This window comes from Pseudarthrobacter woesei (genome assembly GCF_055412745.1).
Map to the genome: position 1 here is coordinate 1 of NZ_JBVAYU010000018.1, position 46,088 is coordinate 46,088.

Consider the following 46,088-nt stretch of genomic DNA (forward strand, 5'->3'; position numbering starts at 1 on the left):
CCGCGGTCTGGATCCGCACCGACTTGTACCCCAGCTCCAGGTGCTCCCGGACCGAATCAAACAGCGAGGGGAGGTCCGCGCCGGAGGCGTGCCCGTAGGCGCGCAGCCCGTTCCGGGACGCCCCGCCCAGGAGCTGGTACACCGGCATGCCCGCCATCTTGCCCTTGATGTCCCACAACGCCATGTCCACCGCGGCGATCGCGGCCATCGTCACCGGGCCCCGGCGCCAGTACGAGGACCGGTACAGGAACTGCCAGGTGTCCTCGATCCGGTGCGGGTCCTTGCCGATCAGCAGCTGCGCCACATGCTCCTTCAGGTACGCGGCAACCGCGAGCTCACGCCCGTTCAGCGTCGCGTCCCCGATCCCGGTCACCCCGTCCTCCGTGGTAATCCGCAGGGTGACGAAGTTACGGNTAATTTTCACAACAGGTCCTTTCGGAGGGACTGAGTCAGGGGTCAGTTGGTGGGCGCCGCGAGCGGCTTGGGGGAAGGGGCCGTTCCGGTGCCGTCGGAGGATTCCCCGACGGCGGCACCGGACGTTTTGGAGCCATCGCCGCTTTCGCGGCGGCCCTGGATCTCGGTGAGAATGCGGGCGTGCACAACGTCAGTGAGTGTGTATCTGGACATCACGAGCACGGCCAGGATGGTCATGATGGCCGGCAGCGCACCGGCGGCAAACTGGATTCCGAAAACGGCATCAGCGGTCTGGGCCGCTCCGGACTTGTAGCCGCCCAGGGCCAGGGCGTAGGCGGCGAGTGCGCCGCCGACGGCCTGTCCCGTCTTGCGGGTGAAGGAGAACAGTGCATAGGTGATGCCCTCGGTGCGGACGCCGGTACGCCATTCGCCGTACTCGACTGTGTCGGCTTCCAGCGCCCAGACCACGATGTTCACGGCGAGGACGCCAAGCAGGCTCAGGAGGAGGCCGGAGAAACCGATCCACACCTGGCTTGCCGGGGCGAAGAAGATAATGGCGCCGCCGGCAACGGTGAGCAGCGACGAGAGGATGTAGACGCGCTTCTTGCCAAGCGAACGCACCAGCCTGGGCATAAACGCGGCCAGCACGAAGGTCAGGATGAGCTGCGTAATGGACAGCACCGGATAGAGGTCCAGTCGGTGCAGGACGTCGCGCAGGTAGTAGAGCTGTACCGAGGTGAGGGCCAAATACCCGGTGAGGAAGAAGAAGGAACTCAGGCACAGCATCAGCAGCGGCTTGTTGCCCTTGAGGGTGTCCATGCTCTGTTTGAACGTGACGTTGGGGACGGCGCGGTGGACCCGTTCCTTGGCCGTGAGGACGGTGAAGAAGTACAGCGCGGCACCGATGACGACGAAGACCAGGGTGATCGTCGTAAACGTTGCTTGCAGATCAGCTCCCGGCTTGATGAGGGGTGCGACGAAAATACCAAGTGCGGAGCCCACGAGCATGGCGCCAACCATGCGGGCGGAGCCCAACTTGGCCCGATCCCCCGGATCCTGCGTCATGGCGCCGGCCAGCGATCCATAGGGAATGTTCACCAGGCTGTAGGCGAGGCCCAGTGCCGCGTAAGTGACGTAGGCGTAGAGCAGGGTGCCGGATTCGCCGAGCTGGGGCACGGAGAACGTCGCCACGCTGAGCAGGAGCAGCGGGATGGAACCGAACATAATGAACGGGCGGAACTTGCCGAAGCGCTTGCTGAAGGCACGGTCCACCACCCGGCCGGCAAAGACGTCGGCGAAGGCGTCGAAGATCCTGACCGTCAGCAGCAGGGTTCCGGCCGCGGCCGCAGAGATGCCGGCCACGTCGGTGTAGTACACCAGCAGGAACATGGTGGCGGTGGTGAAGGCAAGATTATTGGCGGCGTCGCCGGCGCCGTAGCCGATGATGCTGAGCTTGTTCAGCTTTTTCATGAGTGGGCTCCTTTACCCTGTGCCTGCCCGCAGGCAGGCGACTGGTGAAAACGCTAGTGGTTGGTGAAGTTCTTGTCGCTGCCGCACTTGACTCCGGCCAGGGCTGTCCAGCGCTGGCGGAGGGCGAAGGCGGCGGGCTTGGGGCGCCGGTCCCGGGTGAAGACGCCCTTCTTGTTGCCGTCCACACGCATGATGCCATTGGAGGTCTGGAAGTCGGCGAAATTCCAGACCTGCTCGCCCACCATGGCATCGACGCGGTCAAAGACGCGGTGGTACATGGCCAGGAAGGCGGCCTGGTATTCCTCGCTCCAGGGCTGTTCATAGATGGAGTGGAACCCGGGCATGGTGTCCGGCCCGTACTCGGTCATGATCATGGGCTTGCCGTATTTGGCTTCCCATTCGCGCAGTTCCTTCTCAAGGACCTGCTCGGCCGTCTCGAGGTCGCCATTGTTCAGGTACCAGCCGTAATAGCGGTTGAGCATAATGACGTCGAAGAGGTCGCCCAGCAGTTCCTTGTCCGGGGTGTCGAACATAACGTTGACGTAGCCAACCGGGCGGGTCGGGTCGAGCTGACGGGTGAGCTCGGCCAGCGGTTGGAAGTATTCGCGGGCGCCTTCCTCCGACCCGTTGGGTTCGTTGGCGATGGACCAGATCACCACTGACGGGTGGTTCTTGTCCCGCGCCACGAGTTCGGCAATGGCCTGCCGGTGGTTCCCGGCCGTCTTTGCGTCCACTCCGCCCTCGACGTAGGTCTTCTTGGAGATGCCCCCGAAGACGGCGCCAAAGCCCAGATGCAGCCCGACGGCGGCGGTTTCGTCGATCACCACAATGCCGTGGCGGTCGGCGAACTCCATGACCTCTTCGGCGTAGGGGTAGTGCGAGGTCCGGAACGAGTTGGCGCCCACCCAGTCCAGGAGCTGGAAGTCGTTGACCATCTGGGCGTTGCTGTGGCCCTTGCCGATCGCCACGTGGTCCTCGTGCATGCCGAAGCCGGTGAAGTAGAACGGCTCCCCGTTGATGAGGAATTCCTTGCCGCTGACCTCAACGGTCCGCACGCCCACCGCCAGCGTGTACGTATCCACCAGCCTGCCGCCGTCGTGAATTTCCGCCGTCAGGCTGTACAGGTACGCGGCGCCGGGCTTCCAGAGCACGACGCCGTTGATGACCAGGGCGCCCTCGGCGCCGTCTGCGCGGGCAACCTCGACGCCGTCTGCATCCTTGAGCGAGACGGTCACTGTTTCGCTTCCGGTGCCGCCGGCGGTGGCGGTGGTGTAGTTGACGGTGCCGGTGGTGCCTTCGAAGCCTGTCACCACCGTGATGTCATCGACGGTGACGGCGGGCGTGCTGTACAGCCAGACGCTGCGGTGCAGGCCGGCATAGTTGTAGAAATCGTGGAGGTAGCTTTGCTGGCGGCGGCCGTCGCCCGTGACGGTGATGCTGCCCGGCGGGATGGTGGCCTCCGTGAGTTCATTGTTCACTGAGATCGTGAGACGGAATACGTGGCCCGCCGTGACGTGATCCGTGATGTCAGCGCTGAATGGCATGTAGCCGCCGGTGTGCTGGGCGACGAGGACGTCGTCCACCCAGACCATGCCCTCATGGGTGGCGGAGTCGAGGCGGAGGTGGATCCGCTCGCCTGCCCAGCCGCGGGGAACGCGCACGTCGCGCTGGTACCAGACGTAACCCACGTGGTCGCGGATGGCCTTGTCCGGGAAGACATCGTTGTAGCTGGCCGGAACACCCATTTCCAGGCCGGTCTCCAGCGGCGCCTTGAACCATTCCTGCCCGTGGCCGGCGCGGTCGAAGTCAACCTTGAACCGGTAGATTCCGTCCAGATTGACCATTTCACGGGTTTCGCTGGCCTGGGGCTTAAGCATTTCGGGGTCCTAACGCGTCATTGCGGGCTGAGCCGGAGGTGAAGGGTAAGCGGCTGAGCCGCAGGGGGTTTGCTTCTGAATGTAATGCTAGTCACTTGGCAATCATTTGGCAAGCGGTTGCCATATGATTCATGGCTGCCCGGCTTCCGGCAGGAACGGAATCCGGGCAGCGCGTCCTGAATGCGGGAAGCTAAGCGGAGACAGCCGGCTCCGTGAGAGTTCCGCAGAGGTTTTCAATGAGCGCCACCACGGCGGTGTCCTTCCCGAGTCCGGGGCCAAGAAGTCCCAGGAGGGTGGCGATCCGCTGGGTGCCCGCCAGGCTGTTTGCGGCCCGCACCTCTGCGGCGAGGGGGTCGGCGAGTTCCGTTGCCGCGCCGGGAAAGTCCAGCCGGGTGTAGTCCGTCCAGGCGGCGATGATCCGGGCGGCCGCCTCTCCGGTGCGGCCGTTGGCACGTTCGGCCTGCAGCACGGGTACGGCCCGCATGCGCAGCTTGGTGCTGCCGTCCATGGCGATCTGGGCGAGGTGGTGGGCGATCCTGGCGTTCCGGAAGCGGGCCAGGAGTTCGGCTCGGTACTCGGGAATCCGCAGCTCTGCGCGCTTCTCTTCGGCAGTTGCCAGATTGGCGGCGGCTTCGTCCCAGAACTCCTCGACGGCCTGCAGGCACGCCGGGTCCGCCAAGGCCTTGGCCACCGTGGTGTGGCCGCGGAGCTGTCCGGCGTAGGCCAGGAGCGAGTGGGCGCCGTTGAGGAGCCACAGCTTGCGGTTCTCGTACGGTTCGATCTCGTCCACGAACACGGCGCCGGCGTCTTCCCAGCGCGGCCGGCCGGCCGGGAAATCGCCGCTAAGCACCCAGTTGCGGAAGGGCTCGGCGACTACCGGGGAGTTGTCGCGGAAACCGCAGGCGGCCTGGACGGCTGCGAGGTCGGCATCCGTGGTGCGAGGCGTGATGCGGTCCACGGAGGTGCTGACGAAGCTGACGTTGTCGGAGACCCAGGCAGCCAGGTCGGCGTCCCAGGCCGCGGCGAGGCCAAGCACGGCGCTGCGGGCCACGCTTCCGTTGTTCGAGAGGTTGTCGCAGCAGACGACGGCTAGCGGGCCCGCGCCGGCGGCCTTACGGGCAGCGAGGGCAAAGACCAGCCGGCCCAGCGGTGTGGTTGGCATTCCGGCGCCGGCGGCACCGGCTGCCAGCAGCGCCAGGTCGGCGACGACGTCGGGGTCAGTGCGGTCAAGCTGGCCATGGGCGTCCAGGCGGTAGGCGGCTTCGGTGATGGTCAGGGTGATGACCGCCGTCGCCGGGGCGGCGACCAGTTCGGCGAGGCGGGCCACGTTGGCGCCGTCTACCGCCGCAACGATGCTGCCGACAACCTCGAAGGAATCACCGGCATCGCCGCGTTCCACCACGGTGTACAGGCCGTCCTGCTCGGAGAGGGCCAGCGCGGCGTCGGCCCGGCGGCCCGTGAAGGAGGCGATGCCCCATGCGGCGGCGTCGCTAGCCGCGTGGGTGTACCAGGCCTGGTGCGAGCGGTGGAAGGCGCCCAGCCCCAGGTGCACAATCCGGACCGGGGCCTTGGCGGATGGTCGGATTGTCCGGTTCAGTTGGGGCAGCGACGCCGTCGCAGGCTCTGCCTGGCCGCCCGTTTGCCGTTCGATGGTCACAGCTTGAAGACCCTTCTCGGGGAGGAATCGACGACGTCGACAATGATCTCGTGGGCGCGATCTTCGCTGACCCGGTGCTCGGCCACCAGGCGGGCGAGGAAGGCTGCCTCGATCCGGCGGGACGCGTCGTGCCGGGCCGGAATGGAGCAGAAGGCGCGGGTATCGTCGATGAAGCCCGACGATCTGGAGAAGCCGGCGGTTTCAGTCACCGCCGCACGGAAACGGAGCATGGCGTCCGGTGCGTCCAGGAACCACCACGGGGCGCCGAGGTACACGGACGGGTAGAAGCCGGCCAGGGGCGCCAGTTCGCGGGAGAAGACAGTCTCGTCCAGGGTGAAGAGCACAAGGTGGAAGTCCTTGGCCGTACCGAAGTCCTGCAGCACGGGACGGATGGCCTCCGTGTAGTTGACCGCGAAGGGGATGTCATGGCCGGTGTCCGCGCCGTACGCGTTGAACGTGGGCTCGTGATGGTTGCGGTACGAGCCGGGGTGGATGGTCATCACCAGTCCGTCGTCGACCGACATCCGAGCCATCTGGTACATCATGTGGGCTTCGAAGTCTTCGCAGTCCCGGGCCGTGGCCTGGCCGGCGCGGGCGCGGTTAAACAGCCTGGCCGCCTCGGCGTCGTCGAGCTTCAGCGTTGCCGGTGTGCGGACGCCGTGGTCAGCCGAGACTGCGCCGTGTTCCACAAAATAGCTGCGCCGGTTCTCCAACGCGGTGATGTACGCGGTATAGCCGGTGCCGCCGTCGCCCGCTGCCCCGATGAGCCGCTCGACGTTCGCCTGCCACTGCGGGTGGGCGATGTTCAGGTACTGGTCCGGGCGGAACGTGGGCAGGACGCGGCCGTGGAAGGTGGGGTCCTGGGCGATGGCCTTGTGGCTGGCCAGGTCATCCAGCGGATCATTAGTGGTGGCGAGGACCTCGATGTTGAAGTCCTTGAACAGCTGGCGGGGCCGGAAACCGGGCTCCTGAAGTTTGGCGCTGATGGCGTCATACGAGGCGTCTGCTGTCTCGACGCTGGGCTCCTGGCGGAGGCCGAACACGCCTTCGAACTGGTGGCGGAGCCAGTACCCGGACGCCGTTCCTTCGAACAGCGGCCACGAGGTGCAGAACTCGCGCCAGACGCTGCGGGAGTCCGGCGCCGCCTCCTTCGAGGCACCCAGCCGGTCCAGCGGCACCCCGCTGGCGTGGATCAGGCGGGTGACGTAATGGTCCGGACTGACCAGCAGCGCGGCGGGATCCGGAAACGGCGTGTTGTGTTCGATCACTGCGGCGTCAACGTGGCCGTGCGGCGAAATGATGGGCAGATCCTGCACGCGCTCCAGCAGTGCACGGGCAATACTTCGCGCTCCGGGATCCGCAGGGAGGAGCCGGTCGGGGTGGGCGGCAATCGACTGTGACATAGATCAATAATCAGACCCTTGTTGCCGCTTTGTCAACTGGTTGCCAAATATTGCCACTTACGTTGCGGGGAGCAGCCGGCCGCTGGATCCCCGGAGTACCAGTTCGGTGTCCACACGCAGGATGGCGGCAACCTGGTCCGCACCGTGCAGCACGTTCAACACGAGCGTGGCGGCTTCCGTGCCGCAGGCGGCCATCGGTGAGCGCACGGTGGTGAGCGGCGGGGTGGTGAAGTCGGCACCGAAGATGTCATCGAAGCCCACGATGCTGATCTGGTCCGGGACCACCACTGAGGCGGCCTGGAGTTCCTGCATCAGTCCAATGGCCAAGAGGTCGTTGTAGGTGATCACTGCCGTGGCGCCGCTCGCGACGACGTCGCGCGCAGCCTGCCGGCCGCCGTCGACCGTGGGTTTCACGGACTCAAGCCGAACAGCCTCCAACCCGGACCATTCGCAGGCCGCCTGGACGCCCTGCCACCTGCGGCCGGACATCCACGACTGCTGCGGGCCGGCCACGTAGGCGACCTTGTGGTGGCCGTTGGCCGCCAGGCTGCGGACCGCTTCGCCGATGCCCTTGTTGACCTCGGGAACCACGCAGGGGACGCCCTCAACTTCACGGTTGATGACCACCACCGGTTTTTCCCTGGCGAGCTCGCGGATCCGGTCGTCATCCATGCGCGGACTGGCCAGGATCAGGCCGTCCACGGTGGCCATCATCCGCCGGGCGGCCGTGAGTTCCGTTTCCGGCGATTCGGCGGATTCCGCGAGCATCAGGGTGTAGTCACGGGCAGTGGCCGTTGATTCCGCGCCGCGGATGATGCCGAAGAATGTGGGGTTGGTGATGTCCGCGACGATCAGCCCCAGGGTGCTGGTCCGGCCGGTGGGCAGGGCGCGCGCGAACGGGTTGACGTGGTAGTTCAGTTCGGCGGCCGCGTCCTCGATCAGCTTCTGTGTCCTGGCGCTGACCCTGCCGGGCTTGCTGAGCGCCCGTGACACCGTGGACGCGTTCACGCCGGCGAGCTTGGCGATGTCGTAGATGGTGGCGTTGGGCTTTCCGCCCCGGCCGGTCTTATTGGCAGCAGCGGTTGTTGCGGCAACTTCGGGCTTCGCGGGTTCGGTCACTGCCCCATCGTACATAGGTACCGCGGGAAAGAGGGGCAGGCCAGCCGGTTGCCATCAGGCCTCCCGCCGCCCTACCCCGCTGTCCTGCCGTCCGCTGTCCTGCCTCCCCCGGCGCTCCTCCCCGCAGCGGACTGCTACGCGCGTTGCGGGAACTTGCCTTCCCCGGCGATCCGCTTGTTGAGCTCGGTGAGGAACTGGTCCTCATCGAAGTCGAGCCCCACTTCCTTTCCGGTCCAGCTGGAGAGGTGGATGGCGTTGGCCAGGCGGACGCCGTTGATGCCGTCCGAGCCCGGCGCGAGCAGCGGGGTGCCGTCCAGGATGTTCGCGGCAAAGTTCGCCAGGACGCCGGAGTGCTGGGCGCCCCAGGCGGACTCGAACTCGATGACCTCGGTGGTGTAGTACTGCCCCGGATTCAGCTCGCCCATAAAGAGCTTCCGGACGTCGTCCATGCCCATGCCGTCACTGAGCTCGCGCTCCGGCTTGAGCAGCCGGGTGATACTGGCGGTCTTGGAGTTTTCGACCACGATCTTGCCCTGGTCACCCAGGATCTCGAAGCGGTCAGTCCCCACGAGGTCGTGCGTCGCAGTCACGAACACACCGGTGACGCCGTCGCCGTAGTCAACCACCGCGGTGACCTCATCCTCAACGGCGATGTCGCGGCGGAAGCCGTACGCCACCTTGGCGTAGACGGACTTGGGCGCACCGCAGATCCATTGCCACAGGTCCAGCTGGTGCGGTGCCTGATTGACCAGGACGCCGCCGCCCTCGCCGCCCCACGTTGCCCGCCATTCGCTGGAGTTGTAGTAGCCCTGCGGCCGCCACCAGTTGGTGATGATCCAGTTGCTGCGGCGGATCTTGCCGATCTCGCCGTTGTCCACGATCTCCTTGAGGCGCTGGTACAGCGGGTTGTTGCGCTGGTTGAACATGATGGCGAAGGAAAGTTCGGGCTTGCTGGCGGCGAACTCGTTGAGTTCCTTGACCTGCTTGGTATACACACCGGCCGGCTTTTCCACCAGGGCATGGATGTTCCGCTTCAGCGTCTCGATGCCCATTGCGGGGTGAAGGAAGTGCGGCACGCACGTGACAACGGCATCCACGTCTCCGCTGTCCAGCATGGTGATGTAGTCGTCGAAGAACGGCACGTCCGGGTACCCGGCTGCGGCCACTTCGTTCTTGGCCGGATCGACGTCACAAATGGCGCCGATTTCCATGTTGGGGACCAGGCCGTCCGTGATGAACTTGGCGTAGGCGCCGCCCTGCTGCCCCAGGCCGATGATGCCCAGGCGTACTTTCGTGCTCATGTGATGATGCTTCCTGTCGGGTTAAAAGGGCTGCTTAGAAAAGGTCCGCGTGGCCCATGGCCACCAGATTGTCGTATGACGTCTGGAGCGCGTCCCACACAGTGCGGCCATAGAGCTCGTCCTGCTCCACCAGCAGGTACTGCGCACCGGCCGCCCGGGCGGCGTCAATGATCGAGGGGAAATCGAGGTTGCCCTCCCCCACCTCGGCGAACTGCACCACGTTCCGGAATTCCTGCATAAAGCCCGGGACGTCTCCCGTCTCCAGCATCCCGAACGCAGCCTCCGGCAGCGCCCCGATCCGGTAGTCCTTGAGGTGGACCATGGCCGTGCGCCCTGCGTATTTCTCGAGGGTCCGGACCGGATCCAGCCCGCCGCGCTGCACCCAGTGGACGTCGATTTCCATCCCCATGGCCGGGGAGTTCTCCGCGATGATGTCCAGCATGTATTTACCGTCGAACTTCGCAAATTCGATGTGGTGGTTGTGGTAATACAGGCCGATTCCGTGCTCCTGCAGCCGCTCCGCGTAACCGTTGGCTTCCCTCGCGAAATCGATGACAGCTCCGATGGACGTCATCGCGGGGAACGGCAGCATGCCGATGCGCAGGAGTTTGGAGTCCAGCCGCTTGGCGTCATCCACAATCTTGTCGAAGTCGTCCCCGAGGGAGTCCCCCGGCCGGCCCTTCGGCGTTTCCATCGCCACGGACAGCGCGGCGATGTCCATGCCGAGCTCGCTGCGGGATCTTTCCAGTTCAGTCACGTTGTCCGCAGTCATGGGTACCTGGGAAATCTCGACGGCGTTGTACCCGATCGCGCTCACCTTGCGGAGCGTTTCGAACGCCCCCAGGTCCGCGAAACTGTCCTTCAGCATCATCGCCTGTACGCCTATTGTGGCCACTGTTACCTCCGTTGTTGAGTGTTCATGGGTGCAGCGGCGGTCCGCCGCCGGGGTGTCTCCTGGGAGGAACCTCAGGCGAGGGCTCCGGCCTGTTCGTTCTGCATCCGCTGGATCTCCACCAGCCGATGCCGGTCCGCGCGCCGCTGCTCCTGGCGGTCCGGGTCAGGCACGGGGGACGCCAGCAGCAGCCGCTGGGTGTACGGGTGGTCGGGGTCCCGCGTGACGACGCCGGCGGGCCCCTGTTCGACGATCTCGCCGTGGTACATCACGGCCACCCGGTGGCTGATATGGCGGACCACGTCGAGGTCGTGGGAGACGAAAAGGTAGGAGACGCCTGTGTCCCGTTGGATCTGCAGGAACAGGTCCAGCACGCGGGCCTGGGTGGACAGGTCCAGAGCACTGACCGGCTCATCGCACACAATCAGCTTCGGGGACAGCGCCAGCGCGCGGGCAATGGCCACGCGCTGGCGCTGGCCGCCGCTGAATTCACGCGGAAGCCGGTGGATGGCATCCGACGGCAGGCCCACCTGGTCCAGCAGTTCCCGGACCCGGCGCTTGGCTTCGGCCGGCGTCTTGCCCTGGATGCCGAGGGGCTCGGCGAGGATGTCGCCGATTTCCAGCGCCGGGTTCAGCGAGGTGTACGGATCCTGGAACACCACCTGCAGATCCCGGCTCAAGATCTGCCGCTGCTTGCGCGTGGCATGGCTGATGTCCTTGCCGTCGAAGAAGATTTTGCCGCCCGTCACCGGGGCCAGGCCCAGGACGGCCCGGCCCAGGGTGGTCTTCCCGGACCCGGACTCCCCCACCAGTCCGAGGGTCTCGCCCTGGCCGATGGAGATATTGATGTCCGTCAGGGCCCGGAACGGCTTGGCCCGGAACCTCTTGCTGGGGTATTCGACAACCAGGTTCTCCACCGTCAGGAGAGGTGTGGTTTCCGTGGTGCTCATGTGACTGGCTCCTTCTGGCTGCCGGAAACAAGCATGGTCATGGGCGTTTTGCCTTCAAGCATGGACGCCAGGAGGGTCTGGGTGTACTGCTCTTTCGGATTGCGGAGGATCGTGCGGACGGACCCCTCCTCCACGAGCCGTCCGTTCTGCATGACCACCACTCGGTCGCAGAGGTCCGCCACCACACCGAAGTTGTGGGTCACCAGGATGACACCCACGCCGAGGCTCCGCTGGAGGTCGCGGATGAGGTCCAGGACATCGGCCTGGACTGTGACGTCCAGGGCGGTGGTGGGTTCATCGGCAATGATGAGGTCCGGTTCGCAGCTGATGGCGCCTGCGATGAGGACGCGCTGGGCCATGCCGCCGGAAACCTCATGGGGGTAGGCCTTGAAAGTCCGGTCCGGGAAGGTGATTCCAACGTCGGACAGCAGTTTCATGGCGCGTTTGGTGGCCTCTGCCTTGGAGATGCCGAGCACACGCACCATGGGCGTGACCAGCTGGTAGCCAATGGTGAAGGCGGGATCCAGGTTGCTCATGGGTTCCTGCGGGATGTACGAGATCCGCTTGCCGCGCAACTTGGAGAGCCGGTCCTGGTTGACCTTTTCATCGCCCGGAGCCACGGTGTAGCTGCCGTCGAACTGGATGGAACCGGCCACAATTCGCGCGTTGTCCGGAAGCAGACCCAGGATGGAAAACGCGGTCTGGGACTTGCCCGAACCGGATTCACCCACGATGCCCAGGATCTCGCCACGGTCCACGTGGAAAGAGACGTCGTCCACCACCCTCTTGACGGAGCCGTCTGCCTGCGGGTAGCCGACGCCGAGGTTGGTCACCTTCACGAGGTGGTGCTCGGTGCCGGCGTCGACGGCGGCAACAGACTTGCTTGACGGGCGGGCGGGGGCGGGCGCCGCCGTCGTGCGTTTGACCGCAGGCTTCCTGCGGTGCTTGATCTTCTCGCCGTCCTCCAGGGCATCGCGGATGGCATTGCCGAGAAGGACCAGGGCGCCGATGGTCAGCGCCATGGCAAACGCGGGCCAGAAGAGCAGCGTCGGCGTGAGGTAGACGTTTTTGAATCCTTCGCTGAGCATCACACCCCAGCTTGCCTTGGCCGGATCCCCCAGTCCCAGGAATTCGAGCCCGGACTGGATAGCGATGGCAACACCGGCAATCGCCGCGGTCTGGATGATGATGGGGGCCCGCACCACGGAAAAGATGTGGCGGCTGATGATCCTCAGGTCTGAGAGCCCGGACACACGGGCTGCATCCACGTAGAGCTCGTTGCGGACTGACTGCACCGCCGAGCGCGTCAGGCGGAAGTAGGACGGGCTGATCAGGACGCCGAACGCGATCATGGCAATCCACACCGAGGGGCCGAAGGCCGCACGGATGGTCAGCAGCACGATCAGGCCAGGGAGGCTCATGAGGATGCTGACAATCCAGTTGGAGACCGCTTCGAACTTGCCGGCGTAGTAGCCCGCGATCAGTCCGGCTGGGAGGCCGATACCGATGGCGACGGCGGCGCAGAGCAGCGCGGAGAGGAGCGTCAATTGCGCCCCGAACAGCAGCCGGCTCCACACGTCGCGCCCGGAGCTGTCCGTGCCCAGGAGGTTGACCGCGTCCGGCGCTGCGAGCGTCTTGGAGATGTTGGCGAAGTTCTCGTCGAACGGGGCCAGGACATCGGCGAACAGGGCCAGCAATGCCATTCCCAGCAGGATGGCGATGGCGATGATGCCGAGAGGATTCTTGAGGAGCCGCTTGAGAACTGTTGAACGGACTACGGTGCCGGTCTGGCCGGTCGTACCGGGCAGTGGCGTTAGGGCTGAGGTTTCGACGGACTCGGTCACGAGGCACGCACCTTCGGGTTGAGCCAGCCGTTGAGGAGGTCAACGATGAGGTTGACCAAAATAACAACGGCGACGGTGTACATAACGACGCCCATCACCACTGGCTGATCGCTCTGGCCGGTGGCAGCAACGGCGAGCGGGCCCATGCCTGGAAGGGCAAAGATCTGCTCGATGATGACCACCCCGCCCAGCATGCCGATCAGTTGCAGGCTGAGCACAGTGAGCCCTGCCGGAGCAGCGCTGCGCAGGACATGCCGGAACAGGACCTCGCGCTCCCCTATCCCGCGGCTGCGCAGGGTGCGGACGTAGTCGCGTTCGAGCTGCTTGATGACGGCGCTGCGGATCTGCTGCGCGCCGCCGGTGACTCCGTTGATCAGCAGGGCGATCACCGGAAGCGTCAGGGACAGCACCCAGGCGGACGCAGGTTCGCCCGGGGAAATGGTGCTGGTGGCGGGGAAGAGGCCCAGCTGGATGGCCAGCACGGTCACCAGGATGATGCCGAGGACGAACCCGGGGATGGAGTCGCCGATGATGGCGCCGATCTGGACCACCCGGTCCACCCAGCCCCGCTTTACGGCCGCGGCAACGCCGATGAGGGTCGCGATGATGGCGATGAGGATCATGGCCGCGAACACCATGGTCATGGTGACGGGGATGCGGGTAGCGAGAGAGTCGGCCACTGGTTCAGAAGTGAACCAGGATGTGCCCAGGTCCCCGCTCAGGGCGCCTGTGAGCCAGCCGAAGTAGCGCGCTGCGATGGGCTGATCGAGCCCCAGCTCCGCTTCCTTCACGCCCAGCTGCTCCGGTGTTGCCTGGTCTCCCAGGATGTTCCGGGCGATGCTGCCGCTCGATATGTAGAGAAGGGAAAAAACGAGGATCGAGACGGCGAACAGGACTACGAGTCCGCTGCCGAGGCGTTTGAGGATGAATGTCATCATTGCTGGCTCCATTGAACTGGCATGGTGTTGGCTGCCGGGTCCGGCAGCCCGCCGCGTATCGTGGCCGGGCTGCCGGACCTGCGCCGGATATGAGTGGCTACCTGGTCCGGTATTACTTGGCGGGCGAGTAGTTGTAGATCGAGGGAACGGCCATCTGGATCTGCGGCGTGACGTCGATTTTGGAGTTGTAGTAGTACATCTGGTTCACGCGGAACAGCGGTGCGAACCATGCCTGGTCCACCACGTACTTGTTGACTTCCTGGGCCACTTTGCCGGCATCCTTGCCGCCGTTCTGGACGGCATCGATCTTGGCCTGGAGTTCGGGCGCGGTGTTCTTGAAGGGGTTGTACAGCGCCTTCGTGGAGATGATCTGGTTGATGGCCACCCACGGCTCACCCTGGAAGAGTGAGAAGTACATGCTGGTGAACTTTTGGGCTGCGACATCGGTGGTGTAGGTGTTCGTGATTGCGGAGCCCACTTCGAGGGTGACCCCGACGTCAGCCAACTGCTGCTTGATCACTGCCAGCTGCGTTTCAAACCCGGGTACACTCGGGACCTGGATTACCAGTCCGGTCTCATAGCCTGCTTCTTTCAACAGTGCTTTGGCCTTGGCCGGATCATACGGGTACTTGTTCTCGAGCTCCTCAACCCAGGCGCCGCTGGCCTTGCCGAAGGGCTGGGAGGTGGGGGTTCCCTGACCCAGCATGACCTGGTCCAGGATGGTCTTGCGGTCAAACGCGTAGTTGATGGCCTGGCGGACGCGGACGTCCTTGAGCCCGGGGTTCTTGGCGCCGTCGCGGTCGAACAGGGTCAGGCCCTGCCAGTCCACCTCGGTCGCGGCCAGCTTCATCTTGGCACCCTCGGCCTGTTTGCCGGTCTTGGGATCCAGCAGCGTGGCGTCGACCTGTCCTGAAACGAGGGCATTCGTCCGGGCGGTCAGGTCCACAAGGATCTTGAAGGTGATCTTCTGGAACTTCTGAATGTCCTTGCTCCAGTAGTCCTTGCGGGCTGTGAATACCGACTGCGAGTCTTTGACGGTGGCGGCTTTGTCCATGACATACGGGCCGCTGCCCACGGGCTCGGTCTTGATGCCTTCAGTGCCCAGCGCCTTGGGGCTGCCCATAAGGCCTGCGGCCTGGCTGAGGTAGAACTCCAGCGAGGGATCAGGCGCCGTCAGGCCGAGCTCGATTGTGTCAGCATCCATCACTTTGACCTCTGAGACGGCGGTGAGCTGGGCCATCTGCGGGCCGTTGGCCTTCCTGAAGTGATCCAGGTTCGCTTTGGCCGCGTCGGCGTCGAACTTGGCGCCATCGCTGAAGGTCACGTCCGTGCGGAGATCAATCGTGAGCGCCGTGTTCGTCGCGTTGTACTTCCACGCGGTGGCCAGCATGGGGCTGAGCTTGCCGTCCGGTTCCCGCAGGAGCAGGGAGTCGTAGGCCGCCTGGTAGGGCTGCAGGAAGTGGCCCACGTGAGCCTGGGCCGGGTCCCAGGAGCGAATTTCCTGAACGGCGCCCAGCGTCAGCGTGGTTGTTTTGGGGGCGCCAGGGCTGTTGGCGCCTGCAGCGCCGCCGCCGCAGGCGGTCAGCGCCAAAGATGCGCTGAGGATGAGGGCAGCTGCCGCTGCCTGGGGACCTAACTTCATTGTTGGCTCCTATGAGTCTGGGAAAACGGTGGGACTTCCTCGCTGAGCGGGTGTGGCGTGCGCCACATCCGCTCCGTGAGATTCACAGTACGCATTGTTGCCCAAATTGGCAACCGATTGTCATAACTTTTCAAATACGTCTCGCGTTGTGCCATGAGCCACCGTGATTCAGGGACATTTGATGGGAATTGCAGAGACAACCGCTTGCTCCTACTGCGGAGCGGGCCTCAGCAGACGGCGTCGAGGGACTCCGGATAGCTTTGGCGGTAGATTTCCTTGACGATCTTCAGCGACTTCTCAGCCTCGGAAGGGTTGATCCAGAACGCGGCGCCATCCCCCAGCCGGGCGTAAAAGTCGGCGATGAGCAGCTCGTGGGAGACCCCCCAGTAAGCACGGCCGCCGGATTCGCCCGCCCGTTCGGGTACGACGTCGACATGCCCGTCCGCGTAGCTGATGGTGAGGTCGCCTCGCAGGCTCAAAACCGCATGCTCGGTGACGATGTCCAGGGTCACCGGGGCATTTACCGCGTTGGCGAGCGTTGCGTAGAAGGCGCTGCGGGCCCCGTTGGCATGCACGGCCACAAATTCCGCCGTGTCTTCCACCTCGATGGAGGCGCCCAGGAATCGTGTGGAAGCGTTGCCGCTGACTATTGCCACCTCCCCCACCAGCCACTGAAGGAGGTCCACGGTGTGGATGGCCTGGTTCATCATCAGGCCGCCCCCGCCGCCTGCCCAGCTGCCGCGCCAGGGCCGGTTCCGGTAGTAGTAGGCGTCACGCTGCCACATCACGGTGGCGGAAGCGCCGAGAACCGCTCCGATTTCGCCCGAAGACAGCAGAGTGTGCATTGCCTGCGCCGTCGCGTTGTACCGGTTCTGGAAGCACACCGCGATCTTGGCCGTGCTGTTTGCTGCGGCCTCAACGAGCCGTCGCCCCTCGTCCAGGGTGTTCGCCAACGGTTTCTCGACGATGACGTTGATGCCGCGCTCCAGGCAGTCGGTCGCCAGCGAGGCGTGCCGGTCGTGCGGGGTGGCGATGTGGACCACTTCCGGGCGCACTTGCGCAAGCATGGTGGAGTGATCCGAGAAGCCGGGAACGCCGTAGGCTGCCACGGCCGCAGCCAGCCGGCCCGGATCCGAATCGCACACGGCGACCAGTTCCACGCCGTCGAGCCTGGCAACAGCCCCGAAGTGGACTGACGAGACATCGCCGCAACCGATAACTGCCGTCCTGACAGTCACGAGAGCGTGACGCCGTTCTTGGCGGCGAGTCCGGCGAAGGCACGGGCCGCCGCGCCGAAGGCCGCCGGGCCGGAAAAGCCGCCCAGCTCGTGGGCGCTGGCCAGGTGCGGCTCCAGGGAGGCGAATCCCGAAAAGCCGTCCGCTCTCAGCGCGGCGATGGTGGCGTCCAGCTCGCCGTCACCCTCCCCGGCCGGCACCACTTCACCGGACTCGAGGATGGCGTCCTTAACTTGAAAGTACTCGAGGTAGGGGCGCAGCAGGGCATAGCCGTCGGTGTACGGCCTGACGCCCACCTGGACGAAGTTTGCGTTGTCCCATGCGATCCTCAGGGCCGGGGAGTCCACTGATTCCATAAGGTCCAGCACCCGCTCCGGCGTATCGCCGTAGATGCCCTTCTCGTTCTCATGCAGGAGTACGACGCCGGCTTCCGCGGCTTCCGCGGCCAGTGCCGTCATGCGGATCAGGACGTCGTCGCGGATACCCTCCGGGCTTTGCCCGGCTCCGCGGTAGAACGAAAAGATGCGAATGTACGTGGTGTCCAGCGCCTTGGCGACCGCAATGATCCGCCGGAGGCGTTCCACCTCGTGCTCCACGGGCAGGCTCACGTCCACTTTCCCGATGGGGCTTGCAACGGCCGAAACCTTGAGGCCCTTGGAGTCCAGGATGCCCTTGAGCGTAGCCACCTGGCCGGGCTGCAGCTCAGAAACGTTGGTTCCCCAGGCGCTGCGGACCTCGATATGGCTGGCCCCCAGGGCCAGGAGCACGGCCGCTTGCACCGCCGGGTCCGGGTCCACTTCATCGCCGAATCCGGAGAGCGGCCAGACGGCGTTCAATGTTTGGGTCACGGGAAACTCCTTGGGTTTGTCATCATTGGCGGGCAGCTGCCGGGTCCGCCTCCGGCGCGCGGTGACTCAGTTCGCAGTCAGCTGATGTTGCGTCAGTCTAGTTCTGCAGGCGGTGAAGTGACAACCGGTTGCCATTTGTTGGTATCGTATGGCAGCCTTTACACAATGGCATCGTGGCGCGGGTCACATAGGCGACTTCCGCTGCCAGGTCACTACGTTCGGAGAGGAGCGACATGGCCGCAGCGGCAGGAATCACCCGCCCCGCCACCATCCACGACATCGCTGCAAGGTGCGGAGTGGCCGCGTCAACTGTTTCCCGGGCGCTTTCCACCCCGGATCGGGTGAACTTCCGGACCCGTGAGCGCATCGAAGCCGCAGCAGCAGAGCTCAACTACATCCCCAACAGCCAGGCCAGGGCCCTGAGCTCGGGACGGACCGGTGCTGTGGGAGTGCTGGTTCCGGACATCACCAACCCCTTCTACTTTGACCTCATCCGGGGAAGCCAGCTCCAGCTCAAGGCTGCCGGCTACACCCAGTTGCTGGTAGATACGGAGGAGTCGGACGAAGTGGAAGCCAGCGCAATGGAGCAGCTGCGGAAAGGGGCCGACGGAGTCATTGTTGCCGCCTCCAGGCTGAGTGACGATGTCCTGCAGGCCGCCGCGGCGAAGATGCCCATGGTCACTGTCAACCGTGACGTTCCGGGCGTGCCGGCGGTCATCATCGACACGCCTACGGCCACCAGTCAGGCACTGGATCACTTGATCTCCCTCGGCCACACCCGTGTCGCCTACATGGGGGGTCCAGTCACTTCCCAGTCGAGCACACGGCGCTGGGCTGCCCTGGTTGAGGCCGCGGAGGAACGCGGGGTCGAGGTCCTCAAGCTGGGGCCGTTCGCGCCCAACACGCAGTCCGGGGCGGCCGCCGCGGACGCCGCCGTCCACAGCGGCGTGACTGCCTGCATCGCCTTCAACGACCTGATCGCCATCGGGATGCTTCAGCGCCTCCGCGAACGCGGCATCCGGGTCCCGGAAGACATGAGCATCGTGGGCTGCGACGACATCTTCGGGGCCGACTTCTGCAACCCACCGCTCACCACCATGACGTCCCCGATCGAGCAGGTCGGACGCGTGGCCGTGTCGATGCTGCTCGCCCAGCTCAACCCCCTCTCGGGGGGTGCCAATCGCAGCCGGTCCGTAATGCCCACGCACATGACTGTCCGCGGCTCGACGGGTCCCGTGACGGACACGCCGTCTGGCACTTACCCGTAGTCCCGTACGAATCGTGTTCCGCAGCTCAGTGCGGGACGATTGCGCACCCCCGGTCCGGCACGGCCACGAAGGCGTCGGATCGTCCCGGTGGACGTCCGGTGCTGCGCTGATCACGTCGCCGGCTGGGCAGTGCTGTCGGGCGGCCAGCGGCTGCTGCTGCTCAGGCATCTCGGACGACGTCTCATCGCCGGGGTGATCACCATAACCGTCTCCGAGCGGCGCTCACAGCTGCATCCGCCGAGTAGCACCGTTAGTAAGGAAATTTCAGCCACGGGGCCGCGGGTGCGTGCAGATAGCGACCAGTCCGCAACAACCGTCACAGGGTCCCGAGCAGGGTCAATGTCCAGACGCCTAAGAAAGCAAGAAACGGCTCTGACGAGCGGAAACGCTGTGCCACGTTGATTCCGCCAATCCAGGGGACCCCAGGTCCCAGCTGGCAGTCGTGATGCTCGCGCCCTTCGGGCAAATGGAACGAACCTGCGCGATCGAACGCGCAGCCCACGCGCGCACCGTTGCTGCTGCCAAGAGCATAAGGATCGGCCGGCACATCGTGGTCGCTCCAGCGAAAACCTGCCTACGCCGCACACCTTCGCGACCGGGAGGACCAGTCCATCTCCGAAATCGTCAAATCCACGGGCATCACCCGCTCCAGCCTCTACCCTCATCTGCCGCCCCGGCCCCCAGAGACACTGACCGCCGAGCACCAGCAAAACGCCTAAAAGAATGGTCCATGCCTCCGAGGTGGTTGGTGCACGCGACTTCGAACAAAGTGACGGCTGGTGCAGGCAATTCCTGTCGAAACAACTGTTTGTGCAGACGACTGCGAGCGATCCCGTGTCAGGAGCCGCCTGGCATGGGCGGACACGGCGTTGCGGGAGTCGCCGCCGTCGAAGACGACGGCGGAGCGCTGGGAACGCGCGATGGCCACGGCTAACGACAGCCCAGCCGTGCCGGCTCCGACCACGTCACAAAGGAGGTCGGCCGTGTTGTGCCGGTTCTGCCTCGGGACGTGCTGGCTTGGGGCTGGTCCTGGTTCTAGTCGGCGGTGGCCACCCAGACGGTCCGCGTGGCGCGGGGTTCCAGCTCGATGTCGTCGAAGAACCGCTCCAGCAGGTCTTCGACGGCGTCGCGGTCGTCCGCTGTCAGGGCCGCCAGGTGCGAGAAGCGCGCGAACCACTGCTGGGCGTACTCCCGTGCAGCCGGGGTCACGGGTGCACTGGTCGTCACTTCGGACTGGGTGACGCCGAACCCGGCGGCTTCGATGACCGGCGTCCAGTTCGGGTGGTGGTTCCACCCCTCGGCCGCCGCAGCGGCGTGGCAGCGCTGCTCCAGCAGCACTGCCCGCGGGTGGCTTAGGAAGCGGGGCAGAGCGGCGAGCTCGACGACGATCAGGACCCCACCAGGCGCCAGTGCCCGGCGGACCCCCGACAGGAGCCGGGCGGGGTGGGCGACGTGGTGCAGCGAGGACGATGCCCACACCAGGTCAACCGGCGCCTCGGCCACTGCATCCGCCGCAATCAAGGAGCCGGCAAGCGCCGGGAAGCCGTCGTCGAGGTCGGCCTCGACCGCGGCAAAGCCCTGCGCCCGCAGCAGCTCCAGCATCTGCGGGTCGTTGTCGACGCACGTCACCGCGGCGTCGGGGTACCGCTCGCGCAGCAGCCGGCTACCTGCGCCGGTGCCGGCGCCGAGGTCAACGACGCTGCGCGCAGCTGGCAGCTGGGTCAAGTCCAGGACGGCTGCAAGGTGATCGCCGAACACCTCGGCATCGAGGTCGAGGACGCGGTGCTGGTCATGACTGCCAGATCGCTGGTGGGGTTGATGGCCGTTGTCCCGCGTCCGGTGGTCCATGCTAGTTATCCTTCTACTGTGGCCGCAAGGCCCATGTCGGTGGCCTTCTGGCCATCATCCAGGCCATGGCGTCGGTGACCAAGCACCATCTTGGAGACGGCTGCTTCCGAGGCGGCCGAGAAGGGGCCGAAGTGCCCTTCAACGGCCCACCGGGTTTCCTCTTCGATGAGGTCGACGTTGATCCTTGCGCCGGCCATGACACCCTCGGCCGCCGCGGTGATCACCTGGGCCATTAAGTTGGAGACGTTGCCCCCCGCATACACGCCGCGGACAGCCGTCGCACCCATGGCGTCGGCCTCGATAAACCGTCCGGACCCCGACGGGTGCACCTGAGGACTTAGCCCGAGTGATTCCAGAAGCGCGGATCTAGCCTCCATCCGTGTTCCGACAGCCAGGGCCTGTACGTCGAATGAGGAGCCCCGGCGGAGCGTGAGCCCCGTGAGGACACCATCGACAGCGTCAACAGAAGCCACTGCGCCGTCGACGACCCTTACGGACCGGGCGGCGAGCTTGTCCCACTCCTCGTCGGTGGGCTCCACGGTGTCGTTGAGGAAAAGGGTGATATCCCCGGTCCACTGCCTGAACAACAGCGCCTGGTGGACCGACAGCGGGCCAGTGCCCAGCACCCCAATCCGTTGCCCGCGGATTTCCCAGCCATGGCAGTAGGGGCAGTGCACAACGCCCTTTCCCCATTGCTCCCGCAGCCCGTCGATGGGAGGCAGCTCGTCTGTCAAGCCGGTGGTGACAAGGAGGCGTCTGCCGGCGAACCGGCGGGCATCTCCGAGAATCACCTCGAATCCATCGGGGGTTCGCCGTGCCGAAACGGCGTCGCCGTCAACCACCGTTCCTCCGTAGGAGAGCACTTCGCTGCGTCCGATGGTCAGGAGTTCCCGGGGGTTCATACCGTCCCTCGAAAGATAACCGTGTATACCCGCCGCGGGTCCGTTGCGTGGAGTTCCGGAATCGATGACCAGCACCGAGCGCAGTGCCCGGCCCAGCGTCGTGGCCGCGCTGAGTCCCGCCGCGCCGCCGCCAACAACAACAACGTCATACCGTGTGGTGTCCATGCTGATTTGTCCTTCGTCGCGTCCTGATCGTTCGCCGCCAGCGTCCTTGGGCGGTTACACCAGCTTTCATCGCATAAGCGAGAATTGACAAACTTGATTGCCATTATGGCAAACTGTGGGGTATGACAACTGAGCTTGACGATGTTCTCGGGGCGGTCGGCCCCCGGCTTCGGGCACTCCGTACGGAACGGAACCTCACCCTCGGAGATGTGTCCTCCGCCTCCGGAGTATCGGTTAGCACCCTGTCGCGCCTTGAATCCGGCCAACGCAGGCCAAACCTCGAAATTCTGCTGCCCCTCGCGAGGTTGTACGGTGTTCCCCTCGATGACCTGGTCGGCGCGCCGCCCACCGGGGACCCGAGAATTCACCTGCAGCCCATCACCCATGGCGGCATGACGGCTGTTCCTCTCACGCGCCGCCCAGGCGGACTGCAGGCCTTCAAGATGGTACTCACCGGTGATTCCCGCGGGGCGGAACCCGAGCCGCGCGTTCACGAAGGCTACGAATGGCTTTACATCCTCAACGGACGGCTGCGTCTGGTGCTGGGCGACAAGGACTTTGACCTTCGCCCTGGCGAAGCCGCGGAATTCGACACCCACACACCGCACTGGTTCGCCAGTGCCGACGGCAGACCCGTCGAGTTCCTCAGTCTGTTTGGACAGCAGGGCGAGCGGATGCACGTGCGCGCGCGGCCCAAAACCTCATAACCGAAGAGGTCCGACGGGTTCCGTCCCTGATACCTGCCCGGTAAACGTCGGCGGATCGATCCATGACCCTGCCGACCCGGTGGGCCTGCTCCTGATTGTGGCAGTTTGAGTGGGACCGGTCTTGAAGTCTGAGAATGATGGTTCACACGCGTCGAGGGGTTGTGCCTCTCGTCTGGCCTGCTCGCGGGAAGAGGCACTTCTTCCGAGTCGAAGCGACAGCGGACGGCCATGTTCCCCGGGTCGTCGATGTCGACTCCTGCGTGTACCTTGAATGGCTGGCGACCGGGAGCCCGTACTCCATGACGATTCTCAACCCGCTTCATCCCGGGGGAATGCTCTACGTCCCGGGAGCACGGCGTCGAGGCTGCCACGGGTCTGCCGTTCTTGGTGTTTAGATTCAATACTTTGGCAGCGCCCCGAGTGCGCATGGGGACACCAAGCACAGAGCTTCGGCCCAGCACAAAAGGGTCCCACGCGGGAAACTTCCGACCTCGCCTGACGCCGCCACACGCTGCCTGCCGGCACATGGAAGTATTGACCTATGACTACTGACAATGATGCAGCCAACCTCCCGGCGCCAATGGACCCACAGGGCATAGACGCCTCGACCGAAGCCGGCCGTAGTTGGGACCACATCGGGGCCATCATTGTCGATGCCACGTTGCAGCGCCGGCAGAACTACCACGCGACCGTCCAGCCGCGCATTCTCGCTCTGATTGCGGCATGGCCGGATGCAGCCACGACCAGCGGATTCCGCCGGCACCTCGATACGGGGAAGCTCTCAGAAGTTATCAGCTGGCCCTCGCCTGGCCGTCTAGCCCAGGTAGAAGATATGGCGTGCGTGTTCGAGCGTCAGGGCATCGAAACAGTCATGGAACTCCGAGGCATGCTCGGTGACCACGACAAGAGGGCCGTTCTCCGGGATGCCCTGGCGGCCGTGCGGCATGTCAGTCCCAAAACACTGGATTACATCGACACCCTGAGTGGAATCTCCACGGGTGCTGCCGTGGACGTCGGGAGACACGGAGAGTAATCCGGGGTGGCTGCCGAGTCAGCTGGCGGCGGTCCAACTGGACGTGCGGGCACGCGCAGGAATTGATGGTGGACACTCACGTCGCGGCCGCCCTACTGACCGCGCTCCCCGCTGCCAGTACGGGGATGTCGCTTTCCATGGCGCTCGCCCGGCTCGCCCACTCCCGACCATGACGGAGCAGGAAACCCACCTCCCCATCCAAGAGAAGAAGCCACCCGGCCACAGCGGCTACATCCCGCTGAGTGGTATCGATTCCGGTCCGCCTTGAATCACGCGTTCCGGCAAGAACGGCTGGACGCCGACCGACGGCACCAGTCGAGCGCCGAGGTGCGGGACAACGCGCATACTGGAGTCGATGAACGTCATGGCGATGGGTTCGCGATTCTCCGATTTCAACGTTACGGCGTGCGGTAGGTGCGGCTACTCCCGCTTGTGTACGAACTCCTCGCGGTCGACGGCATCGGCGTGAACCTCGTGCGTGGTTCCCCCGCTCCGACAGCCTCTCGCACCGTTGGTTTTCTGCGTATCGGGATGTATCGTTAACTATCGTTGACTATCGTTCGCGACTCACGGAGGAGAGCATCATGCGTAATTCATACCCGACGGGCGGATTTGGCGCCAACAACATCGACGGCATGTGGCAGGCCGTCGAGGAGTTGCGCTCAAGGTTTGAGAAGCGCTCGGGCACCCGCGCGGGCCGAGGCGAAGTGCGGTCAGCGATACTGGCCCTGCTCGCGGAGCGGCCGATGCACGGCTACCAGATCATCCGTGAAATCGAGGAGCGCAGCGGTGGCAGCTGGAAGCCGAGTGCCGGCTCCGTCTACCCAACGCTGCAACTGCTGGCCGATGAGGGGTTCATCAGTGCCGAGGAATCCAACGGCCGCAAGATCTACTCGCTGACCGAAGCAGGCCGGGAAGATGTAGCGGGTGCCGATGCGTCAGCGCCATGGGAGTCAACGGGTCAAACATCCGGCACAGGGTTCACGGCGCTGCCCAAGGCCGGCGTCGAGCTCGCGCAGGCCGCCTCCCAGGTGGGTCGCACAGGCTCGCCGAAGCAGGTCCAGGAGGCCGTGACGGTGCTCGACGAGGCACGTCGTCGGCTGTACTCGATCCTCGCCCAGGACTGACGAGGGTGGCGTCGGTTCGCCGGGACCGGGCAGATCCGGTACCCGGCGCCGGGAACACCCGAGCCCGTTACCGTCGCATCCTGCGCTTCGCCGCGTGGCATCTCGCGGTGACGTGGTGGTTTGAGCTGTTCCTCCCTCGCATCGGGCTGGCCAGGATTGCTGAACGCACCCGGACCAAGAGGATGCGGCGCTTCGCGCAGCGCTTCCGTGTGCTCGCGGTGGACCTTGGCGGTCTGATGATCAAGGTTGGTCAGTTCCTGTCGTCCAGGCTCGATGTGCTCCCGCCGGAGATCACCGCTGAACTGGAAGGGCTACAGGACGAGGCGCCCCCCGTCCCGTTCCCCGCAATCCGTGCACTTGCCGAGGCGGAGCTGGGTGCACCACTGGACCAGGTGTTCGCCTCGGTCGAGGAGACGCCAGTCGCCGCCGCATCCCTCGGGCAGGCGCACCGGGCACAACTTCTTAGCACCGATGCCGCATACACAGGTCTCGACAACGTGGTGTTGAAGGTGCAGCGACCGGGCATCGACGCGATTGTCGACGTCGACCTGGCCGCGTTACGCAAAGTGGGCGGCTGGCTCAGCCACGTGCGCCTCGTGTCCGATCGTGCTGACATGCCCGCGCTGGTCGAGGAGTTTGCGCAGACCAGTCTCGAGGAGATCGATTACCTCCATGAAGCGGCGAACCTAGAGCGCTTTGCCGCTGATTTCGCCGACGACGACAGGGTGACTGTGCCTGACGTCGTATGGGAGCGGAGCACCCGCCGCGTGCTCACCCTCGAAGATGTCACGGCGATCAAAATCACGGACTCGGAGGCGCTTCTGGCGGCGGGCATCGATCCGGCGCAGGTTGCCCCGGTTTTCGCGTCGGTCATGTTCGACCAGATGTTCACGAACGGCTTTTTCCACGCCGATCCGCACCCCGGCAATATGTTTGTCACTCCGAATACCGATTCATCCGCAGAGCGCCCATGGAAGCTGACGTTCATCGACTTCGGCATGATGGGCGAGGTTCCGCCCAGTACTCGCAGCGGCCTGCGGAAGCTGCTAATCGCGGCCGCCTCGCGTGACGGTAAGGGCCTGGTGACCGCGATCAGCGACGTCGGTGTGCTCGTACCGTCGGCCGACACAGCCGAGCTTGAGCGGGCGATGAAGCACCTCTTCGCCCGGTTTGGCGGGATGGGCTTCGCAGAGCTTCGCGAGGTGGACCCGCGGGAGTTCCTTGATTTTGCGGTGGAGTTCGGCGACCTCGTTCGCTCGTTGCCGTTCCAGGTGCCGGAGAACTTCCTGCTCATCATCCGTGCGATGTCTCTGACATCGGGTGTGTGCAGCTCGCTGGACGCCCGATTCAATCTGTGGGACTCGGTCGAGCCCTATGCAGCGCAGCTGCTGCGCGACGAGCGCGGCAACATCGTGCAGGACGTGACTCAAAAAGCGCTCGAGGCCGCCGGGGTCGCTTTGCGTCTGCCGAAACGCCTTGATGGGCTTGTCACCCGAATCGAGGACGGTTCACTGTCGGTGGCTAACCCGCGCCTCGAACGGCAGGTGGCACGGCTTGACCGCACGGCGCAGCGATCGGCATCGGCACTGGTATTCGGCGCCCTGCTCATCGCAGGTTCCGTGGTCCGAGCGAACGACACGGTACTCGGCAGTGTGCTGATGATCGTGTCGGTGGTTCCGCTGCTGCATGGGCTGTGGGTGGGGCGCCGCGGCCTCTGAGTAGGCTGGTGAACCGAGACTCGGATGTAAGCCCAGCGCCCGTATATCCGCTGGCATGCTGCAAGTGGCCCTCACCCGGCGTTCACAATGGCCTCCCAGCCGAACATGGCAACATGGGGACATGACTCCTGATCACGGTTCCTCCGGCTTCTTCCGGCGTCCCCAGCCCATCAAACCCAAGGCCGGTCAAGAATCGGTGTGGGACTACCCGCGGCCGCCAAGGGTCGAGCCGCGATCCGAACGGGTTATCGTGCGACTTGGCGGGCAGGTGATTGCCGACACCACCGATACAGTGCGCGTCTTAGAGACGAGTCATCCGCCTGTCTACTACTTGCCCTTGGACTCTTTCCCTGCCGGTGTACTCGTCCCGGTCGAGGGCACCAGTTTCTGCGAGTTCAAGGGAGAAGCGCACTACTTCGACGTCGTTGCCGGCGGAGTCGTCGTTCCCCGTGGCGGGTGGATCTACCCGGAACCCACCCGGGGTTTCGAGGCGCTCAGTACCAGGGTGGCCCTGTACCCGGGTCCCATGGACTCCTGCGAGGTCAACGGCGAGCAGGTGACCTTCCAGGATGGTGACTTCTACGGCGGTTGGATCACCACACGGATCGCTGGTCCGTTCAAGGGTGGCCCGGGCACAGCCGGGTGGTGAGCACATGGGGCTGCCGGCTTTTTGTTGACTCGGGGTCTTAGGCCTGTGTGGGCTCGGTCCGGCTGGTTGTTTCATATTCGATGGGCGTGTGTCTTCCCAACCGTCTTTGCGCACGTGGGTGATCGCGCAGGACAGCGTCTCCACGGTCATCCCCGGTGCCCATTCCGCGGCGCGGGCTAGGGCAAACGCCGCGACGGGAGCGATATACGACGTCGTCAGCGGGCGTGCCATGGGCGCGCGCCGGACATCTACGACCGTTACATCCGCGAAGCGGTTCATCCGCGCTGGTAAGGATGGGAACGACGCCGTCACCAACCGCCACGCGTCGGCGTATGTCCCTTTCGGGCATCGTCGGGCATTGCCATTTCGGCCCGCAGGCCTAGGAGCCGGATGGGACGGCCCGCTTCAATTCCGGCTGCGAGGTCCAGGGCCCGCGCAAGGATTTCCTTCCGGTCGAAAGTCCCGGGGATCTTCCTCGCGTGGGTCTTGGTGAAGAACGGCGCGTACCGAACCTTGAGGGTCAGCCCAACCACGGGCCGTCCTTCGGCCACAACCTCCTCAAGGACGCGCGCTGTCAGCTCCCTTACGGCGTCGTCCACCTGGGCCGGCTCGGTCAGGTCGCGCTGGAAGGTGGTCTCCCGGCTATGCCCGCGGGCAACCCACGGGGTGTCGTCGACAATGCTGGCACCGTCCCCGCGTCCGAGCTCCGCGTACCAGGGACCCATTCTGGGGCCGAACTCCGGGACCAGGTCTTGGGGGTCGGACGCGGCGAGCTCGGCGACTGTGCTGATGCCGAGTTTGGCCAGCCGGCCCGACACCTTGGTTCCGACGCCCCACAGATCCTTGGTGGGCCGGCTGCCCATGACATCGAGCCAGTTCCCGGCAGTGAGACGGAAGACACCGGCCGGCTTGCCGAAACCGGTGGCGACCTTGGCCCGGACCAGGGTGTCGCCGATGCCCACGCTGCAATGCAGCTGCGTTCGCTCCAGGACAGCGGCCTGCACCTGCCGGGCGTAGGCTTCCGGATTCTCTGTCTTAATGCCTAAAAAGGCTTCATCCCAACCCAGCACCTGGACGGTGGCACCGGGCTGCGCGCGCAGGGTAGCCATCACCGTGTCAGACGCAGCGAGGTAGGCCTCCTGATCGACGGGCAGGATAACAGCATCGGGCGCTTTCCGGGCCGCAATGCGCAAGGGCATGCCGGAACCCACGCCGAACGCCCTGGCTTCGTAGGATGCGGTCGACACCACAGCCCGTTCCGTGGGGTCGCCCCGGCCGCCGACGATGATCGGCCTGCCCGCAAGCTCCGGCCGCCGGAGCACTTCGACCGCCGCGATGAACTGGTCGAGATCGACGTGCAGCACCCACCGGATTCCGTTCACGCCACCAGTCTGCCCTAAACATCCCTGGCAGGCATCGGCTCTCCACCGTGCTTGGCCGCTGAGCCTGCGGCCTCCTGACCTTCTTAAGAATTCCTGCGCAACCGAACACCGTCGCTTCGGAACCAAGTGGGATTCTGGTGCTCGATGGCGACAGCCGTCGTTCTCATGGGTCTGGGTACATATGTGCTCGTCCGCATGGCCAGGCCTCTGGGGGAAGAACGTCTGGCGCGCGACGCCAAGCGGCGGCGCTATCTAAATTGCTCTCCAGGATGCGGCGCGCTCCCCGGATCGCTGTGGGCAGGTGGCTGCCGGGCTTCGCTGAGCTGAACGACGGAGCGAGGGTTGGAGAATTGTTGCACTCGGCACAGACAAAGGCGAACTGCAGGCCGCGACTGGGACTGGGTATCGGACAGCAACTCGGCTGGCTGACCGCGCAGCTGAACTCAGTCGCCCCTGCCGTCGGCTAGTCCCGGTGGTTCCGCTTCCGAGCCCTGTGTGCAGCCCTGGCGGCCAGTACGACGAAGACCACCAAAAACCCAAGGGGCAACAGCACGAGTGGGTTCCAGCCCCTAAACCTCATCAGCCACCTCACTCAGGTAGTAATTCATTGCACAGAGTCTATCCGGCCCACCAAGGACACTTCACGGCCCTGGAGCTCGGGCTCGCAGCGGGACCACCGATGCGGATGGTTCAGTTTTTGGCCGTGATACTCACGCCTGCCACGGCACCGGTCCACGGGTCTGATCCCGGATTGAACTGCAGCAGTGCAGCTGAGACGTAGCCTGCCTGCAGCTGGACGAGCTGCGAGGTGACCTGGGAGCAGACCACGATGAGCTGCAGGGGCGCCGCCCCTGACTGCGGGTCCTGGTTGAGGCCCAGCCGGACGTCGGGAGCGCCGACGCACGCTGCCGTGAGCATGTAAGCGCCGGCAGCCTTCACCATTGCGTTCTTTCGGAACCCCACCGCGGGGCCGCCGACGGCGACCGAGTCCTCTAGGAGCAACGTCCCCGGAGCGACGCCGAGTCGCTGCTTCAACTCGGCGAGGTTGCTCGTCTCCAGATCCAACAGTGCCCGATCGGCAGCCGGTGCCGCGGCCGGCGGCGGACTAAGTGGCCCGGTTGGACCGCTCGCATCCTGGTATGCGCAGCCGGATAGGACCGCGACCAGCAACAAGCCTGCCAGCAATGCAGCTGTCCGGCGCATCCGTCCTTTACCCCCATGGTCGAGCATGGGCCAGAGTCTACGGTCAGATCCCTGAAAGGCCCAGCCATTGGCCAACACTGTTTCGTCCTGGCCGGACTCGGCCACGATGCTCCGGCGCCGGACCGGCCCTCACGCGGCACCTCCTGCAGGATTACCCGAATGGTGTCCGGGCAGATGCCCATCACCTGCGCACAGGTGGCCGTGAGGGCGGCAAGCAGTTGCCGCTTCTTCTCGATGGACGACGGGGGCGCGTTGGGAAGCTGGATGACAGGCATCCGCCGAGTCTGGCACGATCCGCCAGAGTGCCGGACGCGAACGATCATCCCCACAGACCGGGCCCATGGCTGGTTCATCGCACGGGAGGCTGCGCCGGTGCGTAAGTCTGTCAGTCAGTCAGTCAGTCAGTCCCCTGATTGTCGTGTCGAGCGCGAAGCGGAATTCATCGGAAACGGAGTCTCTCTCCCGCTGCGGCTCGGCGGTCAGGCGGGGGTAGGCGCCTGCACCACGTGCCGGGAGCAGGGCGATGAAGGAGGCGTTGGCTTCGGTGCCGTCGGGCATGCTACGCATCATGGCCGCATAGTTCCGCACAGTCCCCTGCAGCATCAGCGCTGCGCTTAGCCGCCCGTTCTCCGTCAGCGGGGAGTCGGCGAGGCTCTCAAGGAGCGATTCAATCCATTCGACACTGTTGGGTGTGCGGGGCATACCCGTAATGACGACATCGCTCAGCCACGGGTGGCGGTCGTAACGTCCATCAGGGCGACTGCCCAGGCGCTTGCATTGTCGCTGTATCCGCTGGAGGCCGCATTCGCCGGAACCGCCGTGCGGCTCCGGGCTTGTCGTCTCATCCAGGGACGGCAGGTACCGGGCTAATGCGTTGTCCGTTGATGGCGGCACGGTGGGGCGGAAGTGCCGTAGTAGTCCGAGCGGGGGAAAGCCCCGTACATGGCGAAGGGCCTCGTCGTTGGCCACGAGGCCCCCCACACCGTTACCAGGGCCTCCGTCGTCGCCATCCAGCTCGGCATCGCACTGGGCGCAGCCCTCGGCGGTCTTACCGTCGACATTCTCGGCGTTGCCTTTGTCCCCCTTATCGCAGCGGTTTTTCGCCGCCGGTTCCGTGGTCTTACGCATGGTCCTCGGCCGCTTCCTGCGCCACCATCCCCACCAGGTTCCAGTTCGTTGCGTACGGAGTTGAACCCAATATCCGAAGTTTTTGGGAAGGGTTTATCGCAGGGTGCAAATTCGCTTCGGAGATGTCTGACATAATCCACGCATGACCCGTATCCTCAAGTCGTTTTCGCGTTTCCGCGAGGCATTCGTCCACGGCGGCCTCACACTTTTGGCGACCGCGGCCGGCCCTCTCTCCCGGCGGCTTGCCGAAACGGCCAGCGAGAACGCCCGGCATGTGCTCGACGCGGTGGGAACCGGGATCTACGGCGTCGATGAGGACGGCCGAATCTCATTCGTCAACAAGACACTGTGCGAGCTGATCGGTGCGGACCGGGCGGACGCCCTGCTGGGACAGGATCACCACCATGCACTGCGGCACCGTCCAACGGAAGGCCGCGCCATTGCAGGGGCCAGCACAGGGGTCAGCACGGACGAGTGTGAATTATGTGCCGCCATCGGCCACGCGGATTCGGCTGGCGGATGCATCTCCTTCGGGGGCCTGGACCAGGAGCCGCTGCCCGTCGAGTTCGCCTCCCGGCCCTGGGTGAGCGCCGGGGAATACCGCGGCACCGTTATCACCATCCACGACCTGCGGGAACGCCGCGCCCTGGACGCTAAGCACCTTCAGGCGCGGGCCGAACGCGACCGGCTGGTCTCCGTGGTTGAAGCCAGCCCGAACCTCATTGTGGTGGGCAGATCCGATGGCCAGGTGGAATGGATGAACAGCAGCGGGCGCACCATGCTTGGCATCCGCGCGGACGAGGATATCCACTCGTACACCATCCAGGACATGTTCGCGGCCGAAGAGCTGGAACGAATCCAGGCTGAGGACATGCCGGCCCTCCTCACGGCCGGCCGGTGGCAGGGGGCACGGTCGTTGCTGTCCCCTGCCGGGGGTTCCATTCCCGTAGAGGTCGAGTCCCATCTGCACCACGACGCGGACTTCCCGGAAGGCTACTTCGTTTCGGAAATAATGCGGGACCTCCGGCCGCAGCTCGAGCAGGAGCGCAATCTGCGGCTCAGCGAGAGCCGACTTTCCATCGCCGAGACGGTTGCCCGAATGGGGAGCTGGGAATGGGATCCCGACAAGGATTCCGTCAAATGGTCGCGCGGTCTCTACCGGCTGTACGGAATGGAGCCCTGCAGCGGTGATGAGACTGCGGACACCTGGCTCAAGACCCTGCATCCGGATGATCAGGAACGCGTCACCGAAATTTGCGCGCGGGTGGCAGCCGGAGTCGGCACCCTTGACTTCGTGTGCCGCTCTAACCGCGCCGACGGTACCCAGATGGTGGTCCACAGCAGGGGCGAAATCATCCAGGAGCCCGGCGCTCCGCGCGTCATCGTCGGTACCCTACTGGACATCACCGAGCAGCATGCGGCACTCGCGGCGGTTCAGCAAAGCCAGGAACTGACCAGGCGGATCCTGGCGTCCGCTGGCGAGGCCTACGTGCAATTCAACTCGGAAGGACTGGTAAGCGAGTGGAATGTCCAGGCCGAAGAAACGTTCGGGTGGCCTCGGGCTGAGGCGATCGGCCGGCCGCTGGTCCGGTTGGTTCTGGGGCATGAAGACCGGAAGCCCCTTGAGCGGCTGCTCGGGCAGCACCGTGGATCTGAGGACGCGGGAAAGCTCACGGAACGTTTTGAACATCCCATGCAGCACCGCTCGGGGCGTGAATTTCCGGCTGAAGTAACCGCCTGGACCACGGATGACGGAGCGCAACGCGTGTTCAGTTGCACGATCCGCGATGTCAGTGAACGGCACGCCGCGGAACGGGTGAAGGACGAATTCATCTCCGTGGTGGGACATGAACTGCGCACTCCCCTGACTTCCATCCACGGGGCACTGGGGTTGCTGCGGGCCGGCCTCCTGGGCGAATTGAACCCCAGAGGACAGCAGATGGTGGATATCGCTGCCCACAACACGGACCGCCTTGTGCGTCTGATCAATGACATCCTGGATATCGAGCGGCTTAACTCCGGCGAGGTCGCCCTTGAGTTGCAGGCATGCGACGTCGCCGTCCTGGCCGAGCGGTCCATGGAGGTAATGCGGTCCATGGCCGACGGTGCCGGGGTACGCTTGACGCTCGACGCCCGGCCTGCTGTGCACTCGGTCGACCCCGATCGGATCGAACAGACCATGACCAACCTGCTCAGCAATGCAATCAAGTTCTCGCCCGCCGGCGCAGAGGTCCTCCTGCTGGTCCGTTCGGACGCAGCCGGGCTTTCGATCCAAGTCCGGGACCAGGGCCGCGGCATTCCGGCTGAAGATCTGGAACGGATTTTCGACCGGTTCCAGCAGGTGGATGGTTCCGATGCCCGGGAGAAGGGCGGCACGGGCCTAGGCCTGGCCATCTGTCGGACCATCGCGGAACAGCACGGCGGGCGCATATGGGCCGAAAGCGGGCCAGCCGGCGGGGCAACCCTCACCTTGACGCTGCCCGCAGCCAACGCGGCGGGCCTGAACGTGGAAGCCGGGGCGCCCGGCGGACCCAAAGTCGTCATCTGCAGCGAAGACGCCTCGGTACGTGTCCGAATAGCGGAGATGCTGCTGCCGCATGGTTATGAACCCATAGAGGTGGTTAGCAGTACCGCGCTATTAGACGCCTCACTCCAGCACCGTCCCGCAGTCATCCTGCTTGAACAGAGGAACCTCGCTGTTGCCAATTGGGAGGCCGCCGTCGGCCTGCGCGACAATCCCGATACCCGGGACATCCCGGTGGTCTTCCTGAGCTTCGACGGAGACAAAATCCTGGCTGAATCTGAAGGCCTAACGTGTTCCGACGCGCCGTTGGACATGGATGGTCTGTTGGCGGCGGTTGGCGAGGCCCTCGGAAAGCGCAACGCCGGACCGACGTTGCTGCTAGTTGAGGATGACGAAGGCCTTGCCGCCGTCCTGACGGAGGGATTCAGGCAGCTCGGCATTGATGTCCACCACGCATCCACCGCCCGGCAGGCGCTGGCGCTGTGCGCCCACATAGTCCCGGACCTGGTGGTGCTTGACCTGCAGCTGCCGGACCAGGATGGTTTCGCCGTGGTGGCGCAGCTTCGCCGGGACTCCCGGCTCCGCAGTGTGCCATTGGCCGTCTACAGCGCCCGTGACCTCAGCGAGGCGGACCGAAAACGGCTGCGACTTGGAAAGACCGGGTTCTTCACCAAAGGACGCGTCAACCCGGATGAGTTTGAACGGCACGTGGTGGACCTGCTAGGCCTTCTGGCCGTTAATACTGAGGAGCAGACCCATGGATAACCCGCGGCGCATCTTGTTGATTGACGACGACGAGGGCATCCGGGAAGTGGCCCGCACCGTACTCGAAATGGTGGGGGGATACGACGTCGAAACCGCCGCCTCCGGGCTGGAAGGCCTCGAGAAGGCGCGCACCAGTCCGCCCGATGCGATCGTGCTGGACGTCATGATGCCCGGACTTGATGGGCCGGCCACCTTCGCTCTGCTGCAGGAGCAGCCTGCAACGCGCGACGTGCCGGTCATCCTCCTGACGGCCAAAACGCAGGCGGCCGATCGGAGCCGGTTCGCGTCGATTGGGGTCGCCGGTATGCTCTCGAAACCGTTCGACCCCATGGCGCTCTGTGACCAGATTGCGGGCATCCTGGGCTGGGAGTCATGAACGGCGGAGCACCAACGACCGGCAAGATTGATCCGACGGCAGCGATCCGGGCCATCTGGAACAGCAACCGCGACGAGGTCATGGGCCGCGTGGCCGTGCTCGAGGACGCGGTGCTGGCCATGATAGAGGCGAGGCTGTCCCCGGAGGATCGCAGCGCCGCCGAACGCGACGCCCACAGATTGGCCGGTGCCGCCGGCACCTTCGGCTTCCGGCGCGCCTCCGAGGCGGCCCGCGAGCTGGAGGGGATTCTCGCGGGTACGTACCCTGTTCCGCTGGACCGGACACTTGTCGCGGCCGATGAAGTGGTAGCGCTCCGGCGTGACCTCAGCCGGGACCCGGCGCCGCCCGCCGCGGAAGGTGCCGCGACCCGACCCTTAGAGCCAGCGCCGCCATCATCGGCCGGCCGCTCTGCAGGTGTCCCCGCACGGGAGGGCTTACCCGCCGGGCCGCTCGTGGCCATCGCTGCAACCGGCCGTCAGCGCCGGGAACAGCTGGCCGCTGCCGCGATCCACTGTGGTTTTCAGTCCCTGGGCATCGGTGCGCACGGCTGGCTACCGCAGGAGGGGCCACGGCCCGACGCCGCGCTCATCGACCTCAGCGGGGGCGTCGGCGGGGTCGCTCTCATAGCCCGTCTGGCCGCGCTGGATCCTCCTGTTCCCTCACTGGCCCTGACGCCGCCGCATGGACCCTGCGACAGAGTCTCGGCGGCGCGCGCGGGGGCCCGAGGATTCCTCAGCACCGAGGCGTCCCCCGAGGAGCTCTTCAGCGCGGTGCAGGACCTGCTTACACCCACCAAGGCGCCCGAATGCACAGTGCTGGTCCTTGACCACCTAACCGCGAGCCTGTCCTCAGTGCGCGCCGCGCTGCAGAACGCGGGGCTGCGCGCGGTGGGACTGGAGGACCCGGCCCAGTTTTGGGAGCTGCTGGAGCAGACGCAACCGGACCTGGTCATCCTTGGAACCAGTTTGCCCGGGGCTGGCGGAGCTGAATTATGCCGGGTACTCCGCAGCGACGCCCGGTGGGCCGGCCTGCCTGTGCTCCTCTTATCGGCATACGACGACGCACCCGCCGTGGCCGCCTTCTACGACGCCGGCGCCGACGATGTCGTGGCCAGGCCGTTCGCTGGTAGCGACCTTGCGGGGCGGGTCCTGAACCGGCTGGAACGCACGCGGGTGCTCCGTGCAACCGCGCTGGCTGATCGGACAGTGGATGCGCAAGCTGTTGACCATGCTGCCAGGCCGTCCGCGGGAAATGTCGCCGCCGATTTCGATGTGGACGTGGTGGTCGTTGAAGACGATCCTCTGCTCGCGGAGCTCCTCGGGCATGCCTTGACTACGCGCGGTTACCAGTTCCGGCTCTTTAGCGACGGGCAGGCCGCTGCCGCTGAACTGGCGGGCAGCCCGGCCGCCCTGCGATCGCGCGTGGTCTTGCTCGATGTCGATCTGCCCGCACTCAACGGGTTCGGCGTGCTGCGGCAGATGGCCATGGCGGAGAACCTCGTGGCCACCCGCGTGATCATGCTGACCGCCCACTCCAGCGAGACGGAGATCGTCAATGCCATGGAACTAGGAGCCTTCGACCACGTAGCCAAACCCTTCAGCGTGCCCGTGCTAATGCAGCGCGTGCGCCGGGCACTGGGAGACTGACATTCAGCTGTACGACATACTCACCGGTGTCTGGTTCGCCGAGTTCGCGATCCTGGGTGCCGGACTAAGCCTCATTTTCGGCCATGCGGTGTTCCAGCAGGTTCGCGCCGCGAGACTGCGGCCCGGGATGCGGGTTAGCATGCATATCTTGGCTCGGGTCCTGAGCGGAGACCCGGAGCGTCCGGCCCTACCGAGGCTTCCACTGGACAAGGCGATCGAAGCCGTGGCCGAAGCAACGCGCAGCATCGACGAGGTGGGCCGGGCACGGCTTGCGGAGCTGCCCGAGTACCGGGAACTCGCCGAGCGCTCCGCGCGCTGGTGCACCAGCATGCTTTGGCCCCGCCGCCTCAAAGGCGTCCGGCTGCTCCTCATTTTGGGCGCCGGCCAGGACACCGTCCCCCGGTTGCTAGATGACCCCCGCCCGGAAGTACGAAGCTCCGCGGCCGCCTGGGCGGCCAACCACCCGAGCCCGCAAGTCGCCACCACGCTGGTCCGGATGCTCAGCGACGAGGCCCTCGCCTGCCGGCTGGCCGCCCAGGGCGCCCTGATCCGGATGGGCCGCCACGCCGTACCGGCCATTATCGGCCATTTGGCCCACGCGGCCCCGGCTTCGTTGGCCACCGCCCTCGTCGTCGCGTCCCGCGTGCACAACTCCGCCCTGGCTGCACCGGCGCTGGCGCACAGGCACCACAGTGATCCCGCGGTTCGGGCCGCCGTCGCCCAGGTGATCGCCTCCGGCGGCGGGCCCGACAGCGTCGAGGGACTCGAAGGGTTGCTTGCTGACCCGGCGGCCCTGGTACGGGCCACCGCGGCGGCCGGGCTGGGCGGACTCGGGCACTGGCCAAGCTCCCCGCTGCTCGCCGAAAGGCTGGGCGATCCTGCCTGGGAAGTCCGCCGCGCGGCCGGCCTTGCCCTCGACCGGCTCGGTGGCCCAGGTCAGCTGTATCTTCAGCGCGCCCTCCAAAGCCCGGACCGGTTCGCTCAGGACATGGCCCGGCAGGTACTGGACCGCACCAGCCCGAGCCAGGGCGCGGCGCGCCCGGCCGAACCGACAGTATTGGCCCTAGAGGGCCAGGAGCGCAGATGATCTACGACGCCGTCACAGCGGTCCTGGCAGGTTTCGCCTGGGCCGTGTTTGCCTATTTTATTGTGGTCAACGGTTGCCAAACGGCGCTATTGGTCAGCGCGACGACGGCGATGCGCCGGCATCGGCAGCGGGTATGGCAAGAGGACCGGGTTGGCCTGCTCGGATCCGCTGTGACACCGACCATCAGTGCGCTTGCGCCCGCCTACAACGAAGAAGCCAACGTGGCTGAGAGTGTCCACGCGCTGATGATGCTGCAGTACCCGTCGCTGGAAGTGGTGCTCATCAACGACGGCTCCGCAGACTCGACCCTTGAAGTGCTGATCCGCACGTTCGACCTATATCCAATCCACCCGATCTTCCGCAATCAGGTGCAGTCCCAACCCGTCCGCGGCCTCTATCGGTCGAAGATTCACCCCCAACTGCTGGTTGTGGACAAGGAGAACGGCGGGAAGGCCGATGCCCTCAACGCGGGCCTCAACTGCGCAACCGGCGAGCTTGTCTGCGCCATCGACGCCGACACTCTCATCGAACCGGACGCGTTGCTGCGGATTGTCCGGCCCTTCCTGACCGATGAGAACGTAGTGGCCGCCGGCGGTACCATCCGCGTTGCCAATGGTTCGAGGGTTGCCCACGGGCGCGTCCTTGACGCGCGGGTTCCCCAGGGTCTGCTCGCAGGCTGCCAAACCGTGGAATACCTCCGCTCGTTCCTGTTCGGAAGGCTGGGCTGGAATAACCTCGGTGGAAACCTGATCATTTCGGGCGCCTTCGGTCTGTTTCGGCGGGAATCCGTGATGGAGGTGGGTGGCTACGTCCATGACACGGTCGGGGAGGACATGGAGCTCATTGCCGACTTGCGGCGCCAGGGCCAAGACCGCGGGACCGCGAGCCGGGTGGATTTCGTTCCCGACCCGGTGGCTTGGACCGAGGTCCCGGAGTCCTGGCGTGTGCTCGGACGGCAGCGGGACCGTTGGCACCGGGGTCTGACCGACGTGCTGCGCCGGCACCGGGGCGTACTGTTCAATCCCCGGTACCGGGCCCTGGGGCTGGTGGTCTATCCCTACTACGTGGTGGTGGAGCTGCTGGGTCCGGTCGTTGAGGCGCTGGGGTTGGTCGCCGTGCCGCTGGGGTTGGTCCTCGGAGCGGTCGATGTGACGTTCGGCGCGTTGTTTCTGGCGGTGGCCTATGGCTGGGGTGTGCTGTTGAACGTGGCAGTCATCGCGCTGGAGGAATTGACATACCGGCGCTACAAGCGGTGGCGCGACCTGCTGTTGCTGCTGCTCTGGAGTGTCGTGGAGGGTGTTGGCTATCGCCAGCTCACTGTCTTCTGGCGGCTCCTGGGACTTTGGCGTTATACCCGGGGCCGCAAGGACTGGGGCGTAATGAGCAGGAAAGGCCTCGGGATGCCGGCACGGCTGTGAGGGATCCGTCGCGGAGCCTGTGGGCCAGTTGGTGGCCACGAGGATTTCTTTCCCGTGGCCCTGCCACGGGACAATGGCGCGTGGACACCCCGCCCTACAGCAGCACGTGGTCTTGGGCGGCCCACAGCAACGGCAATCTGCCGCTTACCACCCGGGCTGATCCCCGCCCGGCACCAAACGCGCCGGGCTAACCCTCCAAAGCGATCCAGCGCTCTGTGCTGCTGCGGCAATTTCGGACAGCGGAATTAGTGGATTCTTCTACGCTGCCAAGGCTGGCGGTTGATAACCACAGTGGACTTCGTTGGGCCGCCGGTAACCGAGCGCGGAGTAACGGCGCCGGCTGTTGTAAAACCCCTCGTTGTAGCGAATGACGCCGCTTCGAGATTGTGATTTGGTCGCGTAAACGGTCCGGTAGACGCGCTCGCCGGGGAGGTCTGTGGTGATGCGGAACGGCCGTGGTTGACAGGCCACCGGGCCCTGGTGGCGCATGATCTGCCGCACCAGTTCGGGTGAGCACTCGGTCTGTTCCGCCGCGCGATCGGCGTGGATTCGCCGGTACCCGTAGGTGCCCTCGGACTCCTCGAAGAAGTGCTGGATCCGTGCTGTCAAGGCCCCGCGGCGGGCCGCCGTGGCCGATTGCGGGCGGGTGGCCCAGTGATAGAAACCGGACGTCGAGACAGCCAACCAGCGGCACATTTTCACCACCGAATTCAGATTGGCGGGCTCAGCTTTGTGGGAATCGATGAATTCGTGCGTGCCCACTACCGCTGCTCCCGCGCGAAGTATGCGCTGGCCTTTTTAGGAAGGCCGTCTCCGCCCGCAACTTTTGAACTTCACGCTCGAGTTCCTTCAGCCGGGCCCGTTCCGACACCGTCAGATCAGCCTCGGTCCCGCCGGTGGCCTCGCGGTACTTGACCAGCCAGTTGCGGAGTGTCTCGGGGCCGACGCCGTACGCGGGTGCCACGTCCTTGATCGGCTTGGACGTGGCGATCACCTCGCGGCACAGCTCGTCCCTGAACTCCTGGGTAAATCGCTTCCGTGATGCGGTCATGCTGATCTCTACTTTCGGTTGACCCCCTTCTTAGGAGGGCCCACTGTCCGAGATCTCCGCGGCAGCTCAGACGCCGCCCAGACCAGGTTACCGGCGTGTTTGTGGCAGGTGAGTGAGACGCGTGTTTGACTTGATCAGGGCAGCCATTCGGTCACAGGGCGCCGGTACAGCGGGTATGTGCAAGGCCGGAGGTCAGGTGTTGTTCAGTTCGGGTCGGGCCCGGTAACTTCTCTGTCCCGTCAAGAATACGGCGGCCAGGGTCAAGGTGGCAGCTGCTGCGGTGAGGAGCAGGGCCCGGGGGTAGCCAGTGGTTGGGGCTATCAGTGCCAGCAGGTACGGTACGGCCAGGCCGGAGTAGGCGAGGCTATAGAACAGGGCGATTACAGCGCCCAGCTGCCCGGGCGCGGCGATTTCCTCGACCTCCCGCAGCCCGACAATAAGGCATATTCCATAGCCCGCCCCAAGAATTAGGGCCGCCGTGGCCGCGGTGGCAATCCCGGGGAAAGCTGTGGCGTACGCTGCCGCGGCGCAGCCCGCAGCCACCATGCCAAGGCCTGTTACCGCGGCGGCGGTGCTACCGCGGGCCGCCCCGGCCTCGTGCATGCGCCGGCCCAGAGGCTGGGAGACCAAGCCCGCGGCGAGGGCACCGGCGGCGAGCAGCCCGGGGAAAGCCACGCCGAGTACACCCGTGGGTCCGGTTCCGTTCCCCGGAAGGGTGGTGAAGGCCAGTGTGACGCTGCCGAAAACCCACGGCCCAAGCGGCACAACCACCAGGCGGAACCTGGCCGAGGAGGCCGATGTCGGCAGCAAAGGAGCCGGAGGATCTGATTTCCTGGCACCTGGTACCGTCTCCCGGGCGCGCGGGAGCATCAGCAGTGCACTACCGGCCAGGGCCAGGTGCACAATGTAGGGCAGGACCTGCGGTGCCGGCCCCCACTGCGCCAAGGGACCGGCACCGAGCGGGCCGATACCGAACCCTGCTGTCAGTGCCAGCGCCGCCCGGCGTGCACCGGCACCGGCACGTTCGTCCCCGGAGAGCTCCTTTACCCAGGCGGTGCCGGCCGTGAAGACCGTTCCGGAGACCAACCCGGTCAGCAGCCTGCCTGCGTACAGCCCGGCCATACCCCACTGCCCGGTGATCAGGACGGCGGTAGCCAGCAGCGACAATGCGGTGCAGGCCAGCAACACCGGACGCCGTCCCCGTCTGTCGCTGATCCTTCCGCCAAAGATCAGACCCGGGATCAGGCCCAGGGCGTAGACGCCGAACACGGCGGCCGCATCCGCGTCCGAGAGGGCGAGGGTGCGGCGGTAGAGCGCGAGCAGGGGAACGAACTGGTTCGCCCCGTAACCGGCGGCGAACATCGCAAGGGCCGGCCACCGCCATTGCCCCCTCACGGACGGGGTCCGGTCACGGCGGGGTCTCCGGCAGCGAGGGTCTCCGCGGACAAGGGGTGGCAGAGGCTGGAATAGCCGGCAACGGCTTCCTCCAGGGCGCCTTTGCGCGCCAAAAGCGTCCGGTCCACTGCAGCTGGGTCCGCACGGTTCAAGGTGATCATCGAGGTCCGGGTCGCGCCTCCCCGGACGACCGTCAAGGCGTCCTGTTCCATGCCGGCCACGGCGGGGGCGCCGGGCCCGGTCCGATCCGGGGCCACCACGTGCGCCTGGCAGCCGCGTCCCCACACCGCTGCGGCAACCTCGTCCGGGGGACCGCGCCGTCGGCCCAGCAGGGTGAGTCTGGCCGAACGTGCGGCCGGCCCCAACGCCGGCGCCGCATCAATGCCGCCCCCGGCCCCAGTGAACAGAATTGAACGGTCTTGCAGGTCCATAAAATGTCCCCTCAGAAAGCAAACAAGAAGTCTGTGGTGAATCGCGGTCGGGTGGCCGCAGGAATTGGTGCCCGAAACCCACAACCCCTGCCTGGGGGCCGGCATTCCTTCGCCTTCGAAAGCCAAGGAGCTCATCGCCACCTCCCCATGGTCAATCCGTCGTCCCGCACATTGGTGGAATTTCTGAGGCCCCATATCGATTTGGGCGGCCCAGAATAACGCGTTGGAGGACCCAATGAGCCTGCCCAAGCGTTGCCCCAGGGCTTTGCAGACAAGGATACTGTGTGGCAACGAACGAGGCCGCAGACGGGGACGAGCCTTCAATCAGGGCCGGAGCTGACCGGCCCCCGCCTGAATGTTCCCCGACACTGATCGGAGAACGGGCATGGACTGAGCTACCGCGGAGGTAAGAAGACCTGGCAAGGCCATGATGTCGTCGTATTCGAGGCGAGAACTCAGGCATCCTCAAGGCGCTTCGGCAGCCCGGCGTCGAGGCTCATAACAAAGTCCATGCCCGCGCTAATTTCTTGCTTGTGCCGGTGACGCTGGACGCCCGAACCCGCAACTGGACCAAGACGCGCCGACTTGGAGGTGTGCGCCTTGGCAGTAAGCTCACCCGGACGGCGGCCACCGCCTTCTGGAACACGCAGGTTCATGTCCATTGTCGATGACACTAATATCCCAGTCAGCCTCATCGAAGTGGTCCTCATTCTGCTGAACCGGCTGCGCGAACAACTCGGAATGGGAATCTTAGTGTGATACGCCGCTCGCTCCGCGGCCGCAAGTGCAGTCGGAGGGTGCGGCCTCCGGCCGATCCCCGTTGCCCCGCCCTCCGCACCTTTCAATCTCTGACCGGAGACTTCTGGGTTGCCCGAGCCGAACTGCAGTGCGAGCATCGCGTTGATCTCAGGGTGGCGCAGCAGGAAGACTCGCTCGTCGAGCCGCTTGCGCCGCAGCCAGCCGGTGACTTCCTCGTTGCACTTTCTGTGGCATTCCAGGAGCCACAGGCCGGGGCGATGTTGTCGAGCGTGTAACGCCCGCCGCGGGAGAGCGCCAGGACGCAGTCGCGCTGCGGCGGCTTCGATCGCCCCGCAATACGCACAGCCACCCCAGGCCGCGACCTGGTTCTGGGCGCACAGCGCGGGGTCGGTGTGGTCCATCACAACCAATGGCGCCTGACCCGCGCTTAGAGGGCGGGAACTACTGGATCCGACGCGGAGCGGGTACAGGACGTCCTCCATGCGGGGGTCGATTTCGGCCGGGGTTCTGGCTGTGCCGGTTCTTCCGGTTTTGCTGCGTCGGCCATAAGTTGGTCAATGCGTGCCGAGTCCGTCTGGGCGGCTTTGAGTGTGTCGGTGTGTTTGAAGGGTTCCGCCACTGCGTTATCTGCCTGTTCGACGCGCGACCCGGTACGGTTCACACTGCCATCGACCGGGTGGTTAGGCTGGGTGGATGGCGACAGTTATTCTCGTGCGGCACGGCCGCACCACAGCCAATGCCACCGGGCTGCTGGCCGGTCGGGCCGTCGGCGTCAGCCTGGACCAGATCGGGCGCGACCAGGCGGCTCTGACCGGAGACCGGCTCGCGGCCGTGTCCGTGGTCGGGGTGGTGTCGAGCCCTCTTGAGCGTTGTCAGCAGACCGCCCAGCTCATCCTCGATCGCCAGGCTGGCACGCCGTACGCGCCGGTCGACCTCGATCTCACCGAGTGCGATTACGGCCGGTGGCAGGGCCGCATGCTCAGTGATCTCGCGACCGAGGATTTGTGGCCGGTTGTGCAGTCGCAACCGTCCGCCGTCGTCTTTCCCGGCGGTGAATCCATGGCCGCGATGCAGGCCCGGTCGGTGGCCGCGATTCGACGCCACGATGCAGCCTTCGAAGCCGAGTACGGGCCAGGGGCCGTGTGGGTGGCGGTGAGTCACGGTGACATCATCAAGTCAATCCTCGCCGACGCGCTCGGCATGCACCTTGACCTGTTCCAGCGTATTAACGTGGGCCCCGCCTCCGTATCGATCGTGCGCTACGGCGCGAGTCGGCCGAGCGTCTACGCGACCAACACCGACGCGGGTGATCTGTCGTGGCTGTCGAACGGCATCCACTCTGGCGACGCGCCGGTGGGCGGCGGTGCAGGGCAAAAGGCGCCATGAACCTCATGTGCCTAAAATACTGACATGCCTACACGTGTTCATGAGTTTGCCTGGCCTGATCGGGTTGTCGTTGGCACCATTGGCCTTCCGGGGGCGCGCACGTTCTACCTGCAGGTGCGCGCAGGGACGCAGATCGTGAGTATTGCCCTGGAGAAGCAGCAGTCGGCTCTGCTCGCGGAGAAGATCGACGAAATCCTCGACCAGCTCATCACCGTCGAGGGCAACCCCTTCAGCGTTCCCACGAGTACTCCCATTGAACTTGTCGACAATGACCAGCTCGAGGCCGTCCAGGAGCAGTTTCGCACCGGCGCCATGAGCTTAGGTTGGGACCCAACCACGGCCCAGGTCGTAATAGAGGCCTACCCCATCACCGATGCCGATGCTGATGACAACGACGAATCGCTTGATAAGGACGGCGCTAACGAGCCCGAAATGCTGCTGGTGCGATTGCCGGTCGGCACCGCCCGCGCATTCGCCAAGCGCACCCGTGAGATCGTGGGCGCCGGGCGTCCGACGTGCCCGCTCTGCGGTTACCCCATAGATGCCGGCGGGCACATCTGCACCCTTCCCGAGGCCTGATGCCAGCGCCGGACCTAGTGACCGCCGGGCTGACGCTCACCGGCCGCATCACGACGGCTTCAAACGCTACATTTTTGGGCAGCATCGGCGACGTGGTGGTCGTCTATAAGCCGATAGCAGGCGAAAGTCCGCTGTGGGATTTTCCCCACGGCACCCTGGCTCACCGGGAGGTGGCCGCCTACCTGGTCTCGCAGGCCTTCGGCTGGGACGTCGTGCCACACACCTGGCTGCGCGATGGTCCGATGGGCGAAGGAATGGTGCAGCTCTGGCAGGAGCAAGACCCCGCCCAAAGCGCCGTGAACCTGGTCGCGACGGACCACGTGCCGGAGACGGGCTGGAAACAGGTTCTCGAGGGACGAGATGAGAACGGACGGATGGTCGCCCTCGTTCACGAAGACTCGCCAGCGCTCAGACGCATGGCGGTGTTCGACATCATCGTCAACAACGCCGACCGCAAAGGCGACCACATTCTTGCCATGACGGGCGGACACCGGCACGGTGTGGACCATGGGCTCACCTTTCACCGTGACCACAAGCTGCGCACGGTGCTGTGGGGATGGCTGGGAGACACTCTGACCGCCGAGGAACGAGACGGCATCGATCGTGTCAGCGAAGGACTGTACGGTGGGCTGGGCCGAAACCTGGCGGACTTGCTCAGTGCCGAAGAAATCGCATCGCTCGCCGCGCGCTGCGCCCGGTTGCTCTTGGCAGGGCGGTTTCCGGCTCCGAGCGGTGAGATGTCGGCGGTGCCCTGGCCGCTGTTCTAAGGAATTACGGCTACGGGCTCCGCAGCCTGTGTCACGTTGATGGCATGGATCTTAAGGTAGCGACGGAGCTCATCATTCCCGACTCGCCCTCGAAGCAGCCGGCCCCGCCTACCGGCTGGGCCGGGCTCAGGGAGCTCAGGGAGCTCATGATCAGCTCCGGATCAGTGGCCATGTCATGCCGTTCCCCCGCATTCCTGCATGAACAGATACCAGAGCAGAAATTCCTGACCGGCCGCAAACCTCGGTCGACCTAAAGAATAATCAGCAAGTCATGTTGTCCGCGGCCCGAGGCACCATGAACTGGTGAACGCGAAAAGCCAAGGGAAGAGAGAACGAGGATGAACTCCCAGAAGAGTCCCCACGAGGCGGTACCCGGTCTGCCGTAGCCGGCCGCTCCCCAATACAACCGAATAGGCCGTTCCGGGACCCCACACACCCGGAGCACCAGATCAGAGGCGAGAGTGTGGACACTGTCCACACGAACACCCACAAGCCCCTGAACAGGGAAAACACTTGCCCGAGGTGGGACTCGAACCGGGTTCCAGTCCTTGCAAACACTGGACTCCCGCCGAAACATACGGAATCCGGCCCAGTCCGGCACCGGTAAGACCGAGTCCGGGACCCAAAGTGTGGACACTGTCCACACCCCATTCTTCCCACCCGCGGCCTCCCCCAACTGCCGCACCCGCATCGACAGGGTGCGGCGCTTCTTTGCCCTGAAACACTTGATCCTGCTGGAAAAGTTCAACCGCGGCTGCATCCGGGTCCTGCCCGCGCCCGTTGCCGGGCTCCCGGGCACGCGCACGGCAAGCTCAGCCTCTAAACTCTCCAACACGACGTCACCTCCCTTCAAACCATTCACAATCCGATCGGACTACCCCTGCATGACCGGGCAGCGCCTCTTCAGACGCTGACCGCGGACCAACAGAGCCACACGAAAACAACGGCACCCCGGCGGCGCCACCAGCCGATGCCACAGCACGGTGCCAACGATCAGTGCCTCGCCCCGAGCGCGGCACCAGCTGGCCAACGTCAGTTGAAACGCTGACCGAGGGCTGGGGAGTGTCTGAATAACGGTGGATCCGTGGTTGGCCTGACACGCCAGGCCGTGCCTGGCGGGGAGGACCGATTATGAGCGAAACACTGGATCCCATGGCGACTGATGTGGATCAGCAAGAGTTGGC

The 46,088-nt window shown here is 65.3% G+C and carries 36 protein-coding genes and 2 pseudogenes; 14 read left to right on the forward strand and 24 right to left on the reverse strand.

Annotation, left to right across the window (positions count from 1 at the left end):
- The 14 genes and pseudogenes from ACZYZE_RS17690 to ACZYZE_RS17755 form a co-directional block, all read right to left on the reverse strand.
- A pseudogene (locus ACZYZE_RS17690) lies at window positions 1-460 on the reverse strand (hypothetical protein); the annotation flags it as partial.
- The gene (gene uidB, locus ACZYZE_RS17695; protein WP_463909291.1) at window positions 457-1,884 is read right to left on the reverse strand and encodes a glucuronide transporter; all 1,428 of its coding nucleotides are present in this window, start codon (window positions 1,882-1,884) and stop codon (window positions 457-459) included. The gene uidB and the pseudogene ACZYZE_RS17690, both read right to left, overlap by 4 nt.
- 53 nt (window positions 1,885-1,937) lie before the next feature.
- Window positions 1,938-3,761 (reverse strand): beta-glucuronidase, encoded by a 1,824-nt coding sequence (uidA, locus tag ACZYZE_RS17700; protein ID WP_463909293.1) that lies wholly within the window; start codon window positions 3,759-3,761, stop codon window positions 1,938-1,940.
- A 190-nt stretch (window positions 3,762-3,951) separates the two neighbouring features.
- Complete coding sequence (locus ACZYZE_RS17705; protein WP_463909295.1) at window positions 3,952-5,418, reverse strand: mannitol dehydrogenase family protein; 1,467 nt, start codon at window positions 5,416-5,418, stop codon at window positions 3,952-3,954.
- Complete coding sequence (uxaC, locus tag ACZYZE_RS17710; protein ID WP_463909296.1) at window positions 5,415-6,821, reverse strand: glucuronate isomerase; 1,407 nt, start codon at window positions 6,819-6,821, stop codon at window positions 5,415-5,417. The genes ACZYZE_RS17705 and uxaC overlap by 4 nt, the downstream gene beginning before the upstream one ends.
- 57 nt (window positions 6,822-6,878) lie before the next feature.
- The gene (locus ACZYZE_RS17715) at window positions 6,879-7,940 is read right to left on the reverse strand and encodes a LacI family DNA-binding transcriptional regulator (RefSeq protein WP_463909298.1); all 1,062 of its coding nucleotides are present in this window, start codon (window positions 7,938-7,940) and stop codon (window positions 6,879-6,881) included.
- A 134-nt stretch (window positions 7,941-8,074) separates the two neighbouring features.
- Complete coding sequence (locus ACZYZE_RS17720; protein WP_463909299.1) at window positions 8,075-9,241, reverse strand: Gfo/Idh/MocA family protein; 1,167 nt, start codon at window positions 9,239-9,241, stop codon at window positions 8,075-8,077.
- A gap of 34 nt (window positions 9,242-9,275) precedes the next feature.
- The gene (locus ACZYZE_RS17725; protein WP_463909301.1) at window positions 9,276-10,136 is read right to left on the reverse strand and encodes a sugar phosphate isomerase/epimerase family protein; all 861 of its coding nucleotides are present in this window, start codon (window positions 10,134-10,136) and stop codon (window positions 9,276-9,278) included.
- A gap of 71 nt (window positions 10,137-10,207) precedes the next feature.
- Window positions 10,208-11,083 (reverse strand): ATP-binding cassette domain-containing protein, encoded by an 876-nt coding sequence (locus tag ACZYZE_RS17730; protein ID WP_463909303.1) that lies wholly within the window; start codon window positions 11,081-11,083, stop codon window positions 10,208-10,210.
- Window positions 11,080-12,927 (reverse strand): dipeptide/oligopeptide/nickel ABC transporter permease/ATP-binding protein, encoded by a 1,848-nt coding sequence (locus tag ACZYZE_RS17735; protein ID WP_463909305.1) that lies wholly within the window; start codon window positions 12,925-12,927, stop codon window positions 11,080-11,082. The genes ACZYZE_RS17730 and ACZYZE_RS17735 overlap by 4 nt, the downstream gene beginning before the upstream one ends.
- On the reverse strand, window positions 12,924-13,865 hold the full coding sequence (locus ACZYZE_RS17740; RefSeq protein ID WP_463909306.1) for an ABC transporter permease: 942 nt from the start codon (window positions 13,863-13,865) through the stop codon (window positions 12,924-12,926). Before ACZYZE_RS17740 ends, ACZYZE_RS17735 begins: the two co-directional genes overlap by 4 nt.
- A 112-nt stretch (window positions 13,866-13,977) precedes the next feature.
- Window positions 13,978-15,507 (reverse strand): ABC transporter substrate-binding protein, encoded by a 1,530-nt coding sequence (locus ACZYZE_RS17745; RefSeq protein ID WP_463909308.1) that lies wholly within the window; start codon window positions 15,505-15,507, stop codon window positions 13,978-13,980.
- A gap of 227 nt (window positions 15,508-15,734) precedes the next feature.
- Entirely contained in the window at window positions 15,735-16,745 is a 1,011-nt protein-coding gene (locus ACZYZE_RS17750; protein ID WP_463909310.1) for a Gfo/Idh/MocA family protein, read from the reverse strand.
- Window positions 16,742-17,590: a sugar phosphate isomerase/epimerase family protein gene (locus tag ACZYZE_RS17755; protein WP_463909312.1), complete on the reverse strand. Its 849-nt coding sequence runs from the start codon at window positions 17,588-17,590 to the stop codon at window positions 16,742-16,744. Before ACZYZE_RS17755 ends, ACZYZE_RS17750 begins: the two co-directional genes overlap by 4 nt.
- A 233-nt stretch (window positions 17,591-17,823) precedes the next feature.
- Here ACZYZE_RS17755 and ACZYZE_RS17760 point away from each other — a divergent pair, with 233 nt between their 5' ends.
- On the forward strand, window positions 17,824-18,858 hold the full coding sequence (locus ACZYZE_RS17760; RefSeq protein WP_463909314.1) for a LacI family DNA-binding transcriptional regulator: 1,035 nt from the start codon (window positions 17,824-17,826) through the stop codon (window positions 18,856-18,858).
- Between the two features lie 1,035 nt (window positions 18,859-19,893).
- Here the strand turns inward: ACZYZE_RS17760 and ACZYZE_RS17765 are convergent.
- Window positions 19,894-20,706 (reverse strand): class I SAM-dependent methyltransferase, encoded by an 813-nt coding sequence (locus ACZYZE_RS17765; protein ID WP_463909316.1) that lies wholly within the window; start codon window positions 20,704-20,706, stop codon window positions 19,894-19,896.
- A 5-nt stretch (window positions 20,707-20,711) separates the two neighbouring features.
- Complete coding sequence (locus ACZYZE_RS17770) at window positions 20,712-21,773, reverse strand: NAD(P)/FAD-dependent oxidoreductase (RefSeq protein ID WP_463909317.1); 1,062 nt, start codon at window positions 21,771-21,773, stop codon at window positions 20,712-20,714.
- A gap of 122 nt (window positions 21,774-21,895) precedes the next feature.
- Between ACZYZE_RS17770 and ACZYZE_RS17775 the strand changes: the two genes are divergently transcribed.
- From ACZYZE_RS17775 to ACZYZE_RS17795, 5 genes are all read left to right on the forward strand, one after another.
- Window positions 21,896-22,480, forward strand: a complete 585-nt coding sequence (locus tag ACZYZE_RS17775; protein WP_459320112.1) for a helix-turn-helix domain-containing protein — start codon at window positions 21,896-21,898, stop codon at window positions 22,478-22,480.
- Between the two features lie 541 nt (window positions 22,481-23,021).
- Window positions 23,022-23,513, forward strand: coding sequence for a hypothetical protein (locus ACZYZE_RS17780; protein ID WP_459320111.1), 492 nt, complete (start codon window positions 23,022-23,024; stop codon window positions 23,511-23,513).
- Between the two features lie 584 nt (window positions 23,514-24,097).
- The gene (locus tag ACZYZE_RS17785) at window positions 24,098-24,640 is read left to right on the forward strand and encodes a PadR family transcriptional regulator (RefSeq protein WP_459320109.1); all 543 of its coding nucleotides are present in this window, start codon (window positions 24,098-24,100) and stop codon (window positions 24,638-24,640) included.
- A 5-nt stretch (window positions 24,641-24,645) separates the two neighbouring features.
- Window positions 24,646-26,358: an ABC1 kinase family protein gene (locus ACZYZE_RS17790; protein WP_463909320.1), complete on the forward strand. Its 1,713-nt coding sequence runs from the start codon at window positions 24,646-24,648 to the stop codon at window positions 26,356-26,358.
- Window positions 26,359-26,479: 121 nt separating this feature from the next.
- On the forward strand, window positions 26,480-27,007 hold the full coding sequence (locus tag ACZYZE_RS17795) for a DUF427 domain-containing protein (RefSeq protein WP_463909321.1): 528 nt from the start codon (window positions 26,480-26,482) through the stop codon (window positions 27,005-27,007).
- A 308-nt stretch (window positions 27,008-27,315) separates the two neighbouring features.
- On the opposite strand, the gene ACZYZE_RS17800 is transcribed toward ACZYZE_RS17795, so the two are convergent.
- The 4 genes from ACZYZE_RS17800 to ACZYZE_RS17815 all read right to left on the reverse strand — a co-directional run bounded on the left by ACZYZE_RS17800 (window position 27,316) and on the right by ACZYZE_RS17815 (window position 30,720).
- Window positions 27,316-28,389: a DNA polymerase IV gene (locus tag ACZYZE_RS17800; RefSeq protein WP_463909323.1), complete on the reverse strand. Its 1,074-nt coding sequence runs from the start codon at window positions 28,387-28,389 to the stop codon at window positions 27,316-27,318.
- Window positions 28,390-29,079: 690 nt separating this feature from the next.
- Window positions 29,080-29,424 (reverse strand): hypothetical protein, encoded by a 345-nt coding sequence (locus ACZYZE_RS17805; protein WP_463909325.1) that lies wholly within the window; start codon window positions 29,422-29,424, stop codon window positions 29,080-29,082.
- Window positions 29,421-29,945: a tautomerase family protein gene (locus ACZYZE_RS17810; RefSeq protein WP_463909327.1), complete on the reverse strand. Its 525-nt coding sequence runs from the start codon at window positions 29,943-29,945 to the stop codon at window positions 29,421-29,423. Before ACZYZE_RS17810 ends, ACZYZE_RS17805 begins: the two co-directional genes overlap by 4 nt.
- A gap of 40 nt (window positions 29,946-29,985) precedes the next feature.
- Window positions 29,986-30,720 (reverse strand): TetR/AcrR family transcriptional regulator C-terminal domain-containing protein, encoded by a 735-nt coding sequence (locus ACZYZE_RS17815; protein ID WP_463909329.1) that lies wholly within the window; start codon window positions 30,718-30,720, stop codon window positions 29,986-29,988.
- Between the two features lie 142 nt (window positions 30,721-30,862).
- Between ACZYZE_RS17815 and ACZYZE_RS17820 the strand changes: the two genes are divergently transcribed.
- The 5 genes from ACZYZE_RS17820 (at window position 30,863) to ACZYZE_RS17840 (ending at window position 38,536) form a co-directional block, all read left to right on the forward strand.
- Window positions 30,863-34,009, forward strand: a complete 3,147-nt coding sequence (locus ACZYZE_RS17820; RefSeq protein WP_463909331.1) for a PAS domain S-box protein — start codon at window positions 30,863-30,865, stop codon at window positions 34,007-34,009.
- Entirely contained in the window at window positions 34,002-34,385 is a 384-nt protein-coding gene (locus tag ACZYZE_RS17825) for a response regulator (RefSeq protein WP_459320101.1), read from the forward strand. The genes ACZYZE_RS17820 and ACZYZE_RS17825 overlap by 8 nt, the downstream gene beginning before the upstream one ends.
- Complete coding sequence (locus ACZYZE_RS17830; protein ID WP_463909333.1) at window positions 34,382-36,031, forward strand: response regulator; 1,650 nt, start codon at window positions 34,382-34,384, stop codon at window positions 36,029-36,031. Before ACZYZE_RS17825 ends, ACZYZE_RS17830 begins: the two co-directional genes overlap by 4 nt.
- Before the next feature lie 139 nt (window positions 36,032-36,170).
- Complete coding sequence (locus tag ACZYZE_RS17835; RefSeq protein WP_463909335.1) at window positions 36,171-37,118, forward strand: HEAT repeat domain-containing protein; 948 nt, start codon at window positions 36,171-36,173, stop codon at window positions 37,116-37,118.
- Complete coding sequence (locus ACZYZE_RS17840; RefSeq protein WP_459320098.1) at window positions 37,115-38,536, forward strand: glycosyltransferase family 2 protein; 1,422 nt, start codon at window positions 37,115-37,117, stop codon at window positions 38,534-38,536. The genes ACZYZE_RS17835 and ACZYZE_RS17840 overlap by 4 nt, the downstream gene beginning before the upstream one ends.
- Window positions 38,537-38,794: 258 nt before the next feature.
- Here the strand turns inward: ACZYZE_RS17840 and ACZYZE_RS17845 are convergent.
- The 4 genes and pseudogenes from ACZYZE_RS17845 to ACZYZE_RS17860 all read right to left on the reverse strand — a co-directional run bounded on the left by ACZYZE_RS17845 (window position 38,795) and on the right by ACZYZE_RS17860 (window position 42,075).
- Window positions 38,795-39,587, reverse strand: a pseudogene (locus tag ACZYZE_RS17845) (transposase).
- Window positions 39,588-39,779: 192 nt separating this feature from the next.
- On the reverse strand, window positions 39,780-40,949 hold the full coding sequence (locus tag ACZYZE_RS17850) for an MFS transporter (protein WP_463909337.1): 1,170 nt from the start codon (window positions 40,947-40,949) through the stop codon (window positions 39,780-39,782).
- 29 nt (window positions 40,950-40,978) lie between these two features.
- Complete coding sequence (locus ACZYZE_RS17855; protein WP_463909339.1) at window positions 40,979-41,413, reverse strand: SDR family oxidoreductase; 435 nt, start codon at window positions 41,411-41,413, stop codon at window positions 40,979-40,981.
- 455 nt (window positions 41,414-41,868) lie between these two features.
- Complete coding sequence (locus tag ACZYZE_RS17860) at window positions 41,869-42,075, reverse strand: hypothetical protein (protein ID WP_459320424.1); 207 nt, start codon at window positions 42,073-42,075, stop codon at window positions 41,869-41,871.
- 790 nt (window positions 42,076-42,865) lie between these two features.
- Here ACZYZE_RS17860 and ACZYZE_RS17865 point away from each other — a divergent pair.
- The 3 genes from ACZYZE_RS17865 to ACZYZE_RS17875 are packed head-to-tail and all read left to right on the forward strand — an operon-like array spanning window position 42,866 to window position 44,904.
- Entirely contained in the window at window positions 42,866-43,558 is a 693-nt protein-coding gene (locus tag ACZYZE_RS17865; protein WP_459320425.1) for a histidine phosphatase family protein, read from the forward strand.
- 24 nt (window positions 43,559-43,582) lie between these two features.
- Window positions 43,583-44,137: a DUF3090 domain-containing protein gene (locus ACZYZE_RS17870; protein WP_459320426.1), complete on the forward strand. Its 555-nt coding sequence runs from the start codon at window positions 43,583-43,585 to the stop codon at window positions 44,135-44,137.
- A complete protein-coding gene (locus ACZYZE_RS17875) occupies window positions 44,137-44,904 on the forward strand; it encodes an SCO1664 family protein (RefSeq protein ID WP_459320427.1) in 768 nt (255 codons plus the stop codon). The genes ACZYZE_RS17870 and ACZYZE_RS17875 overlap by 1 nt, the downstream gene beginning before the upstream one ends.
- The last annotated feature ends 1,184 nt before the right edge of the window (window positions 44,905-46,088 follow it).

Coding starts and splice junctions, on each gene's coding strand:
- ACZYZE_RS17870 (WP_459320426.1), top strand. CDS start 43,583: ATGCCTACACGTGTTCATGAGTTTGCCTGGCCTGATCGGGTTGTCGTT.
- ACZYZE_RS17850 (WP_463909337.1), bottom strand. CDS start 40,949: ATGTTCGCCGCCGGTTACGGGGCGAACCAGTTCGTTCCCCTGCTCGCG.
- ACZYZE_RS17745 (WP_463909308.1), bottom strand. CDS start 15,507: ATGAAGTTAGGTCCCCAGGCAGCGGCAGCTGCCCTCATCCTCAGCGCA.
- ACZYZE_RS17875 (WP_459320427.1), top strand. CDS start 44,137: ATGCCAGCGCCGGACCTAGTGACCGCCGGGCTGACGCTCACCGGCCGC.
- ACZYZE_RS17765 (WP_463909316.1), bottom strand. CDS start 20,706: ATGGACCACCGGACGCGGGACAACGGCCATCAACCCCACCAGCGATCT.
- ACZYZE_RS17785 (WP_459320109.1), top strand. CDS start 24,098: ATGCGTAATTCATACCCGACGGGCGGATTTGGCGCCAACAACATCGAC.
- ACZYZE_RS17820 (WP_463909331.1), top strand. CDS start 30,863: ATGACCCGTATCCTCAAGTCGTTTTCGCGTTTCCGCGAGGCATTCGTC.
- ACZYZE_RS17770 (WP_463909317.1), bottom strand. CDS start 21,773: ATGGACACCACACGGTATGACGTTGTTGTTGTTGGCGGCGGCGCGGCG.
- uidB (WP_463909291.1), bottom strand. CDS start 1,884: ATGAAAAAGCTGAACAAGCTCAGCATCATCGGCTACGGCGCCGGCGAC.
- ACZYZE_RS17815 (WP_463909329.1), bottom strand. CDS start 30,720: ATGCGTAAGACCACGGAACCGGCGGCGAAAAACCGCTGCGATAAGGGG.
- ACZYZE_RS17775 (WP_459320112.1), top strand. CDS start 21,896: ATGACAACTGAGCTTGACGATGTTCTCGGGGCGGTCGGCCCCCGGCTT.
- ACZYZE_RS17855 (WP_463909339.1), bottom strand. CDS start 41,413: ATGGACCTGCAAGACCGTTCAATTCTGTTCACTGGGGCCGGGGGCGGC.
- ACZYZE_RS17760 (WP_463909314.1), top strand. CDS start 17,824: ATGGCCGCAGCGGCAGGAATCACCCGCCCCGCCACCATCCACGACATC.
- ACZYZE_RS17860 (WP_459320424.1), bottom strand. CDS start 42,075: ATGGACATGAACCTGCGTGTTCCAGAAGGCGGTGGCCGCCGTCCGGGT.
- ACZYZE_RS17840 (WP_459320098.1), top strand. CDS start 37,115: ATGATCTACGACGCCGTCACAGCGGTCCTGGCAGGTTTCGCCTGGGCC.
- ACZYZE_RS17830 (WP_463909333.1), top strand. CDS start 34,382: ATGAACGGCGGAGCACCAACGACCGGCAAGATTGATCCGACGGCAGCG.
- uxaC (WP_463909296.1), bottom strand. CDS start 6,821: ATGTCACAGTCGATTGCCGCCCACCCCGACCGGCTCCTCCCTGCGGAT.
- ACZYZE_RS17730 (WP_463909303.1), bottom strand. CDS start 11,083: ATGAGCACCACGGAAACCACACCTCTCCTGACGGTGGAGAACCTGGTT.
- ACZYZE_RS17825 (WP_459320101.1), top strand. CDS start 34,002: ATGGATAACCCGCGGCGCATCTTGTTGATTGACGACGACGAGGGCATC.
- uidA (WP_463909293.1), bottom strand. CDS start 3,761: ATGCTTAAGCCCCAGGCCAGCGAAACCCGTGAAATGGTCAATCTGGAC.
- ACZYZE_RS17780 (WP_459320111.1), top strand. CDS start 23,022: ATGACTACTGACAATGATGCAGCCAACCTCCCGGCGCCAATGGACCCA.
- ACZYZE_RS17810 (WP_463909327.1), bottom strand. CDS start 29,945: ATGAACCAGCCATGGGCCCGGTCTGTGGGGATGATCGTTCGCGTCCGG.
- ACZYZE_RS17720 (WP_463909299.1), bottom strand. CDS start 9,241: ATGAGCACGAAAGTACGCCTGGGCATCATCGGCCTGGGGCAGCAGGGC.
- ACZYZE_RS17795 (WP_463909321.1), top strand. CDS start 26,480: ATGACTCCTGATCACGGTTCCTCCGGCTTCTTCCGGCGTCCCCAGCCC.
- ACZYZE_RS17740 (WP_463909306.1), bottom strand. CDS start 13,865: ATGATGACATTCATCCTCAAACGCCTCGGCAGCGGACTCGTAGTCCTG.
- ACZYZE_RS17835 (WP_463909335.1), top strand. CDS start 36,171: ATGCATATCTTGGCTCGGGTCCTGAGCGGAGACCCGGAGCGTCCGGCC.
- ACZYZE_RS17865 (WP_459320425.1), top strand. CDS start 42,866: ATGGCGACAGTTATTCTCGTGCGGCACGGCCGCACCACAGCCAATGCC.